The sequence below is a fragment of the Paenalicyclobacillus ferrooxydans genome, assembly GCF_001399675.1.
Lineage (GTDB): Bacteria > Bacillota > Bacilli > Alicyclobacillales > Alicyclobacillaceae > Alicyclobacillus_B > Alicyclobacillus_B ferrooxydans.
This window is the reverse complement of record NZ_LJCO01000038.1, coordinates 57,672-99,802: the sequence shown is the minus strand read 5'-3', so window position 1 is coordinate 99,802 and position 42,131 is coordinate 57,672. Positions and strand designations below refer to the sequence as shown.

General features: G+C 52.9%; 37 protein-coding genes and 1 pseudogene (1 of these 38 only partly in view). 30 read left to right on the top strand and 8 right to left on the bottom strand.

What is annotated here, in order from left to right:
* Positions 1 to 679: 679 nt before the first annotated feature.
* A complete protein-coding gene (locus AN477_RS08310) occupies positions 680 to 4,429 on the top strand; it encodes a PD-(D/E)XK nuclease family protein (RefSeq protein ID WP_054968702.1) in 3,750 nt (1,249 codons plus the stop codon).
* A complete protein-coding gene (locus AN477_RS08305; RefSeq protein WP_054968701.1) occupies positions 4,429 to 8,895 on the top strand; it encodes a UvrD-helicase domain-containing protein in 4,467 nt (1,488 codons plus the stop codon). Before AN477_RS08310 ends, AN477_RS08305 begins: the two co-directional genes overlap by 1 nt.
* A 133-nt stretch (positions 8,896 to 9,028) precedes the next feature.
* Here the strand turns inward: AN477_RS08305 and AN477_RS08300 are convergent, their stop codons facing one another.
* Positions 9,029 to 9,220 carry a hypothetical protein gene (locus AN477_RS08300; RefSeq protein WP_054968700.1) on the bottom strand — a complete coding sequence of 64 codons (192 nt, stop codon included), beginning with the start codon at positions 9,218 to 9,220 and terminating at the stop codon, positions 9,029 to 9,031.
* Positions 9,221 to 9,497: 277 nt separating this feature from the next.
* On the opposite strand from AN477_RS08300, the gene AN477_RS08295 reads away from it, so the two are divergent.
* From AN477_RS08295 to AN477_RS08285, 3 genes and pseudogenes are all read left to right on the top strand, one after another.
* Complete coding sequence (locus AN477_RS08295) at positions 9,498 to 9,743, top strand: hypothetical protein (protein WP_054968699.1); 246 nt, start codon at positions 9,498 to 9,500, stop codon at positions 9,741 to 9,743.
* Positions 9,744 to 10,006: 263 nt separating this feature from the next.
* Positions 10,007 to 11,218: an MFS transporter gene (locus AN477_RS08290; RefSeq protein ID WP_054968698.1), complete on the top strand. Its 1,212-nt coding sequence runs from the start codon at positions 10,007 to 10,009 to the stop codon at positions 11,216 to 11,218.
* Between the two features lie 41 nt (positions 11,219 to 11,259).
* Positions 11,260 to 12,294, top strand: a pseudogene (locus AN477_RS08285) (ketopantoate reductase family protein).
* A 49-nt stretch (positions 12,295 to 12,343) separates the two neighbouring features.
* Here AN477_RS08285 and AN477_RS08280 read toward each other — a convergent pair.
* The 3 genes from AN477_RS08280 to thrS all read right to left on the bottom strand — a co-directional run bounded on the left by AN477_RS08280 (position 12,344) and on the right by thrS (position 15,152).
* Complete coding sequence (locus AN477_RS08280) at positions 12,344 to 12,904, bottom strand: hypothetical protein (RefSeq protein WP_054968697.1); 561 nt, start codon at positions 12,902 to 12,904, stop codon at positions 12,344 to 12,346.
* A gap of 77 nt (positions 12,905 to 12,981) precedes the next feature.
* Complete coding sequence (locus AN477_RS08275) at positions 12,982 to 13,146, bottom strand: hypothetical protein (RefSeq protein ID WP_054968696.1); 165 nt, start codon at positions 13,144 to 13,146, stop codon at positions 12,982 to 12,984.
* Between the two features lie 86 nt (positions 13,147 to 13,232).
* Positions 13,233 to 15,152 (bottom strand): threonine--tRNA ligase, encoded by a 1,920-nt coding sequence (gene thrS / locus AN477_RS08270; protein ID WP_054968712.1) that lies wholly within the window; start codon positions 15,150 to 15,152, stop codon positions 13,233 to 13,235.
* 485 nt (positions 15,153 to 15,637) lie between these two features.
* Between thrS and AN477_RS08265 the strand changes: the two genes are divergently transcribed.
* From AN477_RS08265 to AN477_RS08175, 20 genes are all read left to right on the top strand, one after another.
* Positions 15,638 to 17,332 (top strand): M3 family oligoendopeptidase, encoded by a 1,695-nt coding sequence (locus AN477_RS08265; RefSeq protein WP_054968695.1) that lies wholly within the window; start codon positions 15,638 to 15,640, stop codon positions 17,330 to 17,332.
* A 17-nt stretch (positions 17,333 to 17,349) separates the two neighbouring features.
* Positions 17,350 to 18,276, top strand: coding sequence for an aminoglycoside phosphotransferase family protein (locus AN477_RS08260; RefSeq protein ID WP_083486081.1), 927 nt, complete (start codon positions 17,350 to 17,352; stop codon positions 18,274 to 18,276).
* 127 nt (positions 18,277 to 18,403) lie between these two features.
* Entirely contained in the window at positions 18,404 to 19,282 is an 879-nt protein-coding gene (locus AN477_RS08255; protein WP_054968694.1) for an alpha/beta fold hydrolase, read from the top strand.
* Positions 19,283 to 19,294: 12 nt separating this feature from the next.
* Entirely contained in the window at positions 19,295 to 20,125 is an 831-nt protein-coding gene (locus AN477_RS08250; RefSeq protein ID WP_054968693.1) for an aldo/keto reductase, read from the top strand.
* 97 nt (positions 20,126 to 20,222) lie between these two features.
* The gene (locus AN477_RS24370; RefSeq protein ID WP_157061875.1) at positions 20,223 to 20,390 is read left to right on the top strand and encodes a hypothetical protein; all 168 of its coding nucleotides are present in this window, start codon (positions 20,223 to 20,225) and stop codon (positions 20,388 to 20,390) included.
* Positions 20,391 to 20,981: 591 nt separating this feature from the next.
* Positions 20,982 to 21,488, top strand: a complete 507-nt coding sequence (locus AN477_RS08245; RefSeq protein WP_054968692.1) for a 2'-5' RNA ligase family protein — start codon at positions 20,982 to 20,984, stop codon at positions 21,486 to 21,488.
* 99 nt (positions 21,489 to 21,587) lie between these two features.
* Positions 21,588 to 22,541 carry an aminoglycoside phosphotransferase family protein gene (locus AN477_RS08240; RefSeq protein WP_054968691.1) on the top strand — a complete coding sequence of 318 codons (954 nt, stop codon included), beginning with the start codon at positions 21,588 to 21,590 and terminating at the stop codon, positions 22,539 to 22,541.
* Positions 22,542 to 22,592: 51 nt separating this feature from the next.
* Positions 22,593 to 23,330, top strand: coding sequence for a UMP kinase (gene pyrH / locus AN477_RS08235; protein ID WP_054968690.1), 738 nt, complete (start codon positions 22,593 to 22,595; stop codon positions 23,328 to 23,330).
* Positions 23,331 to 23,489: 159 nt separating this feature from the next.
* Positions 23,490 to 24,542 (top strand): zinc-dependent alcohol dehydrogenase family protein, encoded by a 1,053-nt coding sequence (locus tag AN477_RS08230; RefSeq protein WP_054968689.1) that lies wholly within the window; start codon positions 23,490 to 23,492, stop codon positions 24,540 to 24,542.
* Between the two features lie 41 nt (positions 24,543 to 24,583).
* Entirely contained in the window at positions 24,584 to 25,840 is a 1,257-nt protein-coding gene (locus AN477_RS08225; protein WP_054968688.1) for an LLM class flavin-dependent oxidoreductase, read from the top strand.
* A 24-nt stretch (positions 25,841 to 25,864) separates the two neighbouring features.
* Positions 25,865 to 26,830: a ribonucleotide-diphosphate reductase subunit beta gene (locus AN477_RS08220; protein WP_054968687.1), complete on the top strand. Its 966-nt coding sequence runs from the start codon at positions 25,865 to 25,867 to the stop codon at positions 26,828 to 26,830.
* 34 nt (positions 26,831 to 26,864) lie between these two features.
* The gene (locus AN477_RS08215) at positions 26,865 to 27,356 is read left to right on the top strand and encodes a hypothetical protein (RefSeq protein WP_054968686.1); all 492 of its coding nucleotides are present in this window, start codon (positions 26,865 to 26,867) and stop codon (positions 27,354 to 27,356) included.
* A gap of 249 nt (positions 27,357 to 27,605) precedes the next feature.
* On the top strand, positions 27,606 to 28,313 hold the full coding sequence (locus AN477_RS08210) for a TetR/AcrR family transcriptional regulator (protein WP_054968685.1): 708 nt from the start codon (positions 27,606 to 27,608) through the stop codon (positions 28,311 to 28,313).
* A 53-nt stretch (positions 28,314 to 28,366) separates the two neighbouring features.
* The gene (locus tag AN477_RS08205; protein ID WP_157061874.1) at positions 28,367 to 29,539 is read left to right on the top strand and encodes an acyl-CoA dehydrogenase family protein; all 1,173 of its coding nucleotides are present in this window, start codon (positions 28,367 to 28,369) and stop codon (positions 29,537 to 29,539) included.
* Between the two features lie 2 nt (positions 29,540 to 29,541).
* Positions 29,542 to 30,243 carry a PHP-associated domain-containing protein gene (locus AN477_RS08200; RefSeq protein ID WP_054968684.1) on the top strand — a complete coding sequence of 234 codons (702 nt, stop codon included), beginning with the start codon at positions 29,542 to 29,544 and terminating at the stop codon, positions 30,241 to 30,243.
* Positions 30,240 to 31,784 (top strand): class I adenylate-forming enzyme family protein, encoded by a 1,545-nt coding sequence (locus AN477_RS08195; protein ID WP_054968683.1) that lies wholly within the window; start codon positions 30,240 to 30,242, stop codon positions 31,782 to 31,784. Before AN477_RS08200 ends, AN477_RS08195 begins: the two co-directional genes overlap by 4 nt.
* A gap of 98 nt (positions 31,785 to 31,882) precedes the next feature.
* Complete coding sequence (locus AN477_RS08190; protein WP_054968682.1) at positions 31,883 to 33,028, top strand: acetyl-CoA acetyltransferase; 1,146 nt, start codon at positions 31,883 to 31,885, stop codon at positions 33,026 to 33,028.
* Positions 33,028 to 33,432 (top strand): Zn-ribbon domain-containing OB-fold protein, encoded by a 405-nt coding sequence (locus AN477_RS08185; protein ID WP_054968681.1) that lies wholly within the window; start codon positions 33,028 to 33,030, stop codon positions 33,430 to 33,432. The genes AN477_RS08190 and AN477_RS08185 overlap by 1 nt, the downstream gene beginning before the upstream one ends.
* 110 nt (positions 33,433 to 33,542) lie before the next feature.
* Positions 33,543 to 34,103 (top strand): manganese efflux pump MntP, encoded by a 561-nt coding sequence (locus AN477_RS08180; protein ID WP_054968680.1) that lies wholly within the window; start codon positions 33,543 to 33,545, stop codon positions 34,101 to 34,103.
* A 207-nt stretch (positions 34,104 to 34,310) separates the two neighbouring features.
* The gene (locus tag AN477_RS08175; RefSeq protein WP_054968679.1) at positions 34,311 to 35,531 is read left to right on the top strand and encodes an MFS transporter; all 1,221 of its coding nucleotides are present in this window, start codon (positions 34,311 to 34,313) and stop codon (positions 35,529 to 35,531) included.
* A gap of 93 nt (positions 35,532 to 35,624) precedes the next feature.
* Here the strand turns inward: AN477_RS08175 and AN477_RS08170 are convergent, their stop codons facing one another.
* Positions 35,625 to 36,059 carry a DUF309 domain-containing protein gene (locus AN477_RS08170; protein WP_054968678.1) on the bottom strand — a complete coding sequence of 145 codons (435 nt, stop codon included), beginning with the start codon at positions 36,057 to 36,059 and terminating at the stop codon, positions 35,625 to 35,627.
* 200 nt (positions 36,060 to 36,259) lie between these two features.
* On the opposite strand from AN477_RS08170, the gene pcp reads away from it, so the two are divergent.
* From pcp to AN477_RS08155, 3 genes are all read left to right on the top strand, one after another.
* Positions 36,260 to 36,880: a pyroglutamyl-peptidase I gene (pcp, locus tag AN477_RS08165; protein ID WP_054968677.1), complete on the top strand. Its 621-nt coding sequence runs from the start codon at positions 36,260 to 36,262 to the stop codon at positions 36,878 to 36,880.
* A gap of 37 nt (positions 36,881 to 36,917) precedes the next feature.
* Positions 36,918 to 37,214, top strand: a complete 297-nt coding sequence (locus tag AN477_RS08160) for a hypothetical protein (protein ID WP_054968676.1) — start codon at positions 36,918 to 36,920, stop codon at positions 37,212 to 37,214.
* 92 nt (positions 37,215 to 37,306) lie between these two features.
* Complete coding sequence (locus AN477_RS08155; protein ID WP_054968675.1) at positions 37,307 to 38,116, top strand: YheC/YheD family protein; 810 nt, start codon at positions 37,307 to 37,309, stop codon at positions 38,114 to 38,116.
* Positions 38,117 to 38,153: 37 nt separating this feature from the next.
* Here AN477_RS08155 and AN477_RS08150 read toward each other — a convergent pair whose 3' ends face one another.
* Positions 38,154 to 39,362: a molybdopterin molybdotransferase MoeA gene (locus AN477_RS08150; protein WP_054968674.1), complete on the bottom strand. Its 1,209-nt coding sequence runs from the start codon at positions 39,360 to 39,362 to the stop codon at positions 38,154 to 38,156.
* A 163-nt stretch (positions 39,363 to 39,525) separates the two neighbouring features.
* The gene (locus AN477_RS08145; RefSeq protein WP_054968673.1) at positions 39,526 to 40,275 is read right to left on the bottom strand and encodes a hypothetical protein; all 750 of its coding nucleotides are present in this window, start codon (positions 40,273 to 40,275) and stop codon (positions 39,526 to 39,528) included.
* A gap of 231 nt (positions 40,276 to 40,506) precedes the next feature.
* On the opposite strand from AN477_RS08145, the gene AN477_RS08140 reads away from it, so the two are divergent.
* Positions 40,507 to 41,052 (top strand): peptidylprolyl isomerase, encoded by a 546-nt coding sequence (locus AN477_RS08140; protein WP_425388139.1) that lies wholly within the window; start codon positions 40,507 to 40,509, stop codon positions 41,050 to 41,052.
* A gap of 60 nt (positions 41,053 to 41,112) precedes the next feature.
* Here AN477_RS08140 and AN477_RS08135 read toward each other — a convergent pair whose 3' ends face one another.
* A complete protein-coding gene (locus AN477_RS08135) occupies positions 41,113 to 41,445 on the bottom strand; it encodes a hypothetical protein (RefSeq protein WP_054968672.1) in 333 nt (110 codons plus the stop codon).
* 97 nt (positions 41,446 to 41,542) lie between these two features.
* On the opposite strand from AN477_RS08135, the gene AN477_RS08130 reads away from it, so the two are divergent.
* Positions 41,543 to 42,131: the beginning of a class I SAM-dependent methyltransferase gene (locus AN477_RS08130; protein WP_054968671.1), read on the top strand. Its footprint extends 881 nt past the window's final position; the window shows 589 of its 1,470 coding nt (coding positions 1–589); its start codon is at positions 41,543 to 41,545; the stop codon falls past the right edge of the window.

Below are 42,131 nucleotides of genomic sequence, written 5' to 3'. Positions count from 1 at the left end.
AAAAAATGAGGAGTTAAGTCGCTCGGAGCGACTTAACGGATTGGCCAGCCTCCTGCTAAGTCGGTGGAAGCGACTAAGGCAGCCCGATTTGCCCCGATTGGCCCTTGCTTAGTCGGTGGAAGCGACTAAGGCAGCCCGATTTGCCCCGATTGGCTCTGGCTTAGTCGGCGAAACCGACTTAAGGCGCAAAAAATGAGGAGTTAAGTCGCTCGGAGCGACTTAACGGATTGGCCAGCCTCCTGCTAAGTCGGTGGAAGCGACTAAGGCAGCCCGATTTGCCCCGATTAACCCTCGCTTAGTCGGCGAAACCGACTTAAGGCGCAAAAAATGAGGAGTTAAGTCGCTCGGAGCGACTTAACGGATCGCGCAGCCTCCTGCTAAGTCGGTGGAAGCGACTAAGGCAGCCCGATTTGCCCCGATTTGCCCCGATTGGCTCTGGCTTAGTCGGCGAAACCGACTTAAGGCGCAAAAAATGAGGAGTTAAGTCGCTCGGAGCGACTTAACGGATTGGCCAGCCCACTGCTAAGTCGAGACCTTACCTGCGAGCCTTTCTTGGAGGTGTCCTGTGGGGCCATCTTCTTCAGGCGTCTGGAAAACGGTGGAGGCGCGAGGAAATTGCTCGATGACGGCGAATGGTATACAGAACATACGTTTGTGCGGAGTAAGGGAGATGGGTCGCATGGGTAACGTGAAACTGTGGATTGGCCGGGCAGGCACGGGAAAGTCGCAGGGGATCGCGGAGGAGATTGCGCAGGAGGTTCGGCAAAATCCACTCGGCGGAAAAATTTTCTGGATTGTACCGGAGACGGTGTCCTTTGCTGCGGAACGTCGTCTTGTGGAGATGGTGGGTTCGACCGTTCGTGCTGAGGTGCTGTCACTGCCGCGATTGGCGATGCGTGTACAGGCGACGATGCAGACCCTCCCGGGAAACCCTGTCAACCAGACAGGACAGCGACTGTTGCTTGCGCAGGTCCTGAACGAGTCTGCGGACAAACTGACATTGTTGCACAGGGCTAAGCCGACGTTGTCGTTTCTTGATTCCATTCTTGAGGCGTTTGAGGAGATGTCTGAGCACCGCGTCTCGATGCAGCAACTGGAGTCGACCCTTCAAATTGCCTCAACACGGGTGGATGCCATGGAACACCCGCATGACGCCCATACGGGAAGGACATTGATCGGGAAGCTCGGCGATTTGTGCACACTCTACTTTCTCTACCAGAAGGCTTTGGCAGAGCGAAACCTGTATGATCCGTCCGAGTTGATGGATCGGGTTCACGGCGACCTTGCGCACTGTCCGATGCTCGATGGAGCGACGCTTTACATAGATGGCTTTCGCGATTTTCAACCGCGCGAGCTGTACTTTTCAGTCGGTTTAGCCCAAGCGGCAGATCATACCACCCTTGTGATTTCTGGAGATCCGGTGTGGTTTGCAGCACAGCCCGGCGCCGACAGATCTTCTCAGGATGTTCAGCCTCTGAAGCGTCGCTCCGACAGGTTTCCTCAGGATGTTCAGTCTTTGCAGTCTCTACAGTCTTTGCAGTCTCTGCAGCCTGAGATGGCAGACTTACCGTTGTTTCAGTCAGCAGATGAGGTGACGCTGACAGACCTGCCGCCGATTACGTTGTCACAAGACTTGCCAACCCTTACGGACCTGCTCGAAGAAACCCCGTTTCCAGGAGATGTCTACGCACCCGAATCGCTGCGTCTGTACCGTGAGTGGCTGAGCCACTGCGCCGAGGCAGGACTCAGTGTGAAAGTGGTTCCGTTTGTATCTCATTCCGAGGCAGCACATGGAATGCTTCAGTACCTCGAGCAGAATCTCATCTCGGAGACACGGAGCCTGGAGCCGTTTACGGCTGCGGCCAAAGGAACGCCAGGGATCGTCCGCCTTGCGGCCGCACAGAATATCCGGGCGGAAACGGAAGGGATAGCCCGGGACATCCTGTCTCAGGTGTACGACGGCGGTTATTTTTTTCAGGACATTATGGTCATCGTCCCAGCTCTTGCCGATTACACGCCGATCCTTCGCGAAGTATTGACGCGCTACGAGATTCCGTTTGATATGGCTGATCCGCCGGCGCTCAGCACACATCCGCTGGCAAAGTTCATCCTCGCATCTTTGGCTGTTGTCGATGAAGGACTTTCAACCAATGCGGTACTGCGGATTTTAAAGACGGACTTCTGCACTGTTGACCGGGAAGATGCGGACTGGCTTGAGGGGTACCTGGTGCGCCATCAGATTGCCGGCCTAGATGATTGGCAATCTGACTGGCGGTACGCTGAGAAGGCTTCTGACAGAGCGGATGACTCGAGGGCGCGGTCTGAAGACAACCGGGCAAATCGGATGCGGCAAGAGCTTGCTATGTACCTCGTCCCGTTCCTTCATCAGTTGATGAACGCAGAATGCACACCCCTTCAAGTGGCAGAGGCCATCTGGGGACTTCTTGAAGCTGTTCGGGCGAAACGCAGGATGGCTGCCTGGCTGGTTGATGAAAGCAATACCGCGGACCCACACTCCGCAAGTGTTCACGAGCAAGCTTGGCAGCGCATTCTCGGGGTCTTGAATGACCTCTGTGAGACACTGCCAGACAGGGCTTTTCGACGCGGATTTTTATTTGAGAGTATCCGCACGGACATCTCATCTCAATCGCTCAGTGCGGTCCCTGCTGGATTGGCATCTGTTATCGTCACCGATGTGGAACGAGCGAGTGCTTTGCACCTGCCTATCGTTTACGTCATTGGACTGTCAGACGGTACGCTTCCAAGGCGCATGCATTCCAGTGGACTGTTGCAGGACGAAGAGCGGATGCAATTTCGCGTTCTGTTTGGCCAGCGGCTTGGCGACACGGGAGCGGAGCGACAACTGGCAGAACACTGGCGCATGTACACGGCGCTGACGCGCGCAGCAGCGATGGTGACCTTGAGCTACCCGATGGCAGGAGTTGATGGGAAGGAGCTGCGCCCGTCAAGCCTCATTGGTCGCGTACAATCCCTATTCCGATCCGATGACATGCCATCACTGTGGCTGGCCGAAGGTGTCGTGGACGATGTGAAGAATGCCGTTTGGACGCCAGCTACAGCACTGCAGTGGTTGGTATCTGCTCTTCGCGACATGCGGCAAGGGACGCCGCTGCCTGCTGGGACTGCGGCAATGTACCGATGGTTGGCGACTCACCGAGACTATGCAGGAAAGCTTCACAGTGCTCTTCGCGGCATGGTTCACCGTGCGGTTGCCGAACGACTTGGAAAAGCACAGACACTGGCCCTGTTTGGCAGCCCAATGAAAGTGAACGTGTATCAGTTAGAGACCTTTGCGAGTTGCCCGTACAGGCACTTTTTGCAGTACGGCCTTCGTCTGTCAGAGCCGGCCGAACGAGATGCGACTCGAGCCGAGCGGGGAACTTTGATTCACGCTGCTTTAGCCGAGTTTGTCATGCATTGGCGCGAGCAACCGGACGTTTGGCGACAGATGGACGATGCCACGGCAAGGCTCGAAATGGAACGGGTGTTCAGAAGGCTTTTGGACGAGCCTCAGTTTGCTGTCTGGTCGCGATCTCACATCCGCAGACAGCAAGCGTTGGAAGCGCTGCAAGTGGCCGGGCGGGCCGCCGTTAGCCTGACCCGGCATGCGCGGCACAGTAAGTTTGTTCCGGCGCACCTCGAGGTGGCTTTCGGCACGAGTGAGCCAGGGGCCTACGAGGCCTACGAGTTCGTACTCCACGACGGGACTCCTGTAGAGGTGCGCGGGCGGGTTGACCGAATCGACGTTGCAGTCGAGGACGGCCTACATCGGTTCCGGGTGATTGACTACAAGAGTCGGGTCATGGATATCGATCTCGGCAAGGTCTATCATGGCCTTCGACTGCAGCTTGCTGTCTATGCGGCAGTTGTGAAGGCTATCAGCGAGCAACTGTTCGGTGTAGGGTCTGAAGCCGGAGGGTTCTTTTATCTGCCGCTTGTGCGAAAGCTTGAAACGGAGAATCAGCCCGAGGAAGCATCGAAGGCGTTTGAGAAGGCACTCAGCCGTATGCGTGCGCGTGGGCTGTGGCGCGATGACGGCGTCTCGCTGGGCTGGATGGACCATCGCTTGCCGCAGGCTGCGGAGTCGGAACTGTTTCCTAAGATGTATAAAAAAGACGGTACCATCACCAAGCAGGCGCCTGTGCTTGGGGAGACGGATTGGGGTGCGATGGAGTCGTTTGTACTAGGGAAAGTTCGGGAACTCGCAGCAGGCATTCGGCAAGGAAACGTGGACGTTGCTCCATATGCATTGGACAGGCAGGACATTGCGTGTAGAACGTGTTCCTTCCAAGCAGTCTGTCAGTTTGACAGCAGATGGGATCACAGTCCTCTGCGTAAGCTTGAAAAGCTGAATAAAGAAGCGGTACTTGCCAAGTGGACTGAAGTTCGTGATGGGGGTGGCGAGTGATGGCGGAAGACCAGATGCGAAGGGAGACGAACGAGACAACGTTCGGGCAACCAGTGAGTGAGCAGCCGGCTGAGATCGCAACCCGATGGTCCAAGAGTCAGCAGGCTGCGATCGATTCGCGCGGCGAAAACGTGATTGTATCTGCCGGAGCGGGATCAGGCAAGACCTCGGTCCTGGTGGAACGTGTAATCCGCTGTGTTGTGGATGAACCCGCGATTGATCTGACCCGCCTTCTCGTCGTCACCTTTACAGAGGCAGCTGCTGCGGAGATGCGAAAGCGGGTTGGCGATCGGCTGGAGGCATTAGCCCAAGCCGCCGCATCGTCCGGACAGGTTGAGAAATATCGGCGATTGCTGCGTCAGATTGGTCAACTGGAACAGGCACAGATTTCGACCTTGCACAGTTTTTGCATGCAGGTGGTGCGCCAAAACTACCTTCGCCTTGACCTTGATCCCGGTTTTGACATCCTCAGTGAAGAGGACGCTGTACTGTTAAAAACGGCGGTACTCGAACGCGTGATAGAGGATGGTCTGATTCCGGCAGCAAATGACACTCACGGTGGTCAGGATGGTTCCAAAAGTTCCACGGAGGGCTTGGCACAAGCCGGGAACGGTCGGGGAGTAGAAGGGACGCGAGAAGGTGAGACTTCTACGTGGACAGGGCAAACGGACCGTGCAGAGAAGCGACAAGCCCTCCAGCAGATGATTGACATGTTTGGTGCAGGGGACCCGCGCGGCGTGTTTCAGCTGGTTTTCCGTCTCGACACGTTTGCGCGAAGCCAAGCGGAGCCGATGATGTGGCTCGATACAATTGGGGACAACTATGCACGGGCTGTTGGTGCATCTCTTGTAGATACCCCTTGGTACGGCGCATTTGCTGCGTGGTGTCAACGGATCCTCGCAGATGCCCTGGATGCATTGAAAGAAGCCAGAAATCTCTCTCAGGGCGCAGCAGAATTGCAGGCGTACCAGGAAAACCTGACCCAGGCTGTCCCGCTTATTGAGGAGGCGATGCAAGCACTCCTGCGGGCGGATTGGTCACAAGTCGCATCCTGTCTGGTAGGCCTTCAGAGCCAAAAGTCGCCGCGGGCAAAGAAAACGGATAGCGAACTGGTTTTGCAGTTGAAGGAAGAGGTTCAGGTACTGCGCAAACAAGCTCTGGATGGTTTGAAACCGTTGACTGAAGTGGTCACGCGAGGAACCGACGCCTTGCTCGAAGATATTTCCGCGCTTGCACCTGCCGTCCTGCAGCTCGTGTTGGTTACAAAAGCCTTCCAAACCGCTTTTATGGCTGAAAAACAGCGTCGACGACAGCTCGATTTTAATGACCTCGAGCATTTTGCATATGAGGTTTTAACCGACAAGACAACCGGTGAGGCACAGCGGCTTCAAGAGCAGTACGTCGAGATCTTTGTCGATGAGTTTCAAGATACGAGTCCGATTCAGGATGCTCTTGTGGCGTCGATTGCCCGACCACAAGGCAATGTCTTCGTCGTCGGTGACGTAAAGCAGAGCATCTACCGCTTTCGAATGGCTGAGCCTGGATTGTTTCTGGACAAGTACTTTGGACGGACTGTCAGTGACGAGGCACCTTCGTTTCGCCCGTTGTATCTGTCGGAAAACTACCGCAGCCGCCGCGACGTCGTCAACGTGGTCAACTTTATCTTTGGGCAGTTGTTCTCCGAAGAGTTTGGCGGTGCGCCGTATGATGCAGAGGCGCAAATGAAGTACGCCGCTCGATATCCTGATCGTGGACGATCCGATGACCTAGGTCGCGCCGTTGAAGTCCACCTGCTCGAACGAGAAAATGTGTCCGAGAAGCCAACAGAGGACGACGGACAAACGGAGTTTGCAGCAGGAGGGGCTTCTCTCGACAGAGACCAAGCGGAATCAGAAGGCGAAGAAGGCCTTGGCCATGCTGATGCGGACGGCCTCCTTGCAGTGACGGGAGCAGAGGTGGACGGAGAGCCTGTTTCTCGTGATGAACTCCTTGCCATTGAGCGTGAAGGCAAGGTAATTGCGGCACGCATTCGGGAGTGGATGGGGTTGACAGGCGGCTCGCATCGTCAGGTCTGGGACGCAAAACTTGGTGACTACCGGCCTCTGCAGTACCGCGACATTGTGATACTCCTGCGATCCGTAAAAGGACGGATGAGTCCATTGCTCGATATCTTCCGAGTACAAGATATCCCTGCGTACGGGGTCACGTCGACGGGATTCTACGGGTCGCTCGAAATCCAGTGGTTACTCAGTGTACTCGCGGCCGTAGACAACCCGAGGCGGGAGATTGAACTCGTCGCGACCATGCGCTCGCCAATGTTCCGCTTTACGGATTCGGAGCTTGCCGAGATCCGTCTGGTGACAAAAGGGAACTTTTATGACGCTGTCCGCATAGTGACAGATGCCGGACGGTTGGATGGGACTCGCCGGACGCTCCATCGTCCGGCGAAGTCGACGACTGATGCACCACCGGACTCCTCCGTCGCCGTGCAAACTGAGTTGTGGGATCTGTCAAACGAAAGAGCAGACGAAACCGTGTCGAAGGAATCGGCCGCAGCCCTTGCAGTAGCGCCGGAATTGAGTCAGAAGACGAGAGACTTCCTGCAGCGACTGAACCAGTGGCGTCGCTTGTCACGAAGAGCGACTACGGAGGCGGTACTTACTCAGATTCTCGAGGATACAGGCATTCTCGACTATTTGACGGCCATGACAGGCGGACGCGTCAGGGTTGCGAACGTTCAGATCTTGCTCGAACGCGTGCGGAGTTTTGATCGTGGCTCGGTGGATGGCGTCTTCGGTTTTGTGACGCACGCGAGAGAACTGTTGCAACACGAGGTCGATCTTGGAGAAGCCCGTACTCTCGCAGAGGCGGAAGACGTCGTACGGATCATGACTATCCATCAAAGCAAGGGACTGGAGTTTCCAATTGTGTTCGTCGCTGACCTTGGTAAACAGTTTTATCGAAATCCCATTGAAAGGGCACTGCCGCTTCATCGAAACATGGGCTTTGGACCCCAGAGGATCGACCCGGAGACAGACCAAAGGTGGCGAACCGTGCCGTCCATCGCGATCGAAGAGGCGGAAACAAGGGAGTTTCTCGCTGAGGAAGCGAGAATCCTCTACGTTGCGTTAACACGGGCAAGGGAGCAATTGGTTCTTGTAGGCTCCACAAGGCAGCTGCAAGAGTCGATTCAGAGGGCAATTTCCGCAGCTGAATTACCGAGTTTTGTGTTGCCGACGCGTACACTGCAAAAGGCAAAAACGCCGCTCGATTGGTTGCTGCCTGTGCTTTGGCGTGATAGAGCGAGTGCGGATACATTTGAGACATTCCTGCGTGCATCTGCGGTGGACAATGACGCACGTGGAGCGAAAGGTCCCATGTCGTTTTCGGAGAAATTTTCCACAACACGGGATGAAACGCAAGAGCCGAACCTCTTTGTTCACATCTGGTCCGGAGAAAGAGGGGGCAGTTCTAGTGCCGAAGCGGCGAGAACCGGGAATGAGGGCGGAGTCGATCACGGTGAAAGGCGGAACAGGGAAACGGGGACGGATTCGGGGTCGACTGAGAACGTAGGGCCGCGGGTCATGCCTGTGCATGCATGGTCGAGTCGCCTCATCTCCGCGCTGCGTCAGGGTGATGATACAGAGGTCACGGAAGTGCTGGCAGACGCCGAATATCATCTGTTCGAGGGCGTCGATGATTCCACGGGCCGCGGTTCAGACATGAAACGGTCTCCCTTGGAGTTGACTTGGGAGCCGAAGGTTGTGGACAGCAAGCTGGTTTCAACATCTCCACCTGCGAAAATCTCTGCCACTGAACTCAGACGGTTGTGGAGCGCTCGGCATCGTTCGTCAAAGTCGGCAGTGTTTCAGACCCGATCTTCAGCGGAGCACCTGCTGGAAGATCCATCGTGGGTCAAACAGCGCCGAGTCACGGGTCGGGAACGGGGACTCGCGTTTCACAGCGTGATGCAGGTGTTGGACCTCACAACGACGCCGAATATCAGTGCCGTGGACAACGAGTTAAAGCGACTCCGTGATGCAGGGCTCATTGCACCTGAGGTTGCGGATTCAGTGGACAGCGAAGACGTTGTCAACTTCTTGGATTCAGCGCTTGGGACGATGCTCCGAGGTGCAAAGCGAGTGTATCGGGAGCAGCCATTTTTCCATCGGATCGATCTTCCAGACGGTAACTTCATCACGGTTCAGGGAGTCATGGACTGTCTGGCAGAGCTCGACGATATGTGGCTGCTCGTCGACTACAAAACTGACAACATTGAACTCAAGGACGCAGACGTGACGGCAGGTGAATACTCTGCACAGGTCTCTGTGTACATGCAGGTTGCAGATCAGGTGATTGGGAATAACAAACCGCTGAAGGCGTATGTGTATTTTGTGCATCCGGCCGCAGCGGTTGCGATCGAACCGGTAGACGTGGGAAGTCTGTTTCGCAGCGAAGAAAGATAGTTTATCCAGCGGCCGCGTGAACCAGCTTATCGCGGTCTGATGCACCGGAGTTTGATGCACCGGAGTTTGATACACGGGATAGGTAAAAATCAAGCCAAATGGAGTGCGGGTTCGCAGACGAACTCGCACTCTCTTATGTAAGAGGGATCGGGAGTTGATGTATTATTCTGTGTTCTCTTACTATCGCTCGAAAGGCACGAATCAGTCCAAGCACGACGATAATTGAGCCGATTGCGACTGCGGATTCTCCGACGAGGACAGTCCATTCGGATTTGATGATCTCTGCTCGATCAATCGCGCGGTTCTTCGCTCGGTTAGCAGCCACTTGTGTACACTCCTTTCGAGGACACAGTACGTGTAATTCTCGATAAATGGCACCGTCAAACGTTCGGGGTGATCCATTCAAATGCAGATTAAGGCGCTCCCTGTGGTGCTCGGCCCAGCCAAGAACAATGGGTATGTTCTTCCGTACTAACGCCCCCACAAGTCGTCTTACTTGGACATATACTACGTTGCGGGAAACAAACGTTTCCATTAAGCGCAGGACCATGTACCTGTAAACGCAGGACCATGTACCTGCGAGGGAATTGGGAGAGGAGTCTATGCCTACAAAGAGCAGTGGCGACCAGACAACGTCTGCGGTCCGACTTAGAAAAACTGCCATTGCAGTGGCAGCTGTTGCAATCCTGGCCTCGATTGCAAATACATGGGCGACCATTGCAAATAACTGGGCTACCAACCTTAACACAATAGCCACTGTTCAAAACACAGAAGCCACGAGAGAAAACACCAAGGCAGCTAGACGTTCGTCCACACAGCAAAGGAAGAGGAAAAAAAAGCGAAGATGACTGTCATTGTAACGTTTGGGTCTACGGAATCACTTAGGATGATTACTTAAGTTCAGTATGGACAAGGGGTCAGTTACACTACATACAGCGACGATACACCAGGTACGGGTGAGATTTTTTTGCGACGGACTGAACAGGTCGTACCATACTGTGGCATCTACGAGGTGAATCGTCAAAACAGAATGGCAGCCAACCCGACACTGTCGGACCTCCTGTAGTATAATTGAAAACGCATCCAGAACAGTCACAGGGAGAGATGAATGATGCTGCGCGATGCGTCCAACATCACCTCCACACATCGTCGTATTCTGATGGCGACTACGTTGGGGTGGATTTTTGATTTTTACGATTTTGTGCTCTTTACGTACCTCATGATTCCAATGAGCAAACAACTGCACTTTACTACCGGGCAGACGGCAGAAGCGATTGCTCTTTCGCTCATGTTTACCGGTCTTGGCGGCATATTCTTTGGATTTGTTTCGGATAAGATTGGACGGAAGCCAACGTTGATTATCACCATCACGTTGTACAGCATCGGCGGCATCCTGATGATGTTTACGCATACGTATGGGTGGATGATTTTCGCACGTGCCGTCACCGGGTTTGGCGTTGGCGGGGAGTGGGGTGTCGGACAGAGCTTGCTGGCAGAAACGGTACCTGCAAAGCTGCGGGGACGCTTTGGTGCTGTGATGCATTCGGGTTTGTCAGTCGGCATTATTCTCGCGTATATCGTTGGTGCGTTTGTGGCACCGCATATCGGCTGGCGGTTCACGTTCGGAACGGCCTTCATCGCACTTCTGATTGTTTTACCAGTACTATTCAGTATTCCAGAATCGGACGTGTGGCAAAACCGTGGTACGGGTAAGATCGCACGTGTTCCGTTGCGCCTTGTCTTCGAAGGTAAAACGCCATGGTTTGCACTGGCTGCACTGATTTTGATGACCCTGGAATTCACCGGTTATTGGCTGCTCACTACCTGGTTTCCTACATATCTGCAGACGCAGCGCCATATGACGATTGGCCATAGTGCACTGTGGTTGATCCTCTTAAATATCGGCGGCTTCCTCGGATACACATCAACAGGCTTCATTGCCGACCGGTACGGACGGCGCAAGGTGCTTGCGGTGTATAAGATTATTGAAGCAGCAGCGGTTATCCCAATCACGTTGTTTTGGACCGGCAATACTGCGGTCTTGCTCATCTGTATGTTCTTCATCGGGTTTGGTGGAGGCGGTACAGCCGTTGTAGGGCCGATTTTTAACGAGGTCTTTCCAGGCCCGGTCCGCAGCACACTTTCCAATAGCGTCTTCAATATTGGCCGCGGCCTCACGTTCTTCATGCCGTTGGTTGTTGCGGCTCTGGCTGCTACTGTAGGGTTTGGAACGTTGTTGTCTACGGCCTCCATCTTCTTTGTTGTGATGGCAATTCTCGTTTGGGCGTTTCCGGAAACACGTGGGAAAGTGTTGACTGACTAGTGGATGTCTGAAAGTTGACCAGCAAGAAAGGGCGGGTGAAAATGAGAATTGCCGTTTTAGGAGCAGGGGCACTGGGAACGATTATTGGCGGATATCTGTCAGCGGGCGGGTATGACGTCGAGCTGATTGCCCGTACCAAGGCGCACGTAGATGCCTTAAACCACTCAGGTGCCAAAGTATCAGGCACAACCAATTTTTCTGCACCAGTTAAAGCCGTCACCCCGGATGAGCTCTCCGGCGTGTATGATCTCGTGTTGTTACTGACGAAACAACTCACGAATGCCGCGGCACTGCAAAGCATCCTGCCGTTTATGAATGAAGACAGTGTGGTCTGTTCGCTGCAAAATGGGATTCCCGAGGAAGATGTGGCTGCCATCGTCGGTCGACAGCGCGTTATTGCTGGGTCTGTGGAGTTTGGTGCAGAACTGATTGGACCCGGAGAAGCACTGCTGACTTCTGAAGTTCAACAAGTGAAAAAGCATGCGTTTCAGATTGGCGAGTTGGACGGCCGCCTGACAGAGCGCATTCAACGCGTGCAATCCATTTTGGACGTGGTTGGAGGAACCTATGTCTCAGATAATCTCGTCGGAACCAAATGGTCAAAGTTACTCATTAATGCAGCCTTCAGTGGTTTGTCTGCGGCCTTGAACGGAACCTATGCTGATGTGCTGGATAGCGACATCAGCGCGTGAGCTGCTGCCCATATCGTTGATGAGACCATCAAGGTAGCTCACGCACAAGGAGTGCGGTTTGCGCCTATGATGGGATTTGACTTGAGTACACTCGAGCTGCAAAGTAGCGAGGATGTGGAAGTCCGCGTGCAAACCTTTCGAACCTTGTTGAAAGCTCACCGGTTGCTTCGAGCAAGCATGCTGCAAGACCTTGAAAGACATAGACCGACTGAGATTGATTACATCAACGGCGTGATTCCAAAACAAGCCGAAGGGACTGGGATTTTAACCCCGTTTAACTCCTTGGTGGTCCAGTGCGTCAAACAGGCGGAAGAACATCAAACGATGCCTGATTTCGAAACCAATCTTAAACGGTTTGCTTATTGTTTAAAAGAGAATGAATAAATAGGCGAATAAGTAGGTGAACCCATCACATCGGGCATCTGGCGGGTCACTAGATTACAGAATGTGCCGACTTCGCTGTCCGGGAGACCCTGTCGGTCAGCGCCTTAAAGGCGGCTGGAATGAGGATATAAAATGGCACAGAGTAGATGTGGCGCCATCCATATGGCTGATAGATGCCCATTCGGATGCTGAGTGGTTCGAGTACGAAGGCAAAAATCAGCGCCAGAATTACAATGGTGAGGATAAATGGGCCCCAAGCTCGGTATTTCTGATACACGGCCATGTAGATAACCGCCAGGTCAACGTCGACGCAGATGAGTCTTGCACCCCACGGCAAGACCATCGATACGTAGTCCCAGAGCTGAACCTCCCCGCCAAGGACGTCGAGAAATGTAATGACGATGAAACAGAGACTCCCAAAGAGAAGCACCTCTGTTAGAGCTTCTCTGCGCAAGGTCTTTACCCAAGCGTATATGAGCAGCAAGGTAAAGACGAGGACAAACCACCACTGGAACGTGCCAAACACATGACCGATCCAGTATGACCATCTGAGATCACTCACCTGCATCTGGGCCTTATGTACATCTGCAAGCGATACGGCGCTTCCCATGGGCTTCATCCTCTTTCGATGTCAGTGGTCCTCAAACAGTGATAGGAGTGCTGGGCACTCCTATCAAAGGTCGGACTCTAGCGCCGGTGTTCCACGAGGTCAATGGCGCCAAGCACAATATGTGCTGCGCCGAAGGCAGCGATGGACCAACTGACAACGGGGTTCACTTGACGTTTTCGCAGCGTAACACCAGTGGCAGTGACAGCAGCACCCAGCAGAGTCGGAACCAAACCTTCTCTCATGCTACACACCTCCAATGGATTCTAGAGTCCGGCTGTAGTGTCGCTATAAATTGGGATTTGTATGCGGTGTAATCAGCGATATCCTGTCACTGTTTTACCAATAATTCTTTGTTTTTCACCTGGCGGTGCAACATGGCACTGAGTGATTCTACTTGCATTTCACCGAGATGGCCCTCGCCATACTTCCGCACGCTGACCATATGACTCGCTTGCTCCTTCGCACCAATCACAAGTGTATATGGGATCTTCTTCAACTGTGCTTCGCGGATTTTGTATCCGATTTTCTCCGAACGAGCGTCGAGGTCGACGCGGAATCCTGCTCCTTGCAGATCGGACAGCACGTCCTTGGCATATGGGATGAAGTCGTCGGAGACAGATGCAATCCGCACTTGAATCGGAGCAATCCAGTACGGGAACGCCCCGGCAAAATGCTCCGTCAAAATACCGATGAAGCGGTCAACGGAACCAAAAACCGCGCGGTGAATCACAACCGGGCGCAGGCGTTGGTTGTCTTCAGCAACGTACTCGAGTCCAAATCGTTCGGGCAACTGGAAATCGAGTTGGACCGTTGCACACTGCCACATCCGACCGATGGCGTCTTCAATGTGAAAGTCAATTTTGGGACCGTAAAATGCGCCATCCCCGGGATTGATCCGGTACTCCACCTTCGATTCGTCGAGGACTTTCTTCAATGCGTCTTCGGCTTGTTGCCAGAGTTCATCTGAACCCATCGAGTCATCCGGCCGCGTTGATAGCTCTATCCGATACGAAAATCCGAAGACGCTGTAAATCTGGTCAATCAGGTCGAGAACACCCTTCAATTCATCTTCAATTTGATCCGGCCTGCAGAAAAGGTGAGCATCGTCCTGCGTAAACGACCGCACGCGCATCATACCTCCAAGCGATCCGCTGAGTTCGTGCCGATGGACGTGCCCGTACTCGGCAATGCGAATGGGAAGTTCCCGGTATGATCGGGGTCTGCACTTGTAAATCAGCATGTGTCCTGGACAGTTCATGGGCTTTAAGGCATATTCCTCTTCATCGACTTTCGTGACGTACATGTTTTCCCTGTAATGAAACCAGTGCCCTGATTCCTCCCACAGACGCTTGTTCAAGATGACGGGTGTCTTGACCTCATCATAACCGCGAACGGACTGCAGGCTCCGTTCGAAATGCTCGAGTTCATTTCGGATGTGCATACCATTTTGGAGAAAGATTGGCATGCCAGGGGCGTCTTCCGAAAACATGAACAAATCAAGTTCTCGCCCGAGCCGCCGGTGGTCTCTTCGTTTTGCCTCTGCGAGCATCCGTAGGTGTTCGGCGAGGTCTGTACTCTTGGCATACGCAATCGCGTAGATACGTGTCAGTTGTTCCCGGTTCGAGTCGCCCCGCCAGTATGCCCCAGCGATGGACATCAGTTTAAACGCCTTAATCCGTCCTGTAGATGGCAGATGCGGTCCTTTGCAGAGGTCGATAAACTCCCCTTGACGATAAATCGTGATGGTTTCGAACTCGGGAAGGTCATGGATAATCTCGACCTTAAATCGATCCTTGCGGTCAGAAAATAACTGCAGCGCATCTCCTCTGGACAATACCTCCCGGATAACCGGATGGTTTTCCTCGATAATCTTGTGCATCTCCGCTTCAATCAGAGGCAGATGGTCGGGTGAAAAAGCGTGATCGGCAAAGTCGTAATAAAAGCCGTTTTCGATCACTGGGCCAATGGCGAATTTCGTCCCCGGGAAAATACGCGCAACCGCTTGTGCCATGACGTGTGCACAGGTATGCCGCATGACATCTACGCCTTCAGGGTCTTTTAGGGTCAACAGTTCAACTTCAGCATTCCCGTCGAGTTGTTTGGAGAGATCGACGACTTTGCCATTGACTTTCGCAGCAACGGCTTCGCGGGCGAGCGACGTACTGATGGATGAAGCCACGGCGGAGATTGGAGTTTCGACCGGATAGCTCCTTGTCGCTCCGTCCCTCAACTTTACTTGCACTTCCATTTGCAATGCGGACATGTCACTCCACTCCTTGTGAGGTTTTTAGGAAAACAAAAAACGTCCCCGTCCCAAAAGGGACGAGAACGTAGTTCCCGTGGTTCCACCCTGATTCGATACCGAGAATTGAGGTGCAACATCGACCTCTAAAGCTGGTATCCTCAGTACGTATAACGTACGTCCCGGTCTTGTTTCAGCTGACGCTTCCCCAAGACAGCCTGGAAAGTGGTGTCCCTTATCACCTGTGAGAATCGCTTGCAGCCGGTGGCGATTCATCTCTGCGCACAAGGTGCGATAATGGCGCGTCTTTCCGCTTCGCTGGCAACTTTTGTGAATCATGTGTTGTAGTCGACTATAGCGGCGGAGCGATGAAGTGTCAATATGGCCGTGCGCCTATATCCTGTAAATTCGCGCCATCTTCTCTGCTCATTCAAATATTTCGATAAACTGCCGACGGAATCTGGTAAAGTTGGTCGAAAGGGGGAGTCACTGTGAAAGCAAGTGAGTGGACCTATCAGCGCCCAGATATGGAGGACCTGTCAAAGCGGTTTCATGAAGAACTGACCCGGTTTGAGTCTGCGACTTCAGAGATAGAGCAGTGGAACGTACTTCAAGCTATCAACGACCTGAGCGACGAGTTTGAGACCATGTACATGGTCGCCTTCATCCGTCATACCCAAGATACATCAGACGAACAGATGTTGCTGGAGAAACAGTTTTTTGATGCAGCCTTGCCTACCTTCGAAGGGTGGAACTCCGAAATCAAGACCGCTCTGTTAAACTCCAAGTTCCGCGCTGAACTCGAGCAGCGAATGGGCAGGCAGGTGTTTTCACTGGCCGAGGCTGCCGTTAAAACCTATGCTCCGGAAGTTGAGGACGACCTTCGCAAGGAAAATGAGCTGAGCAGCAAGCATATGGTCTGGTTAGCGCAGGCAAAGATTCCGTTTGACGGCGCAGAAAAGTCGCTCAATGAAATGAACCCGTACTATCAATCACCGGATCGTACAGTTCGGAAAAGCGCGTGGGACGCAGTGTATGCATGGATGAGCGAGCGCGCCAGCGACTTTGATAATCTGTATCATGACCTGGTTTCCGTTCGTACGTCGATTGCCCGCAAACTCGGCTATGAGAACTTCGTCGGACTCGGCTACGCCAGGATGAGCCGAGTGGATTATACCCAGGCAGACGTGGCAAAGTTCCGCACAGCCGTGAAGGAACACGTCGTACCGCTCTTAGCAGACATGGCTGAGCAACAGAGACAGCGCATCGGCGTTGACACGCTGACCTACTATGATAAGTCGTATCGGTTCGGAACCGGCAATCCGACGCCGAAAGGTGACATGGACTGGATCGAAGGGAAGGCATCTGACATGTACAATGCCTTGTCACCGGAGACCGGGGCGTTTTTTAAGTTTATGCGTGACAACGAGCTGCTCGATTTGAAACGCCGTCCGAACAAGGCGATGATGGGCTATTGCACCTACCTCGCAGGCTACAAGTCGCCATTTGTTTTCTCCCTAGACAATGGGACCGCGTTTGACGTGATTGTCGTCACGCATGAGGCGGGGCACGCGTTTCAAAAGTACATGAACGAACGATTTGACGTTCCCGAGTACCGCAATCCGACGAAGGAAAGCGCTGAAATCTTCTCAAAGAGTATGGAATTATTTACGTGGCCCTGGATGGAGCAATTTTTCCTAGAGGATACGGTGAAGTTCAAGTATGACCACCTTGTCTCTTCACTCGGTGAAATTGCCTATGTCTCAATGTACGACGAGTTTCAAGAGGTATCCTATGCCCATCCAGAGTGGACGATAGAAGAACGGCGAAAGGCGTTCCGGGAGATTCAGCGAACGTACGAGCCTTACCTTGATGCAAATGGACAGCCCTATTTAGAAGAAGGGTATGGATTTCACTCTTTTAACCATATCTACCGCGTGCCATTTTATACAATAGATTACGCCTTGGCGCAAATCTGCGCGTTCCAGTTCTGGCAGGAGGCTCAGGCAGATGAAGCAAGCGCATGGGAGAAGTACATTGCACTGGCCAAGTTGAGCGGAAGTCTACCGTTTCAGCAGTTGATAACAAGAGCAGGGTTACGGTCGCCGTTCGAAGACGGATGCGTTGCAGATGTGGCTGCTACGGTTGGTGCGTATCTTGCTGGCGTTGATGACAAAGCACTCTGATTGCGAGGCTCTCCTACATGACGAACGGGATCGGACTGGATCAACTGAGGAGACGCATTGGCGCTCTTGACGAAGACTGTTATGTCGAACCCATCCACAAGGGGTACTCAGCCGACCAGAAGTACCTGGTAACTAAAGCGTCTGGCGACAAGCTGTTGCTGAGAGTGATGACAGCTGAGCAATACCCGCGTAAGCAAACGGAGTTTCGTCTCATTCAAGCGATGTATCAGGATAATCTGTTGGTTCCAAGACCGATTGAGATTGGGAACTGTGACGACCTTGACGTCTGCTATTACGTGTTATCGTACATTGAAGGGTCGGATGCGGAAGCATGCATCAGGGAGTACCCATCTGATGTGCAATTCAACATCGGCTTCAGGGCAGGGAGAGACCTTCGCAGGATGCATGCTTACAAGGCGCCGGCTGATGTTGCCCCGTGGGAAGAACGCGTTGTCAAGAAGTTTCGCCGTTACATCGAGGCATACAAAGGCATCAATGTGATGGTCAAAGATGCGGCAAAGGTGATTGCCTTTATCGACGATAACCTCGCTCGCTTGAAGCATCGTCCAAACCGGTTTCAGCACGATGACTTCCACGTAGGAAACATCATTGTTTTAGACGGCCAGTACGCTGGGGTCATTGACTTTAACCGGTATGATTGGGGAGACCCCATTCATGACCTGTTAAAGGTCGGCTACTTTAGTAGAGCGGTCAGCGTTCCTTTTTCCGTAGGGCAAATACAAGGATACTTTGAACAGGGACAGTTGGGGGAAGAGTTCTGGATCTTGTACAGTACATACACCGCCATGACCATCTTCTCCTTGGTCGTGTGGACGATGAGGGTTGTACCGGACACGATAGACTCGATGATGGAGATCGTGAATCGTGTGTTGGAAGACCACAAATGGTTTGAGTTGAAGCGCCCTACCTGGTACCGAGACTGACACGTGCGGATGCATTGATTCACGCTGACCGACTCCGTCGCTTGTCTGATCTAAGGACTCGACTTGAGAACGATGCAAAAGGATACCAATCAGCAGACAATCGCTGGTAGAGGAAGGAGATGATGAGATGACAGACCTGTTTGTTGAAGACATTGGTGACCAATCAGCTCCACCGCTTTTGTACTTGCATGGTGGTCCAGGAACAGGTGCCTATGATTTTGTCCTCTATCAGCGCGAATGGTTGAGGGACCATGTACGCCTGATTGCCATTGACCAAAGAGGGGTTTTACGCTCACCTGAGATTGCTGAAAACGAAGAATTTGGATTACAGCGCTTAATTGAAGACATTGAAGGTGTCCGAAAGTCGCTCGGAATTACCAAATGGAGTGTATTGGGCCATTCGTTTGGCGGATACTTGGGGGTTGCGTACGCGAACGCCTATCCTTCATCCATTGTGAAACTGATTTTTGAAAATGCCACGTTTGATTTGGGGTTGTCTGCAAGATCGTTGCTGCAGGGAGCAGCTCTCGAGTACGCAAGGATGCAAAACGGCGACATGGTTGTGAAGTGCTTACATGCGGCATATTGTTCTGCTGAGACACCAACGTCTGAACTGTGGGCGCATTTCACGGATTTAACAAATGGGCTACGCGAGAACAGAAACTTCTTGTACGTGCATGGGTTAAACCCTGATTTTTTTGAACAAATGGCGGCCGAATCACCTTTGCCGAACGAGGCGTGGAGTAAGGCGGGGACGCATCAACGTAAGTTGTTTGAGGAAGGAAAGGTCTTTCGCTCTTTGTTGAGCAGTATCCCTAGTCATCCCACTCTGTTGTTGAAAGGGAAATTCGACTATGTGATGGGTCTCGATCAAGTACATGCGTACATGAGTTCAAACTCGGCCACAGAGCTGGTTATGTTTGAAAACAGCGCGCATTTTTCGCACGCCGAGGAAGCCTCATCGTTTGCGCGTGTGGTATCTGATTATCTGAAGGCTGACATTTGAGGAGGATAAAACATGGCTGCAGAACACGTCGGCGCATCTGTCGAACTCAACAATGGTGTGAAAATGCCTTGGCTTGGACTCGGTGTTTGGCAAGGTAAACCGAGAGACGGTGACGATGTCGTCGCGGCGATTCGCCATGCCTTGACTATCGGGTATCAATGTATCGATACTGCCGCAGGATACGAAAACGAGCCTGGGGTTGGTAAGGCTATTCGCGAATCGGGCCTCAACCGGGAAAATGTGTTCATCACCACGAAACTGAGAAATAGTGATCAAGGATACGAAACAACACTTGCTGCATTTGAAGAGAGTCGAAAGAAACTCGGTGTAGACTATATCGACTTGTATCTCATCCACTGGCCCAACCTGGACAAGTTAAAGGAGACATGGCGCGCCTTTGAAAAATTATACAAAGAAGGACTGGTCCGGGCGATTGGCGTGAGTAATTTCCAAATCAGGCATCTTGAGCCGCTGTTTCAGACGGCCAACATCATTCCTGCTGTGAATCAGGTGGAGTATCATCCTTTATTGACCCAGCGGACTTTGCATGACTTTTGCATGGCCCACAACATTCAACTCGAAGCGTGGAGTCCTCTGATGAAAGGGAACTTAAGTGCTGACACGATTGCGGAGTTGGCCGAAAAATACGGGAAAACGCCGGCACAGATTGTCTTACGATGGGATCTTCAGAACCGGGTGGTAACCATTCCAAAGTCGGTTCGCACCGCTCGTATCGAGGAAAACGCAGATATCTTTGACTTCCAATTGACAGACGAGGACATGGCAAAGGTCTCCGCACTGAATCAGGACTACAGATTCACCCAATACCCGCCGAACTATTGACCGGCTAGGCTGCCCAGCCCTGGTTCTCTTAAATCCTGTATCACGACACCTTGGATACACATCGTGTGCTCTATGTATTGTAGCGATGCGCGGGAGCTTGCCGTCTGTTTTAGAGGAACTCAGTTCCTCTGTGACGATGCGCGGGAGCTTGGCGCCTGTTTTAGAGGAACTCAGTTCCTCTGTGACGATGCGCGGGAGTTTGCCGTCGGTTTTAGAGGAACTCAGTTCCTCTGTGAGGTTCCCCGTCTGCGTACCGCCTGGCTGATGAACTTCCTCAACAGCCTGAACGCGCCTAATCTATTGATTGGCACGTTCTTTCCTTTCGACTTGTTGAAGCCCTGTGGAGTTGTGTGTGCAAGCTCGCTCGACATTTGGAACTGTCGCTGCTGTCGCTGCTGTCTCGGCCGTCTCTGCTGTCTCTGCTGTCTCTGTCGGATACCGGCATGTCATAATTCTCCCTCAAAAATTCGGCGAACAACAACCACAACACCAACGATGAGACTGACAATTAATAACCCCCAAAAGATGAGGTGCCACACTGTCATCGCCTCCCTGAAGATTACTGCTACATCTAGTTTATAGTTCTTACCTTGGTGCCAGGTGTGAGCTGGATCACTGCAAATTCGTAACGCCTCATGGGGTTAGACGGTGCTATTGAAGGAACGGCTCAACTGCTTATCGAATCGATTCATAGCTCGGATGGATTTACGCCTCATGCGATAAGCTTCGTCAGATGAGCTTTGAGACTCTCAGACGCTAGCTGAGACGCGAGTGATATGTACGGCCCGATCTGAACGTATATATGGGTGTTTGATTTGCCATGGGATTTCTTATACGCGGAGAGGATGTGTAGTACTTGCGAGCGATTCACTTGTTTCCTAAGTTTCCAAACGTGGAATCCGTTCAGTCCATTCGCAGGAAGTACGATCCGCTTATGAACCTGATTCCTCCTCACGTAACGCTGGTATTTCCATTTCACAGTGAGATTCCAACTGGAAAACTAGTCAACCACGTGAAGGAATCCTTAGCGGGACTAGCCCCGTTTAGGTTTATGGCGAGGGGAATAACTGGATCGGATGGAGAATACCTCTTCCTCAATATCAAGGTCGGCAACGATCACATCATTCAGTTGCATGACAGACTTTATACGGGCCCATTAAGCGAGCACCTGTGTCGGGCGCTGACATACTCGCCCCATATCACTGTCGGTCGGATTTCCGATCAAGCCATGTTCAAAGATGCCCTGATAGAAACAGAGACGTTTCATGAGGTTTTTGAGACGACAGCGAACGAGGTCTTGATTGAAATGATCGATGAGATTGGAATGTCGACGATTGAAGCCAAGATTCCACTCGGAATCTGATGGCTGGGACTCAGGATGGGGGCGGGTTGTTCCACAGTGCAGCGTTGGGCTGGTTCACTACAGGACAGACCTGCAAATCCAATGAATAGGGGAAACGTCATGCAGTTCGTTTCAGATAAGTTTAAAACCCATGTCCACCAATTATACGGAGAGCGGGCGGACGTATGGCTGCAGGAATTGCCCGCATTGCTGGACAGGTGCGAGGGGAGGTTTGGGATCAGATTACAGGGGCCTTTCCCAGACTTATCGTGGAATCTGCTACTCAAGGCTGAGAGGCCCGATGGGAAGCGTGCTGTAGTCAAAATTGCTGTTGAAAAGGAAGAGTTATCCTGCGAACTATATGCACTCAAAGCCTTCGTGGGGCGAGGTGGCGTACACGTGATTGACGCAGATAGGGATTTGGGTGCTCTTGTCTTGGAACATGTAGTGCCTGGGACGCCATTATCAACCATCACTGACGATGACGTTGCTACCAGGATTTTTTGCAATGTGTTTCAGACCTTGCATGGATCCAAACAGAACCTGCATGGAACCGAACAGACGCTGCGCAGTCGCTTTCCGTCGGTGAGAGACCATTTTGCCGTGCTCGACCGTTACAGCGAGCAATGTAAGAAAAACGGAAACTCCGGTCCATTACCCGCTCATTGGGTGCACCGCGCCAAAGCGTGTTTGGAGGATCTGATCTCGTCAACGCGTGAACATGTGCTTCTCCACGGAGATTTACATCACGGCAATATTCTGCAGTCTTCGGACCACGGTTGGGTCGTCATCGATCCAAAGGGAATTATCGGCGATCTACATTTTGACGTGATACAGTACCTGCTCAATCATGTAGACAGGGGTGGTGACACGCAGACTGTGCTCAACCGGCGCATGGACATCATCTGTGAGTGCCTTGGATTAGACAGCGGTCGCATTGCGATGTGGGGCATTGCCCGCGGCGTACTCGAAGCTTGCTGGATACTTGAAGACGGAAGAGGTGACTGGCACAAGGGAATTCAAATCACGGAACGATTTGCGACGTATCTCGCCGAAAACGGTAAAATAGGCTGAAGCATGATTCGATGCTTGAGTCTTTATTTTTATTCAAAAGGGGTTGGGTGCATGAGGTACAAGCGCGTTTTGCTCAAGCTGAGCGGTGGGGCACTGGCTGGTGAAGCTGGATTCGGATTTTCTCCAACGAGTTTAGAACATATTGCGAATGAGCTCTTGTCCTTGACGGAGATGGGCGTTCAGGTTGCTGTAGTCGTCGGGGGAGGAAATATCTTTCGAGGCAATATGGGAGAACAATGGGGGATTGAGCGTGCCGAAGCCGACAGCATCGGGACATTGGCAACGGTCGTCAATAGTCTGATGTTACGTGGTGTTTTGACCTCAAAGACGGACAGAGAAGTCAGAGTCATGACCTCGATTCCAATTCACGATGTGGCTGAACCGTACATTCGTCTTCGTGCCATTCATCACCTTGACAAAGGCTACATCGTTATCTTTGCTGGAGGAAATGGGCAACCCTACGTGACGACTGACTACCCCTCAGTCCAACGTGCGATTGAGACGAGGTGTGAAGCCATCCTTGTGGCGAAGCACGGTGTTGATGGTGTGTACGAATCGGATCCGAAGAAATACCCGCAGGCAAGAAAATATCGGACGCTGAGTTATCAGGACGTGATTTCAACGAACATTCATGTGATGGACCAGGCATCTGTTCTGTTGGCAAGAGACCACCAACTGCCAATGTACGTTTTCAATTTCGAGTCTCAGGGCTCAATGAAAAAGGTTTGTGCAGGTGAGGACCTTGGTACGGTCATTTCACAAGGGCCATCAAGCTTGGTAGGTTCATGATATTTTCCTTAAGCAGACCTGAATTTATTTAAGAGCTCATATACTTAATAGACTGAAGATTGTTATAATCACACTGTGGGCAATCACTGGCGAGGGCGCCCATTGCGGTACTGACGAAGCAAGCCGATGTCGGTGCATCAGCCATAAGGAGGCGATGGAGTGAAGGCAGCAGTCTTAGAGGAGTTTCAAAAGCCTTTAGCTGTCCGAGAAATGCCGGACCCAACAGTTACAAGTAAGGGCGCCATTGTCAGGGTGGAAGCGAATGGAGTGTGTAGGAGCGATTGGCACGCATGGATGGGGGACTGGGACTGGCTCGGTGTGAAACTGCCCTTGCCGCACGTACTCGGTCACGAATTCAGCGGTGTCGTTGAAGAAGTCGGTTCCGATGTAAGTGCTTTCAAACCGGGCGACAGGGTCATCGTGCCCTTCAGCCAGGGTGATGGGACGTGCCCAATGTGTCAACAAGGACATCAGAACATTTGCGATCACGGTAAGATGCCTGGGTTCTCCTACTGGGGCGGGTTTGGCAGATACGTGCATGTGCCAGACGCAGACGTAAATCTTGTAACCTTGCCAGAGAGCGTTGGATTCACCGAAGCAGCTGCACTAGGTTGCCGGTTTATGACCGCCTTTCATGGCATGATTGACCAAGCAAAGATTCGTCCTGGCGAATGGGTGGCCGTTCATGGGTGCGGCGGGGTTGGCTTGTCCGCCATTCAAATTGCATCTGCGGTTGGCGCAAATGTCATTGCTGTTGACATTGCGGAAGATAAGTTGGCGTTTGCGAAGGAACTCGGTGCGGTTGCAACCATCAACGCAAAGCAGGTTCCGGCCGTAAAGGCCATTAAGGAGTTAACGAATGGCGGAGCCGATGTCTCTGTGGATGCCCTTGGGGTCAGTGCAACCTGTCAGGCCAGCATTCTGTCCTTGCGCAAACGCGGTCGGCATTTACAGATTGGCATGACTTCCCGCGCTGAGCAGGGGATGATTGCACTGCCCATTGACTTTATTGTGAGCTGCGAGGTTCAAATGGTCGGATCCTTTGGAATGCCTGTTCACCGCTATCCACAATTGCTGCAGATGGTCGCGCAAGGTGTCCTGAAACCCGGCAGACTCGTTACAAACACGATTTCTATTGAAGAGGCAGGGGCGGTCCTATCTGCGATGAGTGACTTTTCAAACATGGGTGTAACGGTAGTTACCAACTGGTAACGGTTGAACTGAATCCTTCCGCATAGAGAGGAGGGGAGTACTTGAAATTCGGGATCTTTTACGAACACCAACTGCCGCGGCCTTGGGAGGATGAGGATGAGCATCACCTGCTCAAAAATGCTCTAGCTCAAGTCGAATTGGCAGACCAGCTCGGATACGACTATGTCTGGGAAGTGGAGCACCATTTCCTTGAGGAATACAGTCACTCGTCTGCACCTGAGGTGTTCCTCGCTGCAGCTTCGCAGCGCACCAAACAAATCCGTCTCGGACATGGGATTGTCCAGTTACCTCCAAAATTCAATCATCCGGCTCGTGTGGCCGAGCGGGTTGCTACGCTCGACTTAATTTCAGATGGCAGAGTGGATTTTGGAACAGGTGAGTCTTCGTCGAACATCGAACTCGGCGGGTTCGGTGTGGCTCGCGAGACAAAACGTTCTGAATGGGCAGAGGCCCTTGACGCTGTAACCAGGATGTTCGTTGAGACGCCCTTCGCAGGATACGATGGTGAGTTTCTCAATATTCCACCGCGTAACGTCGTTCCAAAGCCGTTGCAGAAGCCGCACCCGCCTCTCTGGGTCGCCTGCAGCCGCCGCGACACGATGCACCTTGCCGCGACGAAAGGAATTGGTGCTTTGTCGTTCTCGTTTGTTGAACCGGAGCAGGCGAAAGCGTGGGTGGACGATTACTACCAGACGCTGGCATCAGATGCTTGCATACCGGCCGGGTTTGCTGTCAATCCAAATGTGGCCGTGGTTCTGCCGCTGATGTGCCACGAAGATGAAGCCACCGCGATTGAGCGCGGTCTCGATGGTGCTCACTTTTTCGGCTACTCGCTGGCCCATTACTACGTGTTCGGACACCATCGTCCTGGTGCAACCGATATCTGGCGAGAGTTTGAAACGAACCGGGGCTCGTTTGGCTTTGATCGAAACATTGCAGCCAAGACGGGAGAGACGCTCGCGGCGCAGATGATTGAGAATGGCATCGGAGCGCTTCGGGGAGCCATCGGGACGCCCTCGCAGATCCGCGACTTGCTTGGTCGCTATGAAGAGGCAGGGATTGACCAGGTCATCTTTGTCAGCCAGGCGGGACGCAATCGCCACGAGCATATCTGCGAGTCGTTGGAACTGTTCAGCCGCACAGTCATGCCTGAGTTTCACGACCGGGAAGCAGACAGGCAACGTGAGAAGACGGCCAGGTTGGCAGATGCCATCGAGCGAGCACTGAAGCGGCGGGAGCCAGCCCGGGAAGCAGATACATCTTACACAGTTCCGTCGTCCGCGACACAGGTCTTCTGAGACGAGTCCGTAGGAGGAGTATGTGTGAGTGAGTTTTTAGAACGGATCGACGTTGTCGACATTGACACGTTGCACCGGGACTACGATGTGGATAAGGTCATCGACTATGTCCATGAAGGCATCGAGGCCCCGACGGGTTCGTACCCCCTCGACTTGTACCGAAAGTACGAGGCACAGCGCTGGAATATCTCAGACCTTTCATTCGAGGAAGACAAGAAAGACTGGACGGATAAAATGACACCTCTGCAACGCGATACGTTTTTGCGTGTTGCGACCGGGTTCCATCACGGCGAACGTCAGGTTGCCGTGGACATCATGCCGCTCATTATCGCCGCTCCGAAAGACGAGCACAAAGTATACATGACCAGTCAGATGGAGGATGAGGCCCGGCACACAATCTTCTTCGACCGGTTCTACCGCGAAGTCGTTGGGTTTGAGGCGACTGACTTGATGGACACGCTCGATCAATCCTACCAATACATGACGGAGACGTTTATCGGCGCCTTCGGTTACCTGGCGTACATCTCCGATCAACTGCGACAACGCCCCCATGACAAGAGACTCCTTGTATCTGCCATTACCAACTATCACATGTGGATTGAAGGCGTACTCGCCCTTAGTGTAATGAAGATTACGCTCGGGTTTTGTAAGCGTAATCAGATTCTGCCAGGGTTCCACAAAGGCTTTTTAGCGACGACGCGCGATGAATCACGTCACGTGGTGTTCGGGATGCATCTGTTGCAAGAACTCCTTGCGGACGATCCGTCGCTGAAAACCGCAGTCTACGACACGGTGGTGACCATGTTGATCATGGGTTCAACCTACACGCAACCGGTTGACTATACCCCGCTTGGTGTTGAGCGAGATTCCGTAAGAGACATTCTGATTACCAATCTGCGTAAAAAGCTCGGGATGGTTGGTCTCCCGATTCCTCCGGAGCTTGAGCGGATGATGCAAGGGGTGCAACCCGAGAACGCTGCGGGGGGTTGAGCGAAACGAGCGCCTGAATAAGGGGTGGGGAGATATGTCACAGTTGAACCTGATGAGCGAGGAATGGGCGGCAGCGTTCGCGGCGGAGGCCAACAGCGGCCCGGATGCCAGTCGACGCCAGAACGTTGAGGAGAACTATTGGCAATGGATTGAAGCCAGGAAGCCAAATCTGAATATTGTCCTCGGACTAGCGATAAAGTCTGACACAGATGCGGACCTGTACAGTTATTTCCGGATTCAAGAGGGCGTCATTGTAGAGACGTGGTGTGACAAGGGAGAACGTCGTGGAGAAGCTCAGGTGGTGCTTGGCGGCACGGCTGAGGATTGGGAAGAACTGCTCCGCGGGCCGCGCAACTTGTCCCAAAACATCATGTACCGACGGTTGCGGCTGTTCCAAGGGAACCTCCACTTTTTCTTCCGCAATATCTACTATTTCGCTGAGTTACTCAGGCAAGGCATGAGGGTGCCTGCTGTGGTACAGACTGGTGCAGGCAACAGCGCGGCTGAGGCGGCAGCCGGATCTTGAGGACGCCGAGTCAGGGGGAAGAAAAAACAGACAGGCGCCGAATATTTATAGTACCAGCATCTGTATCGCCAGCATCTGTATCGCCAGCACCTGTATCACCAGCACCTGTATCACCAGCACCCGCAGTGTTGCCAGCATCTGTATCGCCAGCATCTGTATCGCCAACACCTGTATCACCAGCACCCGCAGTGTTGCCAGCGGAGTGAACGTTCACTTCGCCTGGTGTATGAGTTGTCGGGGAGGAACACGATGAAAGATACGAGTTTCGGTAAAGGAGATGAGGTAGACACGGATGATCAGCTTTATCCCGCTCAAGCACCGGGAGATACCCTTCATCCGTTCAGCATCGTTCATTCTGTACAAAGTTCCATTAAGGACATCGACCTTCTGCTCGAAAGACGAGAGACTTTGTGTGTCGTTGCGGCTCGGTTGTTCCGGGAGTACGGCTACGATCGTACCACGATACCGGATCTGGCAAGGGCTACGGGAATGAGCGTCGGATCGATATACCGCTACGTTGGAAAAAAAGAAGACCTCTTGTATCTCATGTTGCAGTTTATTGCCGAGCAGTTGGAAGAGAGTGTATATCCTTATGCGGATGCACCTCTGGACCCGTGGCAGCAGCTCAAATCGCTGATGTCCGCCTATTATCGGTTGATAGACCGGTACAAAGATCACTTTTATGTTGCATTGCGTGACCTGCGGCCGTTTGAAGACTTTCGGACGCACTTGCGCACCCAGGAGACGAAAACGCTTACTTGTTTTGCCAAGGTCCTTTCTGAGGGCTGTGCGCGCCATGCGTTTGCGGATGTGGACATCGACCTTGTGGCAAATAACCTCGTACAGGTTGGCCACGCGTGGGTCACTCGGTCCTACCGGATGACTGCACGGACGATTAATGACTACGTCGATGGTCAGTTCGAATTCGTTTCACGCGCCTTGCAACCGGACACGTGAGTGTTCCATAGAAAAGAATCCAATTAGGTATAACGTGACAGGAGGAATGATTGGTGGATTTCACACTCAACGAAGAACAAAAAATGGTGCAACGTACGATTCGTGATTTTGTCCGCAAAGAACTGATGCCTTATGAGCAGCAGGTGCTGAAAAACGAGCGCGAAGGTCGTCCAGGAATGAGCCGGGAAGAAATCCGCGCATTGCAAGACAAGGCCAAGGCACTCGGGTTTTGGGGTATCAACACGCCGGAAGAATATGGCGGGGCCGATCTCGGTCCAATGATGACCGCCATCATTCAGATGGAACTCGGCCGGACATTTGTCCCGTTTGGTTTCGGCGGGTCTGCAGACAATATTCTCTACTACTGCAATGAAGAGCAAAAAGAGCGCTACCTTTTGCCAGTTATTAACGGTGAACGAAGGTCTTGTTTCGCCCTGACCGAGCCGGGAGCTGGCTCCGATGCAGCGAATATCCGCATGTCTGCGGTCAAAGACGGTGACCACTGGGTACTGAACGGCGAGAAAGTCTTTATTACGAACGGGAATGAAGCGGACTTTGCGATGGTCTTCGCTGTGACAGACAAGGAAAAAGGTGCCCGCGGCGGTGTAACCTGCTTCCTCGTGGACCGGGAGATGGGCTGGCGCTCTGAGTACATTCACACCCTGGGCGAATGGGGCCCTGCGTCCCTCGTGTTTGAGAATGTCCGTGTACCGGAAGAAAACATCCTTGGTGAACTCGGCGGAGGTTTCAACCTTGGCATGCAGTGGATTGGCCAAGGACGCTGGATGATTCCAGCGCGCGGCCTCGGAGCGGCAGAACGCTTGCTTCAGATGGCGATTGATCACGCGAAGTCCCGTGTTACGTTCGGTAAGCCGATTGCGGACCGTCAGGCGATTCAGTGGATGATTGCAGATTCCGCCGTTGAAATTGAGGCGACCCGTTGGCTGGTGCTCAAAGCGGCCTGGATGTCAGAGCAGAAGCTCGATAATCGGCATGATGCATCGATTGCGAAACTGTACGGCGCTAACATGGCAAACCGCGTGGTTGACCGCGTCCTGCAGATTCACGGCGGCATGGGGTACACGAAGGAACTCCCGATTGAGCGCTGGTATCGTGAAATGCGCGTTTGGCGGATCTTTGAAGGCACGGATGAGATTCAGCGCTTCATCATCGCACGAAACCTGCTCCGTGGACACGTCAAAGTTGGGGAGTCAATGGAGCAGTAACCGTGGAACGTCTCACAGGGGTAACCCCAGGCCGGACGATGTGGATGGAGACACATTTGCACACTCGAAACGGGTCGCACGATGGTTCCATCACGTTGCCTGAACTCATCACATTTAGTGAGAGTCATCCGGGGTGGGGGGTTTGCCTGACCGATCACGATTATGTCTGGCCGCGCCGGTCCGTCGAAGAACTGGCGCGCCAGGTGTCCGGTCTCGTCGTCAGTGGCGTGGAGGTGACGACTGAGCTCGGACACGTGCTCGCGTACGGGCTCGACGAGTATGTGCCAGGGATTCACCGGATCGACAAGCTGCGTCGAGAAGTGGAACAAGTAGGCGGCGTAATGGTCCTGGCCCACCCTTTTCGCAGTGAACTGTCCCCGTACTATCAGTACGGCCACCGGCCACCGGGGTTGCCAGCGATTGAAGAGGTGGCGCGCCGACCTGTGTTTGACTATGTGGATGCACTGGAAGCGTGTAATGGGACGGGTACGGCAGCGGAAGAAGAGGCTGTGCGGACAGTCGCTGCACTGCGAGGGTTGCCGGTGACCGGGGGGAGCGACGCTCACGGAGCCGGCGCCTTGGGACGGTGCGCGACACAGTTTTCTACGGGGGTATCGACAGAAAGAGAATTCATAGAAGCGGTCTTATCAGGTGGAACTTTGGCGTTCGACTTGAGAGGTGGAAAAGGGGTGAACACGGTATGAATTTGAAGACATTGCTCGAGATAAATATTGAACAGTTCGGAGAATACCCGTTTCTGTACTTTGGTGACAAAACCTATACCAATGTTGACACGCGAAATCTCGCAAATCAAATGGCCGCGACACTCGCTGGGCTAGGTGTACACCCTGGAGACCGTGTGATGGTCTGCATGCCGAATCTCCCTGAGGTTGTCATTGGTTACCAGGCGGTTATCCGTGCGAAGGCTATCATTGTTCCCGTGATGTATCTCCTGCACCAGCAAGAGATTGCATTCATTATGGAAGACTCAGAGACGAAGGTGGTCCTGACTTCCGAAGCGATGCTGGATAAAGTCACTGCGGCAGCGGCCGCCGCGACACGTCCGCCGCGCGTGATTGTTGTTGACGGGCCATCGCGCGACGGTGCTCAGGGGTTGTACGATTTGATGGGGCAGGCAAAGAGCGAACAGGATCCAGGCGACGGTGACCGTGACGATGCTCCGAAGGACGACGATATTGCCGTCATTCTCTATACGTCTGGAACAACAGGGAAACCAAAGGGCGTCTGCTTAACACACAAGAACCTGTACTCGAATGCGGATAGTTCTGCACGCAACGGGGAGCGCGAACGCGGGACCACGATTGGTGTTCTGCCACTGGCACATGTGTATGGCTTGACCGTCGCAAATATCTGCTACCTGACGGGCAGCTCGATTGTGGTGTTTTCCAAGTTTGACACCGTATCCGTATTTGAAGCGATTGAGCGGTACAAGGTACGCGGTTTTTCCGGTGTACCTGCGATGGTCCACGCGATGGTCATGGATCCCCGTTCAGAACACTATGACCTCTCGAGCCTCGAGTTTGTCGGATCCGGTTCAGCACCCCTGCCGCTTGCCCTCTCGCAAGCTTTCAAGAACAAGTTCGGTGCGGAGGTATACGAAGGGTATGGTCTTTCAGAGGCAGCACCTGTTGTTACGGCGCATCGGCGGGATATTCCACATAAGCAGGGATCCGTTGGGGTGCCAATACCTGGGGTTGAAATCCGGATCGTCGATGACAGCGGCAATGAACTCCCACCCGGTGAAGTGGGGGAACTGATTGTCAAAGGGGACAACGTAACGCCAGGTTATTACAAAAACGAGGCGGCGTCTCGAGCGGCGCTTCGGGATGGCTGGCTGTACACGGGTGACCTCGGAAAGATCGATGAAGATGGCTATCTCTTTATCGTGGATCGCAAGAAAGACCTCATCATTCGCGGCGGGTTCAATATTTATCCAAGGGATTTGGAGGAACTGTTGCTCCGTCATGCAGCCGTGTCTGAAGCAGCGGTGATTGGTGTTCCATCGGAACGGATGGGGGAAGAGGTTGTCGCGTATGTGGTGCCAAAACCAGGGACTGAACCAACGGAAGACGAGTTACTCGTGTACTGTCAGGAGCACCTGGCGAAATACAAGACGCCGCGTCGCGTGCTAGTCGTGGAGGGACTGCCGAGAAACGGGGTTGGAAAGATCCTTAAAACAAAACTGAAGGAACTCGCTCGGGAGACTGCGCTGAACATCTCGTGATGTTAGGCGGGAGCGGGAGACAGGGAAACGTCTGCACAGACCAGAAACATGGCCAAACAAGCTGAGTCAAGTTTGAAATGCATGAGAGGGGGAGGCAGATGTCGTCAGAACGCATAGCGGCGATTGTGGGAGTGGCAGAGTCAGACCTTGGCGAGACGCCTGGAAAGACAGTCCTGCAGCTGCAGGCGCAGGCAGCAAAAGCCGCGCTTGAGGATGCCGGATTTGAAAAAGGCGATGTGGATGCACTGTTCACGGCCGGGAATTGGGCTTGGTCACCAAACCTCATGTTGGCAGAGTACCTCGGGATTCAACCAAAATTTACGGATGGAACAAACATCGGGGGTTCTTCATTTGAAGCACACCTCGGCCACGCCGTGGCTGGCATTCGTGCGGGACTCTTCGATGTGGCACTGATAACGTACGGCAGCACGCAAAGAACGGATCGGCTTCGTCAACGGTTGTCACCGTATGTGACTCTGAGTGAGCAATACGAACGCTCCTTTGGTTTACCAACGCCGGTTGGAGCCTACGCACTGGCCGCGATGCGGCATATGCACCAGTATGGGACAACTTCCGAGCAGTTGGCGGAGATCGCGGTTGCGACGCGGAAATGGGCGACGATGAACGAGAAGGCCATGATGCGTGAACCGATAGAGATTGCCGACGTCCTCTCTTCCAGGTGGATCGCAGAACCTCTGCACCTGCTCGATTGTTGCCTGGTCACGGACGGAGGAGGTGCCGTGGTTGTGGCGTCCAAAGCAGCAGCCGCACGGGCAAAGAAAGCCCCAGTGTGGGTGCTCGGACACGGTGAGACGCACACACACAACACCATCTCTAACATGCCGGATCTGACGGTCACCGGTGCACGGGAATCCGGGAAAAGGGCGTTTGAGATGGCCGGTGTGACGCACAGCGAGATCGACGTGGCCGAGATTTACGACTCCTTTACCATTACCGTGCTGCTGACCCTTGAAGCACTCGGATTCTGTAAACCGGGTGAGGGCGGGGCGTTTGTCAGCGGGCAGCGGACGGCGCCGGGGGGAGATTTCCCGATGAATACAAACGGCGGCGGGTTGTCCTATTGTCATCCGGGCATGTACGGCATCTTTCTGTTGATTGAAGCTACGCGGCAGTTGCGTGGTGAGTGCGGTCCCCGGCAGGTTGAGCATGCTCGGTTGGCCCTTGTCAACGGTACAGGCGGCGTTTTGTCGTCGACGTCAACAGCCATTCTGGGAAGGGACTGATGAAGGTGGATCCGACGTTTCCAAGACCGGTCTTCGACGGAGATTCAACCCCGTTCTGGGAAGGACTAAAGCAGCACGAGTTATTGATCCAGCAGTGCAAGGACTGCGAACAGTACATTTTCTATCCGCGATCCATCTGCCCGCATTGCTTCTCTGAGTCTGTCTCGTTTGTTCCTGCACAGGGCAGTGGGGTGATTTACAGCTACACTGTGGTGCACCGGGCATTTGGACCGTTTGCCAAGGAAACGCCATTTGTAATTGGACTGATTGACCTCCGAGAGGGGGTACGAATGATGGCTCGCATTCAGGGGCCGCGAGAGGCAGTCGCAATTGGCAAGGCGGTCAGAGTTGCTTATCACGATGTCGATGACGAGTTGACGTTGCCAGCGTTCGAACTGGTGTAAGTTCCGCTCGCGGCGTGTCTGACCGCGTATCTGCCCCCTACCCCTAGGGGGCAGACTTTTTGCTATACTGGGACGAGCATAGACGAGAATAACCTGGGGGACAGGCACGGATGCTCGCAATCAAAATGATAGCTTTGGTTTTATCGCTTGGTATGGACACGCTGATGATGGCTGTTTCACTCGGGTTTGTGAAAACGGCCGGAAAGGTGAAGATTGCCTTTACGTTTGCGGTCGCAGAAGCGGTGATGCCGCTTGTTGGCCTGTTGATTGGGCAGGGAGCAGGCCGTTTGATAGGAGACTTTGCATCCCTCGTGGGCGGTCTAGCGCTTGTGGCTGTTGCGGTATGGCTCATCTTCTTTGAAGACGAGGATGAGGAAGAAGAACGTTTGGAGAGGGGACTGACTGGTTTTACCCTGGTTTTGACGGCCCTTAGCATCAGCCTCGATGAATTGGCGGTAGGTTTCTCAATCGGGCTGATTGGGGTTCCGGTTGCTCTGACCATCGTCCTGATTGCCGTTCAGGCCTTTTTGTTTACCATCGTTGGCTTAACCTTTGGCCACAAACTGAAACCGTATTTGGGCGAGTGGGCAGAAAGACTGGCTGGGAGCGTCCTCGGCCTATTGGGACTCTGGATTCTATTTGATGCCGTGTCGCACCTTTTACACCGCTGAATCGTTTCTTTGTTCACTGAGACTGTCAGATTTCGCAGGAATTTGCCGACAGAGCAAGCAAATGGAACTTAATCGTCGCTCTTGTCCGGTCAGTTGGTTTCTTCACGAAATCTGACCTTTCACCGACATTTCTTCGTGCCTCGAAAGAGCGTAGAATCGGTGCGAGTGGAGTGGTTCAAAGGGACATCGGGGGTGAGACAAAAGTATATGGAACAATGGCAAAAAAACCTCTGGATTTTATGGTTTGGCGCCCTCGTAACGTCCTTGAGTTTCTCGATGGTGGTGCCTTTTCTGCCGTTGTTCTTACCGCAGATTGGCGTGCATGGTCATCTCGAGTTTTGGTCCGGGTCTCTGTACAGCGTTACTTTCCTCGCTGGCGCGTTGGTATCTCCCTACTGGGGCTCACTGGCAGACAAGTACGGTCGTAAACCGATGATTTTACGCGCCGGATTTGCGCTTTGTGTGGTCTACATACTGACATCGTTTGTTCAGTCTCCGTGGGAGTTACTTGGACTTCGCGCACTTCAGGGCTTACTCGCAGGTTACATCCCGGGCGCAATCGCGCTCGTCGGAACGAATACCCCGGAAAAGCGTGTTGGTTATGCGCTGTCACTGATGTCGACTGCAACTGCAGCGGGTGGAATTCTTGGTCCTTTAGTCGGGGGACTCGTTTCTCGCGTGGTGGGTTATCGGATGTCGTTTGCCAGTGCCGGTTTCCTTGTCTTCCTATCATCTCTACTTGTTTTGTTTTGGGTCAAAGAATACACGTTCGTACCGTCCAAGACGAGATCAAGTGTCATCCAGACGATGAAGGACGCTTCGCACAACCGTACGCTGCGTCTAGCACTCTTAGTCACGACCATGACATCATTTTCAATTATGACCATCGAACCGGTATTGCCGCTGTACATCAGCGGTTTGACAGAGGGAAGCAAGAATACGTCGTTGATTGCAGGGTTTGTCTTCTCACTCTCTGGTATCGCAAGTGTTCTGTTTGCCCCGCGATGGGGCCGTATGGCGGATAAAACAGGTTTTCGCAAGGTTCTCTTGATCGGACTCATTGGCGGCGGGGTTGGAAACCTGCTTCAGATTCCGTTTCATCAAATCGTTGCGTTTTCTATCGTCCGGTTCATCTACGGTGTGTTTTTCTGTGCGGTATTCCCTGCACTCAACGGATTTGTTGTCCAAAGTACCGACCCAAGTTTTCGAGGGCGAGCCTTCGGACTCAATCAAACGGCCAACCAGGTCGGAAATATGTTGGGCCCGCTGATCGGTGGTGCGATAGGCGGTGTGTATGGAACTCATTCCGTATTTGTCATCACTGGGGTCTTGTTGTTGCTGACGTTAACCGTTGGGTGGCGTGGTTTTCGGAATATGGCCATAGCGTCAGGCCCGGCTGCTGCTCCCGAGCAAGCAAAGGGTACGTGAAATCGAAGCCTGCTTGGCGACTGGTGCAACATGACTGGTGCAACTTGGAAAAGGTTCAGCGGCGGCCCGGTTAGAGGGGCCGTCGCCTTTTATTTAGTCAGATTCCTCGTGTGCGTGAGACGGAATCGTCCAATCGGCAACAACTTGTTTTAGTTCTTCATTGTTGATTTGAATTTGCACCGTTGGCAATTGCAAGGATTGTACCTGTTCCCTCGTCAGGGATTCCCGCCGCCAGGCCACCGGGACGTGCTGCCACACATCATCGATGTCTTGAACCAGTCGATGAATGTCAGTGCCTTCGTACTCATCGGTCTCCTTGAGGTATTCGCGGGCACGATTCCACATCCGCCACCCTCCTCGTGCGTTACCCCCTTCGAGGTGGTACAAACATACGGCTGCCTGAATCAGACCTTTTAAGAGTGTCGGTCGTCCGCTATCGAGCCACAGAGACTCGCCGTATTCGTGACATTCAAAGTAGTCCCTGAGTTCGTTAAAACAATATAGGTAGGAGATAAATCGGTCATCCAAGCTGTTTGCCTCCCTCCGCTCGATCCGATGGATTTTTATGCATCCGGGTGCTGCGTCTCTTCGGTTGGTTTTCTAAACTTGCTTGATAGAGAAGTCGTCAGCAGATGCTGGTTTGATGTTATCATCAAATATGAAGTTTTGCCGAAAGAACAGAAAAGTCAATCGAACGACGAATGATTCTGGTGAGGGAGTCGAGACAGATGACCAAAGTTTTGGTGACGGGATTTGATCCGTTTGACAATGAGCCAGTGAACGCGGCTTGGGAAGTCGTTCGGGAACTGGATGGGGTACAAACTAACGCAGCAGAGATCGTGGTACGACAGATCCCAACGGTCTTTGGAGACTCTATCTCAAGGCTGTACCAAGCCATGGATGACGTCCAACCGGATGTCATCGTGTGCGTTGGGCAGGCAGGCGGTCGCAGTGCAGTGTCGGTGGAACGGATCGGCGTCAACATGAGCGATGCCCGTATTCCGGACAACAACGGCGTGTCACTCGTAGAAGCACCGATTGACACAGATGGGGCAGATGGATACTTCAGCTCTCTTCCGGTAAGATCCATCGTGGAAGCAATTCGGGGTGCTGGGATTCCTGCCGAAGAATCGTGGAGTGCAGGTACCTATGTGTGCAACCATCTTCTTTACGGTTTGATGCGACGCTTGAAGCAGTCTCCGTGGGCCGAGCGAGGTGTCACTGGCGGCTTCATCCATATTCCGTTTTTACCGGAACAAGCGGCGCGCAACAAGAATGCTCCGAGTTTGTCGGCTGAACTTGTGCGTAAAGCAGTCCTGATTGCTGTGGACACGGCCTGCCTGAAATAACTCAGCCTGTTAAAAAACAAAGAGAGGTGAAGGGTTTGTGGGGCAGTGGACTTGGTTGTTTGCCAAATATCCGCTTGCGGATATTGAGTTGGTAAGTAACCCGATTGATTCTAAAACAGCGAACGTACTCGTTCGTACATGTCGTGTTTACGAAGATGAGACTGGGACAAAAGTCGAAGTCCGGGTTGCACCGCACAACACAGCACCTTTTCGCGGCGGTCCATGGTTTCATACCTTTGACGAACAAGCACTATTCAATCCAGGAACGGAACTTGCTTTGTTCCGTGAGTCTCTGGCATCGGAACTTGACCGCTGTCAACAGATGAACGACTGATTGGACAGACAGATGGGCAACTGATACCCCTCATCCGTCGGCCCCCCCTGATATGTCCCTGAATATGATGGGGCGTAGACAGGGGGGATTGTATGCAAAGGCGAAAACCAGGGCACGGACAACTCGGGCAACGGCGAAAACCGGAACTCGGAAAGTACCTGCTGTGGTGGCATTTTTCAAAAAACAAGTCTATCCGTCCGTACCTGCCTGCAACCGCCCGAATGACCAAGCAGGTTTTTCTAAGGTATCTGAGCAACTACGGTATGGTCTACGTGAAACCGTCTGGCGGCAGTCGTGGTGTCGGAGTCATGAAGGTGTGGTCGAGCGGGACACAAGTCTTTGTCAAGAAGACGGTTTTGCCAACGCGGTCCTTTAAAAACGCAGAGGCTGCGTGGGATTTTATCAATCAGCAGCGAAACGGCAAACCATACATTGTTCAACAAGGGATTCGACTGGCCAAAGTAGGCGGGAGACCGTTCGATATTCGAGTGATGGTACAGCGTGAAGCACCCGGAAGTGCTTGGAAGTACTCTGGAATGTTGGCAAAGATCGCGGGCAAGTCAAGTGTTGTGACCAACGTGGCATTAAGTAATGGCAGTGTGCTTGAAGTGTCCGAAGCCATGAAAAGAGCCTATGGCTGGGACAAGAGCACGATTGAACGACGCATTTCGGAATTGAAGCGGGTTTCACTTCAGGCAGCCAATCACTTTGACACGTATCAAAAATACCGTGAGCTTGGATTTGATATGGCCCTTGATACGAAGGGGAAGTTGTGGCTGATCGAAGAAAACACAGGGCCGAGCCATCCTCTGTTCAAACGGTTGAAATCCAACCTGAAGATGTGGCGTTTAATTCAGTATCGTTACGGATTGTATTCTCGAGCGCTCTCTGGGCGTAAATAAAATAGGCTGCGGAATGAGTCTTCCGCAGCCATCTGTTTTACAGTTCGCGGATAATGCGTATCGGCACCACCGTTCCCGCTTTCAGTTCCGATTCATTGACTCGAATGTACGCGCCGGTCTGAAGGAGGCTTGAGATCACGCCTGAGGACTGTGACATCTGAGAATCTACATACAGGCTGCCATTCTCAACCGACAGTCTCGCTCGCTGAACGCGCGTGTGTTTAATCGGTTTCAAAGACAGGTCGTGCGTCAGGACAGCGGAATGGGGGAATGGGCTGTCATCTTGTCCCATGGCCCTCCGGATAGCAGGCCGGACCAATACGGAAAACTGAGCAAAGCACGCGGCAGGGTTCCCGGATAATCCAAAGAACGCAGTTTGACCTGAGGTTGCAAAAAGCAAGGGAGATCCGGGACGCATCAGCACCTTGCGAATATGTATCGTGCTTCCGCTGGCTTCGATAGCTGAAGGCGTGTAGTCAAAGTCACCAACGGATACCCCGCCTGTGAGGATGACCAGATCGCTGGACTGGCGTGCGGTTTCAACAGCCTCTTGCAACAACATCGGATCGTCCGGGATATACGCCACACGTTCAACTAAAACCCCGTCTTTTTCGAGTGCTCCGCGAAGCAGAATATCGTTCGTTCCGTATATCTGCCCACCATGAAGCTCCTGTTCGGTGTCTTGAACAAGTTCCGATCCGGTAATCAGCAAGGTTGCCACAGGCGTTTTGCGGACTTCGATGCTGGTGACACCAAAAGTCTGTAACACGGCAAGCTCCAGTTCTGTCAGACGGGTTCCGCTCGAAAGCAGCTTCGTCTGACGAGGGCCGTCTTCCCCTTGGTGTTGAATTGATTCCCCTCGAACAATCACCTTGAGGACTTGAATCGTTGATTCATCTATCACATCGCACCACTCATCGCGCACGACCGCAGCGGTTCCATCAGGAATCGGGGCTCCGGTCATCACGCGGACTGCGTGTCCAGGCGTCACGGTCACGGTTGGTGTTGCGCCTGCGGCAACGGTATTCAAGACCTTCAGCATTTCACCGCGATGCAGATTATCGGCATGGATGGCATAACCGTCCATCATCGATCTCGAGAAGGGCGGCACATTAACCCGGGAGGCTGCGTCTTGCGCCAAGACTCGTCCGAGTGCTTGTGAGACCGGGAGCCGTTCGGTCCCAAAGGAAGGCATATGGCGTAGGATTTCATAAAATGCGTCGTCGAACAGTATCGGTGATTCCATCCTGTAACCCCCCGGCTCCATTGTAAAGCTTCATGGCAATGGTAGCCAGTCTCCTCGAAATCGGCAGCCGATTTTCGGCAGCGGCCCCGGTTCGACGTCACCCTGAATCACTGCCGCATACTCCAAACCGCGCACACACTACCTGTGCGGGCCTTCTAACAGACTACCTGTGTGGGCCTTCTATCGGTTGGCGGTCAAAGTAGCCCATACGCTGGAACAATGGGCCAGATTTCCGAGAGAATCCAAGAGTGCGCCAAATGACAGCATGCACATCGTCCACGTGAGACATCACCCAGCCTCGCATCCCAAGTTTGAGACTCACATCGATACCTGCTTCAACAAGGAGACCGGATGCCTTTAAAAACCCTGCAGGGTATCCAAGCAGGTTCGGATGAATCGCAAGGCCTTGGATATAAACTCCGCCAAGGGTTGGTCTCGCTGAAGCGGTCATCACTCCGAGAACGTCTTGCGGCTTGCGAAAGATGGATGTCCCACTAGCGTACAATACCGCAACATCAAAATCTGGCTGCAGGTGTCGTTCCGCTGACCACACATCTTCAATGATGGCTGCGAGTCCCTCTGTACCGAAATGAAGGGCAGTTGGGCTCGTCATTTGAAGTTCAGCGACGCTGGCCCCATCGGTGTACTGCTGTGGCACCGTACCGGGGCTTACGACTTCAGTCAGCAAGACTTCGGCTTGTAACCACTTGCGCAGAACGGCCGCAAGAAACCTTCTGCGGTCAGCCAGTAACCACCGTGGAGTTGCGCCAGAGAGCCGAGACACTTTCTCGGGGGACAACGAATAGCCCGTGTCCGTCTGCCCGGTAAAGTCTCTTTCGACCGCGTCATTCGCGGGGACAGAGCCTGCCCGTACCTTTTTCAGGTCCTTGATCTGAAATCCTTGCGCGTCCAATCACATCACTCCGTCTTTCAAGTCAATGGTGTCTATTTCCATCATCGACCAATGGGAGGGTATCCATTCCTGCTCCGTGTGTTCGGGGGTTATCGCGCTGTTGTGATTGGACATACAGGGAACGGATCGCTCAAAAACTGGCAATCCCCATGTGGTTTGTGATACCATGAAGCGAAAAAGTATGTGGACAAGCCGCCTTATAAATCATTGGCAAACGGGAGGAAGAGATTAGTGGCAAATCAACAATACAGTGCACCGCCGGAAATGACCTTACAGCCGAACAAGAAATACGAGGCTGTTATTGATACGACAAACGGTCCATTCACCGTGGAACTGCTTGCAAAAGAAGCACCGAAGACAGTCAACAACTTCGTTGTGCTTGCCCGCGACGGGTATTTTGACGGTATCGTTTTCCACCGCATTATCGAGTCTTTCATGATTCAAACCGGCGACCCGACGGGAACCGGCATGGGCGGACCCGGCTATCGTTTTGCAGACGAATTGCCGCCGGCGTTGTCATATGAACCAGGTGTCGTCGCCATGGCCAATGCGGGACCGAACACAAATGGTTCACAGTTCTTCATATGCACGGGAGAGCAGTCCACGTTCCTGAATAATTCACCCAACTATACGGTGTTTGGCAAGGTGACGAGCGGCATGGATACAGTCAAGAAGATCGCTGCAACGCCTGTCGGGCGGTCTCCCATGGGGGAGCAAAGCAAGCCGCTTACAGAAGTGAAAATGAACAAAGTGGAGATTGTCGAATCAGAGGCGTAAGGTAGGTAGGTTGTGACGCCAGCAGGAGATGTCGTCTGCTGGCGTCAGTGTGCAGATGCATCAGATGGATTCTTCATCCAGAGTCTCATGCGTGAGATGCGGGTCTACCCGCTGCCACGTGTTTAGTTCTGCAATTCGACTGGCCATGTCGGAAATTTCATCAAAACATGAGATGATCTGTTCCCAGTCCTCGGTTTGACTGATGGACTCAAGATGCACCTGAATCGTTTGTTCCAATTCTTGAATCCTATCCGGGATTCTCGCACGAATCGCTTCCCATACGGCAATTACAGACTCTTGGTCTGTCGGGGCCATTTCCTCAAACGGATGTGGAAACGCTGGCAGTGGAATGCTTAATCGATCATTGTGACGGAAGTACGGATGTTGGGTCACACTGATTCACCTCTCCATTGGTATAGTATCACGCCAAGGCCATCTTGGGACTTCGATTTAACGGGGTACAGGGGCACGTGAGTTCTGGAGGCAGAGTGTGGAGACAGAAAAGATTACTCAAGACCTCAAGGCAATGCTGAATGATGGCGTATTCATGGATCCTCTCTTGATGAACACGTACTACCAAGGGCGGATGCCAGCTTGTTGGGAACAGGCCAAGACCTGTGCCAACCGAATGTATCAAAGCTACACGCATGGGCAACATTTTGCTCCAGGTTTGGACGATGACATGCCTTTTTCCCCCCGCCTGCTGCATCGTTGTCTTGTGGAGACGGTCATGTCGACGGCGGTAGAAATTGCCAATGAGAGAACTGGGTCTGTCGCGCCAAATGAAGATGATCTTGAAACTGCCAAGCACAGGGTTGAGGACTGGATTGATAAGCGAGGGATGGAGCGCTTATACAAGGTGTATTTTGTGATTGCAGGCTACGACTTTCTACAGCCTATGTTCTTTCATAAACACGTATACGAGGCGGACTTCCTAAATGGAGCCCGCCATTATCCTTATACCACAGAAGCACTCGATTTATATCTGATGACTGCTCTTGCCCGGGGGTCTGTACGTCTGAAACAGCTTCGTGACGGACGGATTATTGTTCCGACGAAGCTCGGGCAAACAAGATTTC

What these genes read in the sequence shown, in the direction of transcription:
- AN477_RS08275 (WP_054968696.1), bottom strand. Translation starts at nt 13,146, where the DNA reads ATGAGAGAAGGTTTGGTTCCGACTCTGCTGGGTGCTGCTGTCACTGCC.
- AN477_RS08260 (WP_083486081.1), top strand. Translation starts at nt 17,350, where the DNA reads ATGACGAACGGGATCGGACTGGATCAACTGAGGAGACGCATTGGCGCT.
- AN477_RS08250 (WP_054968693.1), top strand. Translation starts at nt 19,295, where the DNA reads ATGGCTGCAGAACACGTCGGCGCATCTGTCGAACTCAACAATGGTGTG.
- AN477_RS08310 (WP_054968702.1), top strand. Translation starts at nt 680, where the DNA reads ATGGGTAACGTGAAACTGTGGATTGGCCGGGCAGGCACGGGAAAGTCG.
- AN477_RS08195 (WP_054968683.1), top strand. Translation starts at nt 30,240, where the DNA reads ATGAATTTGAAGACATTGCTCGAGATAAATATTGAACAGTTCGGAGAA.
- thrS (WP_054968712.1), bottom strand. Translation starts at nt 15,152, where the DNA reads ATGGAAGTGCAAGTAAAGTTGAGGGACGGAGCGACAAGGAGCTATCCG.
- AN477_RS08215 (WP_054968686.1), top strand. Translation starts at nt 26,865, where the DNA reads ATGTCACAGTTGAACCTGATGAGCGAGGAATGGGCGGCAGCGTTCGCG.
- AN477_RS08255 (WP_054968694.1), top strand. Translation starts at nt 18,404, where the DNA reads ATGACAGACCTGTTTGTTGAAGACATTGGTGACCAATCAGCTCCACCG.
- pyrH (WP_054968690.1), top strand. Translation starts at nt 22,593, where the DNA reads ATGAGGTACAAGCGCGTTTTGCTCAAGCTGAGCGGTGGGGCACTGGCT.
- AN477_RS08155 (WP_054968675.1), top strand. Translation starts at nt 37,307, where the DNA reads ATGCAAAGGCGAAAACCAGGGCACGGACAACTCGGGCAACGGCGAAAA.
- AN477_RS08295 (WP_054968699.1), top strand. Translation starts at nt 9,498, where the DNA reads ATGCCTACAAAGAGCAGTGGCGACCAGACAACGTCTGCGGTCCGACTT.
- AN477_RS08185 (WP_054968681.1), top strand. Translation starts at nt 33,028, where the DNA reads ATGAAGGTGGATCCGACGTTTCCAAGACCGGTCTTCGACGGAGATTCA.
- AN477_RS08210 (WP_054968685.1), top strand. Translation starts at nt 27,606, where the DNA reads ATGAAAGATACGAGTTTCGGTAAAGGAGATGAGGTAGACACGGATGAT.
- AN477_RS08180 (WP_054968680.1), top strand. Translation starts at nt 33,543, where the DNA reads ATGCTCGCAATCAAAATGATAGCTTTGGTTTTATCGCTTGGTATGGAC.
- AN477_RS08280 (WP_054968697.1), bottom strand. Translation starts at nt 12,904, where the DNA reads ATGGGAAGCGCCGTATCGCTTGCAGATGTACATAAGGCCCAGATGCAG.
- AN477_RS08290 (WP_054968698.1), top strand. Translation starts at nt 10,007, where the DNA reads ATGCTGCGCGATGCGTCCAACATCACCTCCACACATCGTCGTATTCTG.
- AN477_RS08240 (WP_054968691.1), top strand. Translation starts at nt 21,588, where the DNA reads ATGCAGTTCGTTTCAGATAAGTTTAAAACCCATGTCCACCAATTATAC.
- pcp (WP_054968677.1), top strand. Translation starts at nt 36,260, where the DNA reads ATGACCAAAGTTTTGGTGACGGGATTTGATCCGTTTGACAATGAGCCA.
- AN477_RS08190 (WP_054968682.1), top strand. Translation starts at nt 31,883, where the DNA reads ATGTCGTCAGAACGCATAGCGGCGATTGTGGGAGTGGCAGAGTCAGAC.
- AN477_RS08175 (WP_054968679.1), top strand. Translation starts at nt 34,311, where the DNA reads ATGGAACAATGGCAAAAAAACCTCTGGATTTTATGGTTTGGCGCCCTC.
- AN477_RS08305 (WP_054968701.1), top strand. Translation starts at nt 4,429, where the DNA reads ATGGCGGAAGACCAGATGCGAAGGGAGACGAACGAGACAACGTTCGGG.
- AN477_RS08150 (WP_054968674.1), bottom strand. Translation starts at nt 39,362, where the DNA reads ATGGAATCACCGATACTGTTCGACGACGCATTTTATGAAATCCTACGC.